Genomic DNA, 57098 nt, shown 5'->3' on the forward strand with positions numbered 1-57098 from the left:
GAAGTAAAAAGCCGGAGCTTGTGGAGCAAGAGCTGTGGGGTGTCTTACTGGCTTATAATCTGGTGAGATATCAGATGATTAAAATGGCGGAACATCTGAAAGGTTACTGGCCGAATCAACTGAGTTTCTCAGAATCATGCGGAATGGTGATGAGAATGCTGATGACATTGCAGGGCGCATCACCGGGACGTATACCGGAGCTGATGCGCGATCTTGCAAGTATGGGACAACTTGTGAAATTACCGACAAGAAGGGAAAGGGCCTTCCCGAGAGTGGTAAAGGAGAGGCCCTGGAAATACCCCACAGCCCCGAAAAAGAGCCAGTCAGTTGCTTAACTGACTGGCATTACAGCACGAGGCTGGCCTTTAGAGGAAAGCTGTCAGCGGATTATTTCAGGCCGGCAGCTTCACGCAGCAGTGCTGCTTTGTCGGTTTTTTCCCATGGGAACGTTTCACGACCAAAGTGACCGTATGCGGCGGTTTGTTTGTAGAACGGGTGCAGCAGATCCAGCATCTGGATCAGACCGTACGGACGCAGGTCAAAGAATTCACGGACCAGCAGCGTTAGCTGTTCGGACGGCACTTTCTCTGTACCGAACGTTTCCACCATGATGGACGTCGGCTCTGCGATACCGATAGCGTAGGAAACCTGAATTTCACAACGATCGGCCAGACCCGCAGCAACGATGTTTTTCGCTACATAACGAGCGGCATAAGCTGCGGAACGGTCTACTTTCGATGGATCTTTACCGGAGAACGCGCCACCACCGTGACGAGCCATGCCGCCGTAGGTGTCAACGATGATTTTACGGCCGGTCAGGCCGCAATCGCCCATTGGGCCGCCAATAACGAAACGGCCAGTCGGGTTGATAAAGAATTTTGTGGACGCGTTCAGCCACTCGGCCGGCAGGATCGGCTTGATAATCTCTTCCATGACCGCTTCTTGCAGCGATTTCTGGTCAATGTCTTCAGCATGCTGCGTAGACAGAACGACAGCATCGATGCCGACGATTTTGCCGTCATTATACTGGAAAGTGACCTGACTTTTTGCATCCGGGCGCAGCCACGGCAGAACGCCGTTTTTACGCACTTCAGCCTGACGCTGTACCAGACGGTGAGCGTAGGTGATCGGGGCTGGCATCAACACGTCAGTTTCATTGGTCGCGTAACCAAACATCAGACCCTGGTCGCCAGCGCCCTGTTCCAGCGGATCGGCACGGTCAACACCCTGGTTGATGTCCGGAGATTGCTTGCCAATGGCGCTCAGTACGGCACAAGAGTTGGCATCAAAGCCCATGTCGGAGTGCACATAGCCGATTTCGCGTACGGTGTTACGGGTGATCTCTTCGATATCGACCCATGCGCTGGTAGTGATTTCACCGCCAACCAGCACCATACCGGTTTTGACATAGGTTTCGCATGCAACGCGCGCTTTCGGATCCTGTTCAAGGATGGCATCCAGCACGGCGTCTGAAATTTGGTCAGCAATTTTGTCAGGATGCCCTTCAGAAACGGACTCGGACGTAAAAAGGTGTTTAGCCATAGTAAGTTTTCACCCTGGAGTAATACGGTTAGCTCGAATTCTGTGCCCGGATGTTTTCACGCCTGGCGGCGCAGATTGCAGATGATGGCACAAGAAGTCTGAGAGTTAATCAATCTGGATGGATTAACATCTGGATGGCTATTTTAGGTCAGTTGTTGAACCCATTTCCAGCCTTTTTTGATCCCTGCCTCAACCTGACACAAATAGTGACGGAAAATTTTCCTGACAATGCGGCAAACACAGCTTTTTTATTTTGCATTTTTACCCCGTTGTCGGTATAAAACGCCGCGCGCGGCTCTTAAAAAAAGCGCACGGTCAACATGCCGTGCCGCCACTTCCAGCCGGGTTAAGCAGTTGATTCAGGGCTTTGGCTTGTCGCGGGTCGCTATGGCTTGCGTTGGAGGTGATAAGAGATAATGAACCGTTGTTTTCCGCAGAATCTGTCGCACCGTTCTGGTGTGCATTTATTCCCCGCAACCTGCATTTCTAATCTGCAAACCTGCCGATGTTATACCCATTTCGGCGCTTCCCAGGATTCCAGGGCTGGTAAGGCGTTGTGATACCTGAACAAGGGCTCTCCTGCTAATACAGGGGTTTTCTCGTGGTTTCGCCGGGCTGTCATACAGACGTTCGGATGCGTGTTTTACAATGATATGAAAAAGAAACCGGTCGCACAGGCGTGGCGTTGGCCTGAAATCAAGCTAAGCCAGGCTGTTTATGGGTTGTTATCGCTATGTGTCACTGCGATAGTAGTCAACTATTTTATACCTGTGTCTCTTCGCGCTTTGGCAATCGGTCAGCGTGATGTGCGCAGGGTATACACTTTTATAGATTGAGGTTCGCTATGTCTGACGACATGTCTTCGTTTTCGCCTTCGTCAGCAGGCGAACAGGGTGTACTACGTTCCATGCAGGAGGTTGCGATGAGCTCCCAGGAAGCCAGCAAGATGCTTCGTACTTATAACATTGCCTGGTGGGGCAATAACTACTACGACGTCAACGAGCTGGGCCATATCAGCGTTTGCCCGGATCCGGATGTCCCGGAAGCCCGTGTCGACCTGGCACAGCTGGTAAAAGCACGTGAAGCACAGGGGCAACGTCTGCCCGCATTGTTCTGCTTCCCACAGATCCTGCAACACCGTCTGCGCTCAATTAATGCCGCGTTCAAACGCGCGCGTGAGTCCTACGGCTACAATGGCGATTACTTCCTGGTTTACCCGATCAAGGTGAACCAGCATCGCCGTGTTATTGAATCCCTGATCCATTCCGGCGAACCGCTGGGGCTGGAAGCCGGTTCCAAAGCGGAATTGATGGCCGTGCTGGCTCATGCCGGTATGACCCGTTCGGTGATTGTCTGTAACGGTTATAAAGATCGCGAATACATTCGTCTTGCGCTGATTGGCGAAAAGATGGGCCACAAGGTCTATCTGGTGATTGAGAAAATGACCGAAATCGCCATCGTGCTGGAAGAAGCTGAACGCCTGAACGTGGTGCCGCGCCTTGGCGTACGCGCGCGTCTGGCATCGCAAGGCTCCGGAAAATGGCAATCCTCCGGCGGCGAAAAATCGAAATTTGGTCTTGCTGCAACGCAGGTGCTGCAACTAGTGGAGATCCTGCGTGAGCGCGGGCGTCTGGACAGTATTCAGTTGCTGCACTTCCACCTTGGCTCGCAGATGGCCAACATCCGTGATATCGCGACGGGTGTGCGTGAATCCGCGCGTTTCTACGTCGAGCTGCATAAGCTGGGCGTCAATATCCAGTGCTTCGATGTCGGCGGCGGCCTGGGCGTGGATTATGAAGGTACACGCTCGCAGTCTGACTGCTCGGTCAACTATGGTCTGAACGAGTATGCCAACAACATTATTTGGGCGATTGGCGATGCTTGTGAAGAACATGGCCTGCCGCATCCGACGGTGATCACCGAATCCGGCCGCGCGGTGACGGCGCATCACACCGTGCTGGTTTCTAATATTATTGGCGTTGAACGTAACGAGTACACGCTATCGACTCCTCCGGCGGAAAATGCACCGCGTGCGCTGCAAAGCATGTGGGAAACCTGGGAGGAGATGCATGAGCCTGGCACTCGCCGTTCTCTGCGTGAATGGCTGCACGACAGTCAGATGGATTTGCATGATATTCATGTCGGCTATTCCTCAGGTACTTTCAGCCTGCAAGAACGCGCCTGGGCCGAGCAGCTCTATCTGAATATGTGCCATGAAGTGCAAAAACAGCTCGATCCAAGCAACCGCGCACATCGCCCGATTATTGACGAATTGCAGGAACGTATGGCGGACAAAATGTACGTCAACTTCTCACTGTTCCAGTCTATGCCGGATGCCTGGGGTATCGATCAACTGTTCCCGGTGCTGCCGTTGGAAGGGCTGAACCATGCGCCGGAACGCCGCGCGGTGCTGCTCGATATTACCTGTGATTCCGACGGTGCAATTGATCATTACGTGGATGGCGACGGCATCGCGACCACTATGCCGATGCCGGAGTACGATCCGGATAACCCACCAATGTTGGGCTTCTTTATGGTGGGCGCGTACCAGGAGATCCTCGGCAACATGCATAACCTGTTTGGTGATACCGAAGCCGTAAACGTGTTTGTCTTCCCGGATGGCAGTGTTGAAGTTGAACTGTCAGATGAAGGGGATACGGTGGCGGATATGTTGCAGTATGTGCAGCTCGATCCGAATACGCTACTAACGCAGTTCCGCGATCAGGTGAAACAGACCGATCTGGACGAGACGCTGCAACAGCAGTTCCTCGAAGAGTTCGAATCGGGCCTCTACGGTTACACCTATCTCGAAGATGAATAACGCAGTAATGACATTGCGATGAAATAAATCCCTTCCCGCCAGTAGGCGCGGAAGGGATTTTTTTTATCAGAATACGTTGAACGGATATTCTGCGTAGAGACGAACTTCGTTGCCGCCAATATTGTATATCGTTGGCATTGCCGGAAACGCGCAGTACGGAGTAGCGTACTTTCAGTTTCAGAGCTTTCGCCGGGCCATTCGTCACTGCTCTGCTGATACGCCAGGTCGCAGGTGTGAAGAAATGTGGTTATTTAATTCCGTCTGCGGCCATGCGATCGCGGATATGCTGCGCGCGCGCCGCCGATGCCGGATGATCGTCAAACATCGAACTCTGCCGACCCTCTTCCATTTTTGCCAGTTTCTCAAAGCTGGTCGCTAGTCCTGCCGGGTTGATGCCGCGTTTGCGCAACAGATCGTAGGAGTAGTCATCTGCTTCGGATTCCTGGCGCTGAGAGAACTGTGAATTTACCAGTTGTTCGCCCAGTGCGCCGAGCTGCGACTGCGACAGGCTACCGACGATACCACCTGTCGATACTGCGGCTGCGCGTATCGCATTGGTGCCCAGTGCTACCTGCATACCTTTTTTCACATGGCCCAGCGCAACGTGGCCCATTTCGTGGCCGATCACCGCTTCAACTTCGTTGTCGGTCATCATATCCATCAGTGCGCTGTAGACGCGGATGCAGCCGTTTGCCATGGCAAAAGCATTCACATCTTTTGCCACATAAACCTTGTAGTTGGCCGGTTGACCGTCGATGTTATCGCCGAGTGCGGCAGCAATTTTAGTCAGGCGCTGGCTGTAGGTGCTGCTGGCGGGCGCGATGGTTGCTTTGCTGTCCATCTGTTTACAGGCGTCATCACTTAATGTTTTTACTTGCGTATCGCTCAGAGTGTAGGCCTGAAAAGCCTCCGCGCCGGAGCTGAGAAAAGCATTTGAGTCCATATTCTGGCAACCGGCAAGGACGGTTGTTATTCCCAGAGCAAAGAGAAGCGGGCGAATTTTCATTTGTTATTTTCCGTAATGGTTGAGTCAATATGCTGCTAGCTGCAAGGGCTCAAGACGAACCCGCCGATTGTTAGTATAAGGAAGAGTCAGACAGCCAGGCGAGGAGTTTGCGCAACATACGAGCGGCTTCCAGAGATTTCTGAATCAGCAAAAGGATGCTCCATGTACATGGCATGCCGCTTGGGTTACATTGTTGGCACTTTTTCCGGCGTAGCCCAAAACGCGCTGTCGTCAAGTCGTTACGGGAACAGCCCTTAACAGTCCGATCTGGAGTCAAAATGTCCTCACGTAAAGAGCTTGCCAATGCTATTCGTGCGCTGAGCATGGACGCGGTACAGAAAGCCAAATCCGGTCACCCGGGAGCCCCTATGGGTATGGCGGACATCGCGGAAGTCCTGTGGCGTGATTTTCTGAACCATAACCCGACGAATCCGGCCTGGGCCGATCGTGACCGCTTTGTGCTGTCCAACGGTCACGGTTCGATGCTGATTTACAGCCTGCTGCACCTCACCGGCTATGACCTGCCGATGTCCGAGCTGCAAAACTTCCGTCAGTTGCACTCTAAAACGCCGGGCCACCCGGAAGTGGGTTACACCGCTGGCGTGGAAACTACCACAGGTCCGCTGGGGCAGGGCATTGCCAACGCCGTGGGCATGGCGATTGCGGAGAAAACCCTTGCGGCGCAGTTCAACCGTCCGGGTCACGACATTGTTGACCACTTCACCTACGCCTTTATGGGTGACGGCTGCATGATGGAAGGCATTTCCCATGAAGTCTGTTCCCTGGCTGGTACGCTGAAACTGGGCAAACTGGTTGCGTTCTACGATGACAACGGCATCTCCATCGACGGCCATGTTGAAGGCTGGTTCACCGATGACACCGCGAAACGCTTTGAAGCTTACGGCTGGCACGTGGTGCGCGGCATTGACGGCCACGATGCGGACGCTATCAAGCGTGCGGTGGAAGAAGCCCGTGCTGTCACCGATAAACCGTCGCTGCTGATGTGCAAAACCATCATCGGTTTCGGTTCGCCGAACAAAGCTGGTACCCACGATTCCCACGGCGCGCCGCTGGGCGATGCTGAAATCGCCCTGACCCGCGAAGTGCTCGGCTGGAAATACGCGCCGTTTGAAATCCCGTCTGAAATCTATGCGCAGTGGGATGCGAAAGAAGCCGGTCAGGCCAAAGAAGCGGCGTGGAACAACAAATTCGCCGCTTACGCCAAAGCCTTCCCGCAGGAGGCTGCTGAGTTCACACGCCGTATGAAGGGTGAGCTGCCGTCTGATTTCGATGCCAAAGCGCAGGCTTTCGTCGAGAAGCTTCAGGCTAACCCGGCGAAAATTGCCAGCCGTAAAGCGTCGCAAAATGCCATCGAAGCCTTCGGTCCATTGTTGCCGGAATTCCTTGGTGGCTCTGCTGACCTGGCACCATCCAACCTGACTCTCTGGTCCGGTTCGAAAGCAATTAACGAAGACACGGCCGGTAACTACATTCACTACGGCGTGCGCGAGTTCGGTATGACGGCGATTGCCAACGGTATCTCGCTGCATGGCGGTTTCCTGCCGTACACCTCGACCTTCCTGATGTTCGTTGAATATGCCCGTAATGCGGTGCGTATGGCGGCACTGATGAAACAGCGTCAGGTGCTGGTTTACACCCACGACTCTATCGGTCTGGGTGAAGACGGCCCGACGCATCAGCCAGTCGAGCAGGTGGCTTCCCTGCGCCTGACCCCGAACGTCAGCACCTGGCGTCCGTGTGACCAGGTGGAATCCGCAGTGGCGTGGAAATATGGCGTTGAACGTGCCGACGGTCCGACAGCGCTGATCCTCTCCCGTCAGAACCTGGCGCAGCAGGAGCGTACGGCGCAGCAACTGGCCGATATCGCCCGTGGCGCCTACGTGCTGAAAGAGAGTGCCGCTCAGCCGGAACTGATCCTGATTGCTACCGGTTCTGAAGTGGAATTGGCGGTTGCTGCTTATGAAAAACTGACCGCCGAAGGCGTGAAGGTGCGCGTGGTGTCCATGCCGTCGACTGACACCTTCGACAAACAGGATGCAGCATACCGTGAATCCGTGCTGCCGAAAGCGGTTTCTGCCCGTGTGGCCATCGAAGCCGGCATTGCGGATTTCTGGTACAAATACGTCGGCCTGAACGGCGCGGTGGTGGGAATGACCACCTTCGGCGAATCTGCTCCGGCAGAGCTGCTGTTCGAAGAGTTTGGTTTCACCATTGACAATGTGGTGGCAAAAGCGAAAGCGTTGCTGTAATCACTCTTGCCCGGCGGCGTTTCACCTGCCGGGCCTGCATGAAAAGTCATTTTGGATGGCGCTTAAGTATTATCAAGTCTACGGGATTGCGGAATATGTAGACCGGATAAGCGAGGCGCCATCCGTCATTCAGTTATCTCCATAATCATCAGACTTCTGAACCCGTTCTCCCTTCTTAGTCATTCGACTAAAACGGCATTGATCTATGCATGAAAAAAATACTGGATATGTATCCAGTGTGTTGTATAATAATTCTGCAAATTATCCAAGGTGATAGTGAGTAAGGAGTGAACCTATGATGATCCCTGGTGAAAATTTCAGCTCGCAGCCTGTGCTGGCGACAATCAGCAGCCGTGAAATTGCAAAATTGACAGGCGTGACTCATGGCGAAGTGAAGCGGATGGTGAAAAGCCTGGAAACCGCTCAGCGGCTCTCCCAGCCGATAAATGAGCATCCTTACGAGCGAGAAGGTGAGATACGACAAGAATTTCTGCTTAATAAACGGGACTCACTGCTGACAGTTTCGCGCCTCTCGCCGACCTTTACGGCAGAAATGCTCGATCGCTGGCAGGAGAAAGAGAAGCTTATCAATCTGCCCGATTTTACGAACCCTGCTGCTGCTGCGCGTGCCTGGGCTGAGCAGTACGAAAAGCGTCAGCGAGCGGAAGAGTTGCTTGCTCTCTCAGCCCCAAAGGCGGAGTTCTTTGACCGTTATGTCAGGGGTGAAGAGTCACTTGGTTTTCGTCAACTTTGCAAGATGCTGCGAGTGAAAGAGTCTCTGTTCCGACGCTTTTTGCTTGAGCGCAATATTATGCAGCGTGTAAACGGTACGTTGATGCCGCAGCAGTACCATATTGATGCGGGCTACTTGACCGTCCATGGCGGCGTCGGGGAAAACAAACGTAGCTGGTCTCAGGCGCGCTTCACCGCGAAAGGCGTGACGTGGGTGGCCGATCTGTGGGCGAAGCAACTCTCTTCGCTGCCGGTTGAGATGCCGCGAGCAGAACGCACCGAGCTGAAGCAGACAGAGCATAGTTGGTTTTAATTAACACCAGCAAGTGTTGCTTTCTTCATCAACCGCTCATGCAGGGACGCTTTGTTGCGTTTATTCTCTTTCTGTCAGTTATTTTCCTCACGAAAGTAATTTTTAGTTACGCCGATTATTCCTACGAAAATGTGATTCAAGTCAGATTACTGGCGAAACTGTCTGGACAATCATTCCTTTTATTCCTTGTTTCGCTTATTCTAGCTGAAGCGTTTCAGTCGATTAAATGTTCGACAATTAACCAAACAGACGCAGTTTAAGGCAGGTGAGGATTCCCCTTCTGTGGTGGCTGGATTACTCTGTCATCCACTTCAGGCCAGCTAGCCTTGCAGGAGAATTATGACCGTACGCATAGCGATTAATGGTTTCGGTCGCATTGGACGCAACGTGGTTCGTGCTTTATATGAATCCGGGCGTCGGGCGGAAATCACCGTGGTGGCAATCAATGAACTGGCCGATGCCGTGGGCATGGCGCATTTATTGAAATATGACACCAGCCACGGGCGTTTTGCCTGGGATGTGCACCAGGAACGCGAGCAATTGTTTGTGGGGGATGATGTAATTCGCATCCTGCATGAGCGCTCAATTGCGGCGCTGCCGTGGCGCGAACTGGGTGTAGATGTGGTGCTCGACTGTACCGGCGTATATGGCAACCGTGAGGATGGCGAGGCGCATCTGGCGGCGGGCGCGAAAAAAGTACTCTTTTCCCATCCTGGTAGCCACGATCTCGACGCAACAATTGTTTTCGGCGTCAACCAGGAAACCCTTCGCGCTGAAGACCTTATGGTCTCTAATGCCTCCTGCACGACAAACTGTATTATTCCGGTCATTAAACTGCTCGACGATGCTTATGGCATTGAGTCGGGAACGGTGACAACCATTCACTCCGCAATGCATGACCAGCAAGTGATTGACGCTTACCACCCCGATCTGCGTCGTACACGTGCGGCCAGCCAGTCGATCATTCCGGTGGATACCAAACTGGCGGCGGGCATCACGCGAATTTTCCCGCAGTTTAATGACAGATTTGAAGCGATAGCGGTGCGCGTACCAACAATTAACGTAACCGCGATCGATCTGAGCGTAACGGTGAAAAAACCTGTAAAAGCTATAGAAGTCAACACATTGTTGCAAAAAGCAGCGCGTGGGACATTTCATGGTATAGTTGATTATACGGAATTACCGTTGGTTTCAACCGATTTTAATCACGATCCGCACAGCGCCATTGTTGATGGCACACAGACGCGGGTAAGTGGTGCGCACCTTATTAAAACCCTTGTGTGGTGCGACAATGAATGGGGCTTTGCTAACCGGATGCTCGACACGACGTTAGCAATGGTGGCTATTGGTTTCAGGTAGGGCGCGACAGCGCTCGCAAAACTTTAAGAATCATTGAGAGGATTCACCATGTCTGTAATTAAGATGACCGATCTGGATCTGGCTGGTAAACGCGTTTTTATCCGTGCTGATTTGAACGTGCCGGTTAAAGATGGCAAAGTCACCAGCGACGCGCGTATCCGTGCTTCCCTGCCAACTATCGAACTGGCGCTGAAGCAGGGTGCGAAAGTGATGGTAACTTCCCACCTGGGTCGTCCGACCGAAGGCGAGTACAACGAAGAATTCTCTCTGCTGCCGGTTGTTAACTATCTGAAAGACAAACTCTCCAACCCAGTACGTCTGGTTAAAGATTACCTGGACGGCGTTGAAGTTGCTGCTGGTGAGCTGGTTGTTCTGGAAAACGTTCGCTTCAACAAAGGCGAGAAGAAAGACGATGAAGTGCTGGCGAAAAAATACGCTGCACTGTGCGACATATTCGTTATGGACGCATTCGGTACTGCTCACCGTGCGCAGGCTTCTACTCACGGTATCGGCAAATTTGCTGACGTAGCTTGCGCAGGCCCGCTGCTGGCTGACGAACTGGATGCCCTGGGTAAAGCGCTGAAAGAACCGGCTCGTCCGATGGTTGCTATTGTTGGCGGTTCTAAAGTTTCCACTAAACTGACCGTTCTGGACTCACTGTCCAAAATTGCTGACCAGTTGATCGTTGGTGGCGGTATCGCTAATACCTTCGTTGCTGCTCAGGGGCACAACGTAGGTAAATCCCTGTACGAAGCAGACCTGGTTGGCGAAGCAAAACGCCTGCTGGACACTTGCGATATTCCGGTTCCGAGTGATGTTCGCGTTGCCACCGAGTTTTCTGAAACCGCAACGGCAACCCTGAAATCCGTAAACGACATCAAAGATGATGAGCAAATTCTGGATCTGGGCGATGCATCTGCTGAAAAACTGGCTGAAATCCTGAAAAATGCCAAAACTATTCTGTGGAATGGTCCGGTTGGCGTGTTTGAATTCCCGAATTTCCGTAAAGGTACTGAAATCGTGGCTAACGCTATCGCAGACAGCGACGCGTTCTCCATTGCAGGCGGCGGTGACACTCTGGCCGCTATCGACCTGTTCGGTATCGCTGACAAGATTTCCTACATCTCTACTGGCGGCGGCGCATTCCTCGAATTCGTGGAAGGCAAAGTTCTGCCTGCAGTAGCCATGCTCGAAGAGCGTGCTAAGAAGTAAAATTGTTCAGGCGGGATAACCCCGCCTGTTTTTCAAAACGATTCAATTGTTGCTCTAAATAATTCGCGTTGCCAGAAGGTGGGGGTGCAGCGAAACTCCAGAAACTTGCCATAGTGGGTAGCTGGAGGGGCGAGAGAAGCCAACGCACTGGCAGCACGAATTATGACGAGCAGAAACGGCCGAAGATACAGGACTACGTACATGTCTAAAATTTTTGATTTCGTAAAACCTGGCGTGATCACTGGTGATGACGTTCAGAAAGTGTTCCAGGTAGCTAAAGAAAACAACTTTGCTCTGCCAGCGGTTAACTGCGTGGGTACTGATTCCATCAACGCCGTTCTGGAAGCTGCAGCCAAAGTTAAAGCGCCGGTTATCGTTCAGTTCTCTAACGGCGGTGCTGCGTTTATTGCCGGTAAAGGCGTGAAAACTGACGTGCCTCAGGGCGCGGCAATCCTGGGCGCAATCTCTGGTGCGCATCATGTTCATCAGATGGCAGAACATTACGGCGTGCCGGTCATTCTGCACACTGACCACTGCGCGAAAAAACTGCTGCCGTGGATTGACGGTCTGCTGGACGCGGGTGAAAAACACTTCGCTGCAACCGGTAAACCGCTGTTCTCTTCTCACATGATCGACCTCTCTGAAGAGTCTCTGGAAGAGAACATTGCCATCAGCTCCAAATATCTGGCGCGTATGTCCAAAATGGGCATGACTCTGGAAATCGAACTGGGTTGCACCGGTGGTGAAGAAGACGGCGTGGACAACAGCCACATGGACGCTTCTGCACTGTACACCCAACCGGAAGATGTTGATTACGCCTACACTGAACTGAACAAAATCAGCCCGCGTTTCACCATTGCGGCTTCCTTCGGTAACGTACATGGCGTCTACAAACCGGGTAACGTGAAACTGACCCCGACTATCCTGCGCGACTCTCAGGAATATGTTTCCAAAAAACATAACCTGCCGCACAACAGCCTGAACTTCGTATTCCACGGCGGTTCCGGTTCTACTGCTCAGGAAATCAAAGACTCCGTAAGCTACGGCGTTATCAAAATGAACATCGATACCGACACCCAATGGGCGACCTGGGAAGGTATCCTGAAGTACTACAAAGAAAACGAAGGCTACCTGCAGGGCCAGTTGGGCAACCCGAAAGGCGCTGACCAGCCGAACAAAAAATACTACGATCCGCGTGTATGGCTGCGTGCAGCGCAGACCAGCATGGTGACTCGTCTGGAGCAGGCTTTCAAAGAACTGAACGCAGTAGACGTTCTGTAATTTTCGCTGCTCTATCAGAAAAGGTCCGCAAAATAGACTGACCCCATAAAGTTGGGCTGTTTATATTAGGCGGCTTTCAGAGCCTGGGTTCGGTACTCTACCGGACTCAGGCTTTTTAGTCTCAGGCTAATACGCTCATGGTTGTAATAGAGGATATATTCATCAATATCATTCTTTAACTCGTTGATACTTTCGTACTTTGCCAGGTAAAAACACTCATCCTTGAGCGTACTAAAAAAACTTTCAGCCATCGCATTATCCAGGCAATTACCTTTCCTCGACGAACTCTGGATCATATTCGGGGTCAGGGTCAATACTGCGGGCTAGTTTATCTACTGACTTAATCGCGGTTTTTCGAGTCAGTAACCTCAGACCTCAAATCAGTAAATGCTTCGAAAACCTGGTCGGTAGAAATGCTATTCACATCACGGTCATTCGCCTCAATGACTCGATTTGGTACTTTCCAGGGCCTCCAACAAAATGCATCACTGTTGCCAAACAATGCGACCACTGGACGTTGAACACCGACAGCAATATGCAACGCTCCACCATCGCTCGTGAGAACTTGGTCGCACAGGGACATAGCAGCCATCAGTTCTCTTATGGTACTGGTCTTAAATGGAGTGATCGGAAGGCCTCGACACCCTTCTAATATTTGCATGGCTTTACCGTCGTCACCTGGGTGCTCTGGATTGTCTTCTGCACCAGGGGCCCAAAACAACAGTAACTGGCAATTTTCTCTTGCAGCCAGCCGTCGGGCCAGTTCAATGAATCGTCCAGCAGGCCATTGTTGCTTAACTTTACGGGCACTGATTTGAAGTCCATAGACAGGTAGGTCAGGGTTTATATCGGCGTATTTAAAGGCTAATTCTCTTTCATGCTCAGATAGGTACAGTTCTAGGGGACCAGGCTCCTCATGGTAGCCAAGAGGTTCAGCAAGGGTGTTAAGTAGCTCAACCAGGTGCTGTTTCCCTCTCATTCTCGGTAGTTTATCAGTGATGCAAGATGGCGCATCTTCACCAATGGCGATGACACGCTTGGCTCCTGAGGCTTTAGCCCATTGCAACGGCCTTTTATCCCATTCCTCTTTTACTATGATTGCTACATCATATTTTTCCCTACGGATGGCCAGCATTGTTTTGAGGCGCTTAAGGATTACGCCAACTTTAGATTGACCATCTTTGCTGTGATGCAACTTAGTGTACAAATGGATTTTGTTTACGTGCGGATTACCATCAAGAACCGACCGATTATAAGAATTGACGAGCATGTCAACCTGGTGGTCTCGAGCTAACATAGCGATGAGCGGTGTAGTCAGAATCAGATCGCCGATATTCTCCCGGCGGATAAGTAGAACTTTCATATTGTCTCCCTGTAGTAATGTGCTGCATTACTACTCGACATGCCTAACCTTATACCGATGAGAATGCACCACACCAAGCGCGACGAAGATTACCACACCATAGTTAAACTGTAAGTATGTTTCCGTATGTGAAAGAAAAAGCGCAACTCAAACGCTGCAAGTTTTCGCGCCGTAAGGCAAACGCGGCATCGTTAACACCCGGTAACGTGAGTCGTTGCTTTCGCGCAGGCGGCGCCAGGAGGCGTATTCCGGGGTGGTGAAAATCTTGCCGATATTCCGCGAATTACCCAGTTCGTTCCACTTGCTCTTTTGCAGCGGCGACGGTGAAGCGGCGGAAATTTTCGTCAACTCCGTCAGCAGCGTCACGCCCATCGGGCTGTGATCGAACTCGCCGATGATGCAGCCGAACGGCTCGCCACCAAACTGGGCATACTCTTGTTCATAAATTTGTTTGAACACAGGGCGTTGATCCCAGGCCGATCCTCGATAGCGCCACAGATTGCGCGTCAATTCATCCTGGCTGATATTCAATACCCGAATCTTCAGCGTTTCGCTGACGTTGGTATTGTCGTGGGGTCACTCCAGGTTGTGGGGACAGTCCAAAATGTGGGCATTTTTTATTGCTAATTCAATAAGCTGCGTAGAGCACAAAATGTGATTAACTTGGCATAAATGCGGCTTTTGTTTACCCTTTAGGGATCTCTCCTTGCTCAAAGGAGTGGTTTTCCCACTTTGAAACAACAGATATAAGGAAGCACGAATGGAAGATCTTAACGTTGTTGACAGCATTAACGACGCAGGCTCGTGGCTGGTGAACAATCAGGCGCTGCTGCTGAGCTATGCCGTTAACGTTGTGGCGGCTATCGCCATCATTATTGTTGGTATGATTGTGGCGCGTATTGTCTCGAATACGGTTAATCGCGTGATGGTTGCACGGCAGATCGACGCCACCGTAGCTGATTTTCTCTCCGCGCTGGTGCGCTATGGCATTATCGCCTTTACCCTGATTGCCGCGCTGGGGCGCGTCGGCGTGCAAACAGCCTCGGTGATTGCCGTACTGGGTGCAGCCGGTTTAGCCATCGGTCTGGCGTTACAGGGTTCGCTTTCGAACTTCGCGGCTGGCGTGCTGCTGGTGACTTTCCGCCCGTTCCGTTCGGGGGAATATGTCGATTTGGGCGGTATTGCCGGAACCGTGTTGCAGGTGCAGATTTTCTCCACCACCATGCGTACGGTAGACGGGCGTATCGTGGTGATCCCGAATGGTAAAATCATTGCCGGAAATATCGTGAACTTCTCTCGAGAGCCAGTGCGTCGCAACGAGTTTATTATCGGTGTGGCTTACGATTCTGATATCGACCAGGTGAAACGCATTCTGACTGAAATTATCCAGGCAGATGAACGCATCATCAAAGATCGTGAAATGACGGTGCGTCTGAATGAGCTGGGGCCGTCCTCCATTAACTTTGTGGTGCGTGTCTGGAGTAAAAGCAGCGATCTGCAAGCTGTTTACTGGGATGTGCTGGAGTTGATCAAACGTCGCTTTGACGAAAACGGCATCAGCTTCCCGTTCCCGCAGATGGACGTAAACCTCAAACGCTCTCATGAGCAGACAGAGCAGTAAGGTGTGGGGGCCGGCCTCGGCGGCCTTCTTTTTGCTCATCAACATTAGCATTGCTACTTAATGATTAGAATTATAAATTTCCGCTAATGATTTTCCTGCGCTATAGTCTGCTTCTGAAATAATTTGACGGAATTACTACGTGTTATCTTATTATTTTCAAGGGCTTATTCTTGGTGCTGCGTTGATCCTGCCACTTGGGCCGCAAAACGCTTTTGTGATGAACCAAGGGATTCGCAGGCAGTATCACATCATGACCGCCTTTTTATGCACGATGAGCGATGTGGTGCTAATCTGCGCAGGCGTGTTTGGCGGCAGCGCGCTGTTGATGCAATCCCCGTGGCTGCTGGCGCTGGTGACCTGGGGCGGCGTGGTGTTTCTGCTATGGTACGGATTTGGCGCATTAAAAACGGCACTGGACAGTAATCCCGAACTGGCAAGCGCCGAAGCATTGCGTCAGGGACGCTGGCGTATCATTGCGACTATGCTGGCGGTAACCTGGCTCAACCCGCATGTCTATCTCGACACCTTTGTGGTGCTTGGTAGCCTTGGCGGCCAACTCGGTACGGAGCCAAAGCGATGGTTCGCGTTGGGAACGGTGAGCGCTTCATTCCTGTGGTTCTTCAGCCTTGCGCTGCTCGCCGCCTGGCTCGCTCCTCGTTTGCGCACGGCGAAAGCACAGCGGGTAATCAACACTATGGTTGGATTGGTGATGTGGTTTATTGCCTTTCAACTGGCGCGTGAAGGTATTCATCATGTACAGGGATTATTCAGTTAGGGTAAGTCCGATGGACAATTCACGCTGAGCCGCTAAGCTTGCTGCCAGGGCGTCTGCGTATTCGGACGTATTAACGCAACATGGAGGAGCAACTGTGAAATTTAAAGTGATGGTCCTGGCGGCGGCAGTCGGTTTTAGTGCAATGGCGGTACAGGCAAACGAATTGCCTGACGGCCCGCATATTGTCACCTCAGGCACGGCAAGTGTGGATGCGACTCCGGACATCGCCACGCTGGCGATTGAAGTGAACATCTCCGCAAAAGACGCTGCATCAGCGAAAAAGCAGGCCGATGACCGCGTTGCGCAATACCTGAGTTTTCTTGAGCAAAATGGCATCGCCAGAAAAGACATTAATTCCGCAAACTTACGCACTCAGCCAGATTATGACTACCAGAACGGCAAAAGCATCCTGAAAGGCTACCGTGCTGTGCGTACGGTTGAAGTAACATTGCGCGAGCTGGATAAGCTTAACTCACTACTGGATGGCGCGCTGAAGGCGGGTCTGAACGAGATTCGCTCCGTGTCGCTGGGTGTTGCGCAAGCAGAGTCTTTCAAAGATAAAGCGCGCAAAGCGGCGATTGACGATGCGACTCGTCAGGCGCAGCAGTTGGCCGCCGGTTTCAATGCCAAACTCGGCCCGGTTTACAGCATTCGCTACCATGTTTCTAATTATCAGCCCAGCCCAATGGTACGGATGATGAAAGCGGATGCCGCGCCGGTTTCTGCGCAGGAAACTTACGCGCAGCCGACGATTCAGTTTGACGATCAGGTTGATGTAGTGTTCCAGCTTGAGCCTGCTCAGGCTGAACAGCCGGCTGCAACCGCAGCGAAGTAAAAGTTGAAAGTTGTTCATCCTCTCCCTGCTCGGGGAGAGGTTCGCGGCTCAATCCTGCCTTAATACCCGGTGTCCATATTCCAGCAATGCATCCGTAACGTTGCGCATCATCCGGCTTTCCGGCGCAAAACGGTGCCAGTAGAGCATACGGCGCTGTAACAAACCGGGCGTCAGATCGATCAAATCGCCGCTCTTTAATTCTTTCTCGATTTGCAGGTGCGGGATCATACAGCAGGTCGTACCCTGGCGCGCCAGTTGCACAAACGCTTCCGATGAATTCACAATATGGCAGGGCACGCTGCCCGGCGGTAAATCGAAATACTGCTGCAAAAATGCCTGATGCATATCATCCAGATGATCGAACGCCACTGCCGGAGCTTTTAACAGTGCTGAACGAGTCACACCATTGGGAAAGTAGCGTTCGGCGAACTCTCTGGAGCCGACAAACAGATAATCCAGCGCGCCAAGTTGATCGACAAGGCAGCTTGGCAGCGCCTGCGGCTGAATACTGACCGCGCCAACTACCTCACCGCGACGTAGCCGCTCCTGGGTGCGGGTTTCATCCTCGACCTGCAAGTTCAGCCGGATGGGCGAATCCACCAGCACCGGCGCCAGCGCAGGCAGCAGCCAGGTTGCCAGACTGTCGGCGTTGACCGCCAGCGACAGCAGCAGCGGCGTCGAGCCCGTTTGCTCATCGCCCAGCCACTCTTCTTCCAGCAGTTCGACCTGACGCAACAATGCCAGCAGTTTTTGTCCTTGTTCGGTGGGACGCGGCGGAACAGTACGTACCAGCAATGGCTGGCCGAACATGTTTTCGAGCTGTTTTATACGTTGTGACACGGCAGACTGAGTAATACACAGTTTTTGCGCGGCACGCTCAAAGCCACGCTCACGAATGACCGCATCAAGCGCCTGTAAGGTTCTGTAGTCCGGACGTTTCATTGCTCGGCCAATCTCCTGAAAAATGATTACTCAGCACTATGACATAAATTTTTATTAGAATCAGACGAAATTGGACATCACGTAATGTGACACTGGTCGCAGGGACATTTAGGGGAAGGGTGGTCTATAATGCGCCTGAAATTTCACACCACAGGCGAACGACCATGACGCAGGATGAACTCAAAAAAGCAGTGGGCTGGGCAGCACTCAAGTATGTTGAGCCCGGAACCATTGTCGGTGTAGGCACAGGCTCCACTGCGGCGCACTTTATTGATGCGCTTGGCACGATGAAAGGACAGATCGAAGGCGCGGTTTCCAGTTCGGATGCCTCCACAGCGAAACTGAAAAGTCTTGGTATTACCGTGTTCGATCTCAACGAAGTGGATAAATTGGGTATCTACGTTGATGGCGCGGACGAAATCAACGGCCAGATGCAGATGATCAAAGGCGGCGGCGCAGCGCTGACGCGTGAGAAAATTATCGCCTCGGTGGCGGATAAATTTATCTGTATCGCTGATGCATCTAAGCAGGTTGATATCCTGGGGGAATTCCCACTGCCAGTGGAAGTTATCCCGATGGCTCGCAGCGCCGTTGCCCGTCAACTGGTAAAACTGGGCGGCCGCCCGGAATATCGTCAGAACGTTGTCACCGATAACGGCAATGTGATCCTCGATGTCTATGGTCTTGAGATCATCGATCCGATTGCGCTGGAAAACAGCATTAATAGCATCCCGGGAGTAGTAACTGTAGGGTTATTCGCCAACCGTGGCGCGGATGTGGCGCTGATCGGCACCGCCGACGGCGTGAAAACCATCATAAAATGATCTGACGGGGAGGCGCTTGCCTCCTTGTAAAAAAACGCGAACGGCAAATTTGGTGATATCTGTCACATTTATCCGCTGGCTATGCACTACCTGCCATCATTCCACGCTTTAACAGCATTTTTATCTGCCATTTCTCGCTGGATGACATTTCTTCAGAGTGCGTACGCAAACGTTCATATTGCTGCAATAGTTTTTTTTGATATGTTGACTGAAGCAAATTGCATTTCGCACAACATCACAGTCAAGACAAAATACAGGGTCGGGTAAATGGCAAAGGTATCACTGGAGAAAGACAAGATTAAATTTCTGCTCGTCGAAGGGGTGCACCAGAAAGCACTGGATAACCTTCGTGCGGCGGGTTATACAAATATCGAATTCCACAAAGGCGCGCTGGACACCGAACAACTTAAAGAGTCCATCCGTGATGCCCACTTTATCGGCCTGCGATCCCGTACTCAACTGACTGAAGATGTTATCGCTGCGGCGGAAAAATTAGTCGCCGTGGGCTGCTTCTGTATTGGTACTAACCAGGTGAACCTGGACGCTGCCGCAAAGCGCGGTATTCCGGTGTTCAATGCGCCGTTTTCCAACACCCGTTCCGTAGCGGAACTGGTTATTGGCGAACTGCTGCTGCTGATGCGCGGTATTCCTGAAGCGAACGCAAAAGCGCACCGTGGTGTCTGGAACAAACTGGCGGTCGGTTCCTACGAAGCGCGTGGTAAAAAGCTCGGCATTATCGGTTATGGCCATATCGGTACGCAGTTGGGCATTCTGGCGGAATCGCTGGGGATGCACGTCTTCTTTTACGATATCGAAAGCAAACTACCGCTGGGCAACGCCACACAGGTTCAGCATCTTTCCGATCTGCTGAACATGAGCGATGTGGTGAGCCTGCATGTGCCGGAAACGCCGTCAACCAAAGATATGATTGGCGTAGAAGAACTGAAATTGATGAAGCCGGGTGCGCTATTGATCAACGCCTCTCGCGGTACGGTGGTCGATATTCCTGCGCTGTGCGATGCGCTGAAAAGCAAACATCTGGCCGGGGCGGCAATTGATGTCTTCCCGACGGAACCTGCCACTAACAGCGACCCGTTTGATTCCCCGCTGTGTGAATTTGACAACGTACTGCTGACGCCGCACATCGGCGGTTCGACACAAGAAGCGCAGGAAAATATCGGTCTTGAAGTGGCGGGTAAACTGATTAAATATTCTGACAACGGCTCTACCCTGTCAGCAGTTAACTTCCCGGAAGTTTCTTTGCCGATACACGGCGGCCGTCGCCTGCTGCACATCCACGAAAACCGTCCAGGCGTGCTGACTGCACTCAACCAAATCTTCGCCAGCCAGAATATCAACATCGCGGCGCAGTATCTGCAAACGACGCCGTATATGGGTTATGTTGTGGTTGATATCGAAGCGGATGAAGAGGTCGCGCAAAAAGCGTTGCAGAGCATGAAAGCGATTCCCGGTACGATTCGCTCCCGTCTGCTGTTCTGATAAGTATGGTGTTTTCCTCTCTCATAAGGGAGAGGAAAACCTTTTACCACTTCCACACTCTTGATGGTGTGACTACCGCAGGTAGCGGAATATCCCACTCTTCCACCGGCAGGGCCTGAACGCCCTGGCAGTCATGCGCGTAGCCCACGGGCTGTAAGTTGTAAGCGCGCCAGTTCTGTAGAGTGCGATCGTAAAAACCGCCGCCCATACCTAAACGCTGGCCCTGTTCATCGAACGCCACCAGCGGTGTAACCAACACATCCAGTTGATTCAGCGGCAGGACATCACGAACGTCCAGTTTTGGCTCCTGAATCTTCAGGCAATTAATAACCAGTTCGCTGTGCGGATGGTAATGCAGAAAGAGCAGATTGCCCGGGCTAAACGGGTGTAGTACCGGTAAGTAAACCCGTTTTCCGCTGCGCCAGAGTTGTTCAATCAATGGCTGGGTATCCAGTTCACCGTCGAAAGAGAGAAACAAAGCCACGGTATGCGCCATCACAACGGGCGGATACGCCATCATGCGTGCGGCGGCCTGCTGCGCAAAATGCGCCTGCTGCTCGCTGCTTAGCTCACGCCGACGCTGGCGGATAACTTTGCGGATTTCTTGTCGTGATGAGGGAAAATCAGGAAATTGCGTCATGGTTTTTGGTAGAAAAAGAAGGGAATCTCCGAGATGCCGCAGCAGGCTGTAACCCTTGAACCCTTGGTTCAAGGTGAATGCGTCGTCATGATTTTAAGGCTTCTCGGACGAACCGAGCATGCTCACCAACCATGGATCGCCACATTCTTGTGGTATGAAATATCGGCTCAGGGGACTGGCCCGCTTGCAAACATCTCAGAGAAATTTTTTCTTCACGATCACTCTACCACAGTTGATCCCGAAGTGTTATTCAAACTTAGGCCCCGGTCTGTCTGTTATGCGACCCTGATCAAGCAATGCCTGTTCGATGGTCTGCTGTAACATTCGAATACGCTGTTCCATGTTGGCTGCGTACTCGCGGGTTTTTGCCTTTTCCTGAGCCAGTTCGTAGCTGATATTCAGCGCGGCGATAAACACCAACTGCTCAGTATTTGTGACTCTAGTGCGAACTTTCAGATCTTGCAACCGCTGATTCAGATCCTCCGCAGCCTGGTTAAGCGCGTCCCTCTGTTCAGGCGGGCAGTTCACTCGCAGTGAACGACCAAAAATTTGGATATCGACGGGTTGTGCAGACATGCCACCTTCCTGCTGTTTGACTGCGCTCTGCCTTCGCATCCGGATCCTGGGCTGCGAAGGGGCGACACTATAAGCTAGCCTGGTGAGCACTTTCAAGTTTTTTGCGCCTATACCCGTCATACTTCAAGTTGCATGTGCGTTGGCTTTCCTCGCTCACCCCAGTCACTTACTTATGTAAGCTCCCGGGGATTACTGAGAGACATCCTGTCTCTCACCGGAGGCCAACCTTCGGTTGGGCAAATTCGTTCCCGACGAATTTGTCGCTGCGCCGCCGCCTTCCTGCAACCCGAATTATTTAGGGTATATACCTTAGAACCTATCCCATTAGGCTATTTTATTTGCCATTTTGGTCCTGGGCAGTGCTCACAATCCTCACGTACTACGTGTACGCTCCGGTTGTTGCGCGCTGTCCGTGCCCAAACTGGCTGCAACAATATACGCCTACTGGGATAGGCTCTTAATTACTCATACCACATGCAATGGCATGTAACGTGAAGTATCACAGGTATATCACCAGGGTCCAAAGTGGTAGCATATCATGAATATTTCCCCCAACGACGACGAATGTGTATGTCTATACAGAACGAAATACCTGGTTACAACGATGTAGGCCAGTTGCTCAACCAACAGGGCGTGGGGCTGCTTCCTGCAGAAATGCATGGGCTTATCGCGGGGATGATCTGCGGTGGCAACAATGACAGTTCCTGGCAGCCGCTGCTGCATGATTTAACTAACGACGGGCTGGCCTTTGGTCATGAGCTGGCACAGGCATTGCGGGCAATGCACGCGGCCACCAGCGATTCACTGGAAGACGATGGCTTTCTGTTCCAGCTCTATTTGCCGGAGGGTGATGACGTCAGCGTTTTCGACAGGGCCGATGCGCTGGCCGGCTGGGTAAACCATTTCCTGCTCGGGTTAGGCGTCACACAGTCGAAACTCGACAAAGTGACTGGCGAAACCGGTGAAGCGATTGACGATTTGCGTAACATTGCGCAGTTGGGTTATGACGAAGAAGAAGATCAGGAAGAGCTGGAAATGTCGCTTGAAGAGATCATCGAATACGTCCGCGTCGCTGCACTGCTGTGCCACGATACGTTCACGCACCCGCAGTCGACCGCGCCGGAAGTGCGTAAGCCGACGTTACATTAATTCGTCTTGTAGGAAGGAGGTGTCATGACACAGCTTGAGTTTCTCCGTCGTCGTCAGACATTGCTGGCGCAGATGGTTCCAGGTAGCGCGGCGTTGATCTTTGCCGCGCCGGAAGCAACCCGCAGCGCAGACAGTGAATACCCGTATCGCCAGAACAGCGATTTCTGGTACTTCACCGGTTTTAACGAACCAGAAGCGGTGCTGGTGCTGATAAAGAGCGATGACACCCACAACCATAGCGTGCTGTTCAACCGCGTGCGTGATAAAACCGCCGAGATCTGGTTTGGCCGCCGTCTTGGTCAGGAGGCCGCGCCAGCAAAGCTGGGCGTTGACCGTGCGCTAGCGTTCCCGGAGATCAACACCCACCTTTACCAACTGCTCAATGGCCTCGACGCGGTTTATCACGCGCAGGGTGAGTATGAGTATGCGGATACCATCCTGTTCACTGCGCTGGAGAAACTGCGCAAAGGTGCGCGGCAGAATCTGACTGCGCCCGCCACGCTGACTGACTGGCGTCCGATCGTCCACGAGATGCGTCTGTTTAAATCGGCCGAAGAGATCGAGGTGATGCGTCGCGCAGGGGAGATCTCCGCGCTGGCTCATACCCGCGCCATGCAGGTCTGCCGTCCAGGGCTGTTTGAATATCAGCTCGAAGGTGAAATTCAGCATGAATTTAACCGCCACGGCGCGCGCTTCCCGTCCTATAACACCATCGTCGGCTCGGGGAAGAACGGCTGCATCCTGCATTACACTGAAAATGAAAGCCAGATGCGTGACGGCGATTTAGTGCTGATTGATGCTGGCTGTGAATACATGGGATACGCCGGGGATATTACCCGCACCTTCCCGGTAAACGGAAAGTTCAGCCCGGCGCAGCGTGAAATTTACGACATTGTGCTGGCATCGCTGGAACGTGCGCTGGAGCTGTTCCGTCCGGGAACCTCCATTCAGGCTGTCACCAGTGAAGTGGTGTGCATTATGATCACCGGTCTGGCGAAGCTTGGCATTTTGCAGGGCGAAGTCGATGAATTGATCGCGAAAAATGCCCACCGCACATTCTTTATGCACGGATTAAGCCACTGGCTGGGGCTGGATGTTCATGACGTTGGTGTTTATGGTCAGGATCGTTCCCGCGAGCTGGCACCAGGCATGGTGTTGACCGTTGAGCCGGGCCTTTATATTTCTCCTGATGCGGATGTTCCCGAGCAGTATCGCGGCATTGGCATCCGCGTGGAAGATGACATCGTTATTACCGAAGAGGGTAACGAGAATCTCACCGCCAGCGTAGTTAAAAAGGCGGATGATATCGAAGCTTTGATGGCGGCGAGCCGTTCATGAGTGTGATTATTGTTGGCGGCGGCATGGCCGGTGCGACGCTCGCGTTGGCTATTTCACATCTGACTCGGGGAAAACTATCGGTTCACCTGGTAGAGGCCACAGTACCGGGTTCTCACCATCATCCCGGTTTTGATGCCCGTGCCATTGCGCTGGCGGCAGGCACGTGCCAGCAGCTTGCGCGCATCGGGATCTGGCAGGCGATAGCCCGTTGTGCAACGCCCATTTCGACCATTCATGTCAGCGATCGTGGTCACGCCGGTTTTGTCACGCTGGATGCGCAGGATTATCACCTTGATGCGCTGGGTCAGGTGGTTGAACTGCATGAAATCGGCCAGCGCCTCTTTACTCTGCTGCAAAATGCGCCGGGCGTGACGCTGCATTGTCCCGATCGGGTCAGCAGTTTTACCCGTGATGAGCAGCAGGTATCGGTAACTCTGGAAAGCGGCGAGCTGATTATTGGCCAATTGCTGGTTGCGGCGGACGGTTCCCGTTCGGGCATGGGCGAGCAACTGGGGATCCTCTGGCAGAAAACCCCCTATCACCAGGCCGCCGTCATCGCCAATGTTACCACCTCTGTTCCGCATCAGGGACGTGCATTCGAACGTTTCACCGAACACGGGCCGCTGGCGATGTTGCCGATGTCGCAGGGGCGCAGTTCACTGGTGTGGTGTCATCCGCTGGAAAAACAGCAGCAGGTGATTAGCTGGTCTGACGAACGTTTTTGCCATGAGCTACAAAAAGCTTTTGGCTGGCGCCTGGGACGTATTGAGCATGCCGGAAAACGCAGCGTTTATCCCTTGACGCTGACTAACGCGTCTTCGCCGGTATCTCATCGCGCGGTACTGGTCGGCAATGCGGCTCAGACGCTGCATCCTATCGCCGGACAAGGGTTTAACCTCGGCATGCGCGATGTTATGACGTTGGCGGAGACGCTGGCGGAGGCGTGGGGGCAGCAGGAAGATGTCGGCTGTTATCCGGTGCTGACGCGCTACCGTCATCGGCGTCAGACGGACAAAAGCACCACCATAGGGGTTACCGACGGGCTGGTGCATCTGTTTGCCAACCGCTGGGCGCCGCTAGTCGTCGGGCGCAATATCGGGCTAATGGCGATGGAACTATTTACCCCGGCGCGCGATGTGCTGGCGCAGCGTACCCTCGGTTGGGTAGCCCGTTAATCAGAGGAGCAAAGAGTGCAGAGTGTTGATGTTGCGATTGTCGGCGGCGGCATGGTAGGTCTGGCGCTGGCTTGCGGGTTGCAGGGGAGCGGTTTACGGGTTGCAGTGCTGGAGAAGAATGTTCCGCAACCGCTGGCGGAAGATGCGCCACCGGCGTTGCGCGTATCGGCAATTAATGCCGCCAGTGAAAAACTTCTGACGCATCTTGGTGTGTGGTCAAACATCATCGCCCGCCGTGCGGGGCGCTATCACGGTATGGAAGTGTGGGATAAAGACAGCTTTGGCCGTATTACCTTTGACGACCAAAGCATGGGCTATCCTCATCTTGGCTATATTATTGAAAATGCTGTGATTCATCAGGCTCTGTGGGATAAAGCTCAGCAGTGTCAGGATGTCACCATGATTGCCCCCGCCGAATTACAGCAGGTGGTCTGGGGCGAGAACGATGCGTTTCTTACCTTAAAAGATGGCACGATGCTCACTGCCCGGCTGGTGGTTGGGGCGGATGGTGCGAACTCCTGGTTGCGTAACAAAGCGGATATTCCGCTAACTTTTTGGGATTATCACCACCACGCGCTGGTGGCGACCATTCGTACAGAGGAACCGCATCAAGCTGTCGCGCGGCAGGTGTTCGATAACGACGGTATTCTTGCATTCCTGCCGCTGAACGATCCATATCTCTGCTCGATAGTCTGGTCGTTGCCGCCGGATCAAGCGAAAACGCTACAACAGGCCAGCGATGAGACGTTCAATCAGGCGCTGTGCGTAGCCTTTGATAATCGTCTTGGTTTGTGCCGCGTGGAAAGCGAGCGCCAGGTTTATTCGCTCACCGGCCGTTATGCGCGCCACTTTGCTGGCCATCGTCTGGCGCTGGTGGGCGATGCTGCGCATACCATCCATCCGCTGGCCGGGCAGGGCGTGAATCTGGGCTTTATGGATGTTGCGGAATTGATTACTGAACTGCGCCGTCTTCGCCGCGAAGGAAAAGATATCGGTCAGCATCTTTATCTGCGTCGCTACGAGCGCAGTCGTAAACACAGTGCGGCGTTAATGCTGGCGGGAATGCAGGGCTTCCGCGAGCTGTTCACCGGGTCGAATCCGGCGAAGAAGCTGTTGCGTGATATTGGTCTGAAACTTGCAGACACCCTTCCCGGGGTAAAAACACAACTGCTGCGCCAGGCACTCGGCCTGAATGACCTTCCTGAGTGGCTGCGTTAACCACGTCACATTTCCCTTCCCAAAAATGGGAAGGGAACTCCCTGCCTCATTTGAAATATTCTAATTTCACCTCGTTTTTCGGATTAGATTTACTCATGTGTGATTTTTTTCGCTGCGGAAAAAATGATGTTTTTGCGGAGTGAAATATTGAAATAAGGCGCAATTTTGTCGATTTCCTGATGTGTTGTCGCGATATTTTCGTTTTAAACCAGCATAAAACTCTAATGTCATTTTTAGCTAAATCGGTCATAAGCTAATGTGATGGCCCATTTTGTCTTATGGTTAAGCGCCGCTTTCGGTGTTAAGTTCAGGCAAAAGATAACGTTTGCGTCGGCGTCTGAAATGGCCGTTGACGCTGGTCGTTTTGGCGAAATGAATGCCGCCGAAAAACGTGATAGCGCAGCTTATTCGACGAGGACAAGATGGCTCAGCAGACCCCTTTGTATGAACAACACATGCTATGCGGCGCCCGCATGGTGGATTTCCATGGCTGGATGATGCCGTTGCATTACGGCTCGCAGATTGATGAGCACCATGCGGTACGCAGCGATGCCGGGATGTTCGATGTTTCACACATGACCATCGTCGATCTGAAAGGCAGTCGCACCCGGGAGTTTCTGCAATATTTGCTGGCGAACGATGTGGCCAAACTCACGAAGCCCGGCAAAGCCCTCTACACTGGTATGCTGAGTGCCTCGGGTGGCGTGATTGACGATTTGATCGTCTACTACTTCACCGAAGACTTCTTCCGCCTCGTTGTAAACTCCGCTACTCGCGAAAAAGACCTTTCCTGGATTACCCAACACGCTGAACCTTTTGCCATTGATATCACCGTCCGTGACGATCTATCGCTGATCGCGGTGCAGGGGCCAAACGCGCAGGCGAAAGCTGCCAGCCTGTTTACCGATGCGCAGCGTAGCGCGGTTGAGGGAATGAAACCGTTCTTCGGTGTAGAAGTGGGCGACCTGTTTATCGCGACCACGGGCTATACCGGTGAAGCGGGTTACGAGATTGCTTTGCCGAACGAAAAAGCCGCCAGCTTTTGGCAGGATCTGCTGAAAGCGGGCGTAAAGCCTTGCGGACTCGGTGCGCGCGATACGCTGCGCCTGGAAGCTGGCATGAATCTGTATGGTCAGGAGATGGATGAAAGCATCTCTCCACTGGCTGCGAACATGGGCTGGACCATTGCCTGGGAACCGCAGGCGCGCCAGTTCATCGGCCGCGAAGCGCTGGAGCAACAGCGCGAAAAAGGCACCGAACAGCTGGTTGGCCTGGTAATGACGGAAAAAGGTGTGCTGCGCAATGAGTTACCGGTGCACTTTACTGATGCGCACGGCAACGTGCAAAAAGGTGTGATCACCAGCGGGACCTTCTCGCCGACGCTTGGTTACAGTATTGCGCTGGCGCGCGTTCCTGCTGGTGTTGGCGAAACGGCCATTGTGCAGATCCGTAACCGCGAAATGCCGGTCAAAGTGACCAAACCTGTTTTTGTGCGCAACGGCAAAGCTGTCGCGTAACGTAATTTTTATCTGGAGAGAATGAGATGAGCAACGTACCGGGCGAACTGAAATACAGCGAAGAACACGAATGGCTGCGCAAAGAAGCAGACGGTAGCTATACCGTTGGCATCACTGAACATGCTCAGGAATTGCTGGGTGATATGGTGTTTGTCGATCTGCCGGAAGTGGGTACGACAGTTAGCGCTGGCGATGACTGTGCCGTTGCCGAATCGGTAAAAGCCGCTTCTGATATCTACGCACCGATCGGCGGTGAAATCATAGCTGTTAACGATGCGCTGAATGATTCTCCGGAGCTGGTTAACAGCGAGCCGTACGGAGAAGGCTGGATCTTCAAAATCAAAGCCAGTGACGAATCGGAAGTTGATGCGCTGCTGGATGCAACGGCATACGCCGCACTGTTAGAAGACGAATAAATACGCGTCATCCTTCACGTTGCAGGCGCGTTGGCTTCCTGCAACGCGAATGCTTTGGCGTATTCAGATAATTTCCGAATACGATTTACCGCACGTTTCAGGAACCATTGCTCATGACTCAGACGTTAAGTCAGCTTGAAAATCGCACCGCATTTATCGGCAGGCATATTGGCCCGGACGCATCGCAACAGCAGGAGATGCTGAACACCGTAGGGGCAGATTCGCTTAATGCCCTGATAGCGCAGATCGTACCGAAAGATATTCAGCTCGCCACGCCGCCTCAAGTGGGTGAAGCTACCACCGAATTCGCCGCGCTTGCCGAACTGAAAGCCATCGCGGGCCGCAACAAGCGCTTTAAGTCTTACATTGGCATGGGTTACACCGCAGTGCAGTTACCGCCGGTGATCCTGCGTAATATGCTGGAAAATCCAGGCTGGTATACCGCGTATACGCCATATCAGCCGGAAGTGTCGCAAGGGCGCCTGGAAGCCCTGCTTAACTTTCAGCAGGTGACGCTGGATTTGACTGGCCTGGATATCGCCTCCGCTTCCCTGCTGGATGAAGCGACCGCCGCCGCTGAAGCGATGGCGATGGCGAAGCGTGTGAGCAAACTGAAAGGCGCTAACCGCTTCTTCGTTGCGGATGATGTGCACCCGCAAACGCTGGACGTTGTGCGTACGCGTGCTAAAACCTTCGGTTTTGACGTGATTGTTGATGCGGCGGATAAAGTGCTGGATCATCAGGATGTCTTCGGTGCTCTGCTGCAACAGGTTGGCACCACTGGCGAAGTACACAATTACAGCACGCTGATTGCTGAGCTGAAAGCCCGCAAAATCGTGGTCAGCGTCGCCGCCGATTTTATGGCGCTGGTGCAATTGACGGCGCCAGGCAAGCAGGGTGCCGACATCGTGTTTGGTTCCGCTCAGCGTTTCGGTGTGCCAATGGGATACGGCGGTCCGCACGCGGCATTCTTTGCTGCCAAAGATGAATTTAAACGCTCTATGCCTGGGCGCATTATCGGGGTTTCTAAAGACGCTGCCGGTAACACCGCGCTGCGCATGGCGATGCAGACCCGTGAACAGCATATCCGTCGTGAGAAAGCCAACTCCAACATCTGTACTTCGCAGGTGCTGCTGGCAAATATCGCCAGCCTGTACGCAGTGTTCCACGGCCCGGAAGGACTGAAACGCATTGCGGGCCGCATTCACCGACTGGCCGACATTCTCGCTACCGGTTTGCAGCATAAGGGGCTGAAACTGCGTCACGCGCACTACTTCGATACGCTATGTGTTGAGGTCGCGGATAAAGCTGCCGTGCTGGCGCGCGCGCAGGCACAAGAGATCAACCTGCGCAGCGACATTCTGAACGCGGTTGGTATTACGCTGGACGAAACGACCACTCGCGAAGATGTGCTGGCGCTGTTTGGTATTCTGCTGGGCGACAATCATGGTCTGGATATTGATGCGCTGGACAAAGATGTTGCGCTCGATAGCCGCTCCATTCCGCAGGGGATGCTGCGCGATGATACGTTCCTGACGCACCCGGTATTCAACCGCTATCACAGCGAAACCGAGATGATGCGCTATATGCACTCTCTGGAACGCAAAGACCTGGCGCTTAATCAGGCGATGATCCCGCTGGGCTCCTGTACCATGAAACTGAACGCGGCAGCCGAAATGATCCCAATCACCTGGCCGGAGTTCGCGGAACTGCATCCGTTCTGCCCGCCGGAACAGGCTGAAGGTTATCATCAGATGATTACTCAGCTTTCCGAGTGGCTGGTCAAGCTCACTGGTTACGATGCACTCTGCATGCAGCCGAACTCCGGCGCACAGGGGGAATACGCAGGTCTGCTGTCCATTCGTCACTACCACGAAAGCCGCAACGAAGGCCATCGTGATATCTGCCTGATCCCAAGTTCCGCGCACGGCACTAACCCGGCGTCGGCGCAGATGGCGGGGATGCAGGTGGTAGTTGTTGCCTGTGATAAAAACGGCAACATCGATCTTGCCGATCTGCGTGCCAAAGCCGAGCAGGCGGGCGACAACCTTTCCTGCATTATGGTGACTTATCCGTCCACTCACGGTGTATATGAAGAGACTATCCGTGAAGTGTGCGAAGTGGTGCATCAGTTTGGCGGCCAGGTTTACCTTGATGGCGCGAACATGAACGCCCAGGTAGGCATAACTTCGCCGGGCTTTATCGGCGCGGATGTTTCCCATCTTAACCTGCATAAAACGTTCTGTATTCCGCACGGCGGTGGCGGCCCGGGTATGGGGCCGATAGGCGTGAAAGCGCATCTGGCACCGTTTGTTCCGGGGCACAGCGTGGTGCAAATCGAAGGCATGTTGACGCGCCAGGGGGCGGTTTCTGCCGCACCGTTTGGTAGCGCGTCGATTCTGCCGATTAGCTGGATGTATATCCGGATGATGGGCGCGGAAGGGCTGAAGCAGGCCAGCCAGGTGGCGATCCTCAATGCTAACTACATCGCCAGTCGTCTGAAAGAGGCGTTCCCGGTGCTGTATACCGGTCGTGATGGCCGAGTTGCGCATGAATGCATTCTCGATGTTCGTCCGTTGAAAGAAGAGACCGGGATTAGTGAACTGGATATTGCTAAACGCTTGATCGACTACGGTTTCCATGCTCCGACCATGTCTTTTCCGGTTGCCGGTACATTGATGGTGGAACCGACAGAATCGGAAAGCAAAGTCGAACTGGATCGTTTTATCAATGCGATGCTGGCGATCCGTGGCGAAATCGACCGCGTGAAGCAGGGTGAATGGACGCTGGAAGATAACCCGCTGGTGAACGCGCCGCACACTCAGAATGAACTGGTGGCGGAGTGGAACCACGCTTATACCCGTGAGCTGGCCGTGTTCCCGGCAGGCTTCGCAAACAAATACTGGCCAACCGTCAAACGTCTGGATGATGTCTACGGCGACCGTAACCTGTTCTGCGCCTGTGTCCCGATGAGTGAATATCAGTAATCCATCCGCTGAAGTAAGGTATTTTGTAGGCCGGGTAAGGCGAAGCCGCCACCCGGCTTTTTTCTTTCTGGAGGTGTGTATGGCAATAGCACTGGTTACTGGTGCCAGCCGTGGCATTGGGAAAGCCACGGCGCTGCATCTGGCACGCGAAGGCTACACCGTGGCGGTGAACTATCATCGCAACATTGAAGCTGCGACTGACGTTATCAAACAAATTGTCGATGCGGGGGGGAAAGCTTTTGCCGTACGCGCAGATATCAGCGATGAAGCCCAGGTGCTTGCGATGTTTGACAGACTCGATCATGAAGGTGAGCCGCTTACCGCGCTGGTCAACAATGCGGGTATTCTGTTTGAGCAATCTACCATTGAGAATCTGTCCGCAGAACGCATTAACCGTGTACTGACTACCAATGTTACAGGCTACTTTCTCTGTTGCCGAGAAGCCGTAAAACGGATGTCCTTCAAACATGGCGGTAAGGGTGGGGCGATAGTAAATGTTTCTTCAGCGGCGTCACGTCTGGGCGCACCGGGTGAATATGTTGATTATGCCGCGTCCAAGGGCGCGGTGGATTCTCTGACAACCGGGTTATCGCTGGAGGTAGCGGCGCAGGGCATCCGTGTTAACTGCGTGCGCCCTGGGTTGATTTATACTGATATTCATGCGTCTGGCGGGGAACCGGGGCGAGTGGATCGCGTGAAGTCGTTGCTGCCGATGCAGCGCGGTGGTCAGCCTGAAGAGGTGGCTCAGGCGATTGTCTGGCTGCTGAGCGAGAAGGCGTCGTACGTAACGGGAAGCTTTATTGAACTGGCGGGCGGTAAATAAATTACCCTCTCCCCACAGGGGCGAGGGTCAGGAGAGCGTTAAAGTGTCTTGCCATTGCTGGCGATCACCTCTTTGTACCAGTTAAAACTCTTCTTGCGGGAGCGGGACATATCACCCGTACCGTCATCGTGTTTGTTCACATAGATAAAGCCATAACGCTTGCTGTACTGGCCGGTGGTGAAGGAGACGCAGTCGATGCAGCCCCACGGCGTATAGCCCATCAGATCCACGCCATCATAAGTAACTGCTTTCATCATCTCTTCAACGTGCGCGCGCAGATAAGCGATGCGGTAGTCATCGTTGATGCTGCCATCGGCTTCTACTTTGTCGTAAGCGCCAAAGCCGTTTTCAACGATGAATAACGGTTTCTGGTAGCGTTCATACAGTTCGCACAGAGAGTAGCGTAGCCCAACGGGATCGATCTGCCAGCCCCAGTCGGAGGCTTTGACGTGTGGGTTCGGCACGCTACCTTCGAAGCCGGAGATAGCATCGCCGCTGCCGCCTTCCGCTTTCACTGCGTTGGTCATGTAATAGCTGAAACCCAGGTAATCGCAGGTGCCTTCACGCAGAATCTGTTCATCACCGTGTTCCATTTTGATGGAGAAGCCACGGCGCTCCCATTCGTTCAGCACATAGGACGGGTAGTAACCACGCAGTTGTACATCGGTAAAGACATAGCGCTCGCGCATTGACTCCTGTGCAAACATGACATCTTCCGGTTTACAGGAGAAGGGATAGAGCGCAACCATCGCCAGCATGCAGCCGACTTTCATTTCCGGGTTGATGCGGCGGGCTGCTTTCACTGCCAGTGCGCTGGCGACGAACTGGTGGTGCAGCACCTGGTACATGGTCTCTTCCGGTTTTTCATGATCGGTATAGACCACGCCAGAGCAGCAGTAGCCGAACAGCGGCGCTCGCCAGTTACGCTGATTGTTGATTTCATTGAAGGTCATCCAGTATTTGACCTTGCTCTTGTAGCGTTCGAAAACCACTTCCGCGAAACGTACGAAGAAATCGACCACTTTACGGTTGGTCCAGCCACCATATTCCTGCACCAGATGCAGCGGCATCTCGAAGTGGGAGAGAGTGATCACCGGTTCGATGTTATATTTCAGCAGTTCATCGAACATATCGTCGTAGAATTTTAGCCCTTCTTCGTTAGGCTGCTGCTCATTCCCTTTGGGAAAGATGCGGGTCCAGGCGATCGAAGTGCGAAAGCATTTAAAGCCCATCTCGGCGAACAGCTTGATGTCTTCTTTATAGTGCCCGTGGAAATCGATCGCTTCATGGTTCGGATAATATTTACCGGGCACCACGTCGGTAGTGATCTCGCGCGGTACACCGTGCGCGCCGCCGGTCAGCACGTCACAAATGCTTGGGCCTTTCCCGCCTTTATTCCAGCCACCTTCAACCTGGTGTGCGGCAACGGCACCGCCCCATAAAAAATCTTTTGGTAAGGTAAGTTTTTTCATATTTGCTCTTCTCGTCATATTGGCTATTAACGAGTTTAACAAAGGTGAATTAAATGTCACGATATAACAAATTGTCGGCGGGGTAATATGTTACACCAAAAAAACACCCTGTTTTTTTATGCTATTTTCTTCGCCAGCTTGCGCCCTAACGATTCAAGTATATAAATGACCGGAATTTGCGTCGTAATATCGTAGCCGCCGGGAATACGCATGGGAGGAATATGCCATGATAGATTAAAATCCGCCAGTTTCGCCAGACTCGATTGCTCATGGCTGGTAATAGACAGCACTTTGCAGTGGTGCAGGCTGAACTGCCCGGCAAAACGCAGTATCTCCTCGGTTTCACCAGAGACGGAAAGGACAATCGCCAGTGCATTTTTTGCCATATCATTGGTGACAGGGAAATAAGGATCGTCGATATGGTTGCTGAATTTCCCGATATTAGAGAAAAAACGAGCACCATATTTTGCCAGCGCGCCGGATGTGCCAGCACCGACAAAAATAATTCGCTCTGAGGATAATATTATATCGGCGGCTTTATTTAGCAGTGAATCAAACTCATCGTTGTTTACGCTTTTAAAAAAGCTAATAACTTCACTCGCGCCAAAATTGGCCTGCGGTAACGCATCTTGCTCTAAATATAATTTGAAACGGACGCGAAACTCCGAATAGCCTTCGCAGTTGAGCTTGCGGCAAAAACGTAACACCGTGGTGGTGGAGACTCCCGCCGCATCGGCCAGCTCGCGGATCGTCATATACATCACTTTGTCGCGGTTTTTGACCACATAGTGATAGACCGTCATCTCAAGATTATTGAGGCTGGCGATAGCGGAGTGAGTAAACATCGTCACTGTAGTGTCCTTTGCTCTCTGTTAACGTTGCCTGCTGGCGGCAATTGCGTGACTACATGCTGCCATAACTCCGACTGGCTTGCCCTGAGTTTTATCCCTGGCATAAGGATCTGATTTAGCGGCCTGCATATTGTCATTTCCGCTTCATACTTTCATCCTACATTCACGTTTCATGGACGTATTCTCCTTGCGAGAAGGATGAACAGTTGTAACACCAGTCGTCGGCTTAAATGCTGCCAATACCTTGATACGAATTTTTTTTAGCGTACATGTGTGCACTGGAATCATTCTCAGTTACTCTATTGATGCAATGTTTTTTGAGTTTTCCTGGAGTTAGCTATGGTCAAGAAACCCTTAATCGCACAGGGGTACACACTGGCAGAAGAAGTCGCCAACAGCATTAGCCACGGAATTGGGCTGGTGTTCGGTATCGTCGGGCTGGTGCTGCTGCTGGTGCAGGCAGTCGATGCAAAGGCCAGTACAATTGCTATCACCAGTTACTCGCTTTATGGAGGTAGCATGATTTTGCTGTTCCTTGCCTCTACGCTTTACCATGCTATTCCGTACCAGCGGGCCAAGGTATGGCTGAAGAAATTTGACCACTGTGCTATTTATCTGCTGATTGCCGGAACGTATACACCGTTTCTGCTGGTTGGGCTGGACTCGCCACTGGCGCGCGGGCTGATGATTGTTATCTGGAGCCTCGCCTTGCTGGGGATCTTATTTAAACTCACTATTGCCCATCGTTTTAAAGTACTGTCGCTGGTGACCTACCTGACCATGGGCTGGCTGTCGCTAATTGTGATTTATCAGCTTGCTACGCGCCTGTCGGTTGGCGGCGTAACGCTACTGGCGGTGGGCGGACTGGTCTATTCGCTCGGCGTGATTTTTTACGTCTGCAAACGTATCCCTTATAACCACGCAATCTGGCACGGCTTCGTGTTGGGCGGCAGTGTCTGCCACTTCCTGGCGATTTATTTGTACGTCGGACAGGTTTGAGTTAGAGCCGGTGGCGATTTCCACCCCGGCCAAGCGCATTTACTCTTCCAGTGAATAAGGCAGCGGCTCGATGCTCAACGTATTCGCATCGTCGCGCACGCGGAAAACGCTGCCGGATTCCATATCGTTGTTCATCACCACCTGAACCAAAAGGCGTCCGTCATCAAGCTGCACAGATGCCAGTACGGTACCAGTACGGCGCCAGTTGTCTCCCATCTTCAATTCAAGATCTTCTCCCGCTTCAGGCACCCGGCTGGCTGTCCCCGCCAGATACCACAATGCGCGCTTGTTGGCGCCGCGGAATTTTGCTCTTGCCACCATCTCCTGACCGGTGTAACAGCCTTTTTTAAAACTGATACCGCCCAACGCCTGTAGGTTAGTGGCCTGTGGGATAAACTGCCCGCTGTTTGGCGCATCAATAACCGGCAAACCCGCTTCGATATTCAGCGCCAGCCATTGCTGACTGTTATTAAGCTGCGCTTCGCCGTGCAGTTTTTCGCTCACCTGTTGCGCCGTAGCGGCGCTGGTTACCAGCAGGAAACGCTCGGCAGGATGCGCAAACCACAGCAGAGTGGTATCGCCCGCCTGCACAACCTGTTTTTCACTGTCCGGAAGGGTGGTAAAAAGATTCGCCAGCGCCGCGCGCGCCTGAAAACCAGCTACGCCCAGTAGCACATGTTCATCGTCTTCCGTAATGGCGACTTTAGAGAATACGGCGTACTTCTTCAGTTCACGAAGCTGCACTTCCCGCACGCTGCGGCGCAGGATCCAGGCAAAACCTTCCTGGAAGTGGAACAACCGCATATTGCTCCACATTTTCCCTTTAGAATCACAGTGTGCCGCCAGCAGGTGCTGTTCAGGCGTCATAGTGGTGACATCGGCGGTCACCTGGCCTTGCAGGTATTTTTCGCTATCTGCGCCGGTAATCGTTGCCAGCGCCCAGTCATCGAGCGTCATAAGCGTCAGCGGCAGACGTGATGATGCAGTCGGCTGGCGCGGAGGAAACGGAGTAAAAGGCATAATAATGTCCTGATTAGCTTAACGCTGTGTTGGTTCTTAATGGTAAAAGAGCCGTTGTTCAATGCAAGTAATAAAGCATGCGTTTTGTGCCATTGTGCATGTGTTGCGAAGTATTACGCAGAGTAAGGATATTTTTGCAGTGGGTGCGATTAATTATGGAAGCTGCCCCATGAAGCGAAATATTCCGCAAAAGGAATATTAAAAACACGTTACAATGGAGCCATTACGATGATGCAGGGAGAAGATCATGGATATTAACAATAAAGCCCGTATCCACTGGGCGTGCCGCCGTGGAATGCGTGAACTCGATATCTCAATCATGCCTTTTTTCGAACATGAGTACGACACGCTGAGCGATGATGATAAACAACTGTTTGTTCGTCTGCTGGAAAGTGACGATCCTGACTTATTCAACTGGTTGATGAATCATGGTAAGCCTCAGGACGTGGAGTTACAACGAATGGTGCAGTTAATCCAGACACGGAATCGGGATCGTGGTCCTGTGGCAATCTGAGTTACGCGTCTCATGGCGCGCACAATGGATCTCGCTTTTGCTCCACGGTCTGGGCGCAGCACTCATATTGCTGATGCCCTGGCCTTTGAGTTACACACCGCTGTGGCTGCTGTTACTGTCGCTGGTGGTTTTTGATTGCGTGCGCAGCCAGCGGCGGATCAATGCCTGCCATGGCGAACTCAAACTGCTGATGGATTCTCGCCTGCGCTGGCAGGGTGTGGAATGGGATATCATCGGAACGCCGTGGATGTTACGCGGTGGAATGATGCTGCGCTTGCGCCGTGAACAGGATGGGCGCCGTCAACATTTATGGCTGGCGGCAGACAGCATGGATGCGCAGGAGTGGCGCGATCTGCGCCGGGTAATATCACAGAAACCGGCGCAGGGGCTGCATTAACAGGGAATGTGGCTACGCTTTAAACCAGCCGTTCCGCCATCTCTGTCAGGATTTGCTCGCACCAGGACTGAATGCGCGAATCGCTCAGGTCGTACTGATTGGTTTCGTCCAGCGCCAGGCCGACAAACAGTTGACCATTGGCAATCACTGGTTTGCTGCTGGTAAATTCGTAGCCTTCCGTTGGCCAGTAGCCAATGAATGTCACGCCTTTGGGCGCCAGTTTGTCATGCAGCATGCCCAGTGCGTCAAGGAACCATTCGCCATAGCCGAGCTGATCGCCCATGCCGTATAGCGCGATGATTTTGCCGTCAAGATTGAGGTCATCAAGCTGATCCCAGATGGTTTCCCAGTCTTCCTGCAATTCGCCAAAATCCCAGGTCGGAATGCCAAGGATAAGTGCATCGTATTGCTCCATCAATGCGGGATCGTCGTCTTTCAGATTGTGCAGCGTCACCAATTCCGGCCCAATAATTTCGCGGATTTTCTCCGCCGCCATTTCGGTATAGCAAGTACTGGAACCGTAAAACAGGCCAATATTCATAACGTAAACTTCTCAATTCCGGATATGTCTTTGTGAGCAGTGTACCAGAATCGTACGACTATCAGGCATAATGCAGCGATTGAGAAACGGAGGCGTTTCAATGGAACAGGATTTCGCACGTATCGAACAATTTCTTGACGCGCTTTGGCTGGAAAACAATCTTGCAGATAATACGCTCAGTGCCTACCGCCGCGATTTGCAAGGCATGGCCGAGTGGCTGCATCATCGTGGAAGTAATCTGGCGCAGGCGAGAAGCGATGATTTACAGGCGCTGCTGGCCGAGCGCGTGGATGGCGGCTACAAAGCTACCAGTTCAGCGCGTCTACTCAGCGCCGTGCGAAGACTCTTCCAGTACCTGTATCGGGAGAAAATCCGTAGCGACGATCCCAGCGCGCAATTGGCCTCGCCGAAGCTGCCGCAGCGTCTGCCAAAAGACTTAACGGAAGCGCAGGTTGAGAGACTTTTACAGGCTCCGGTAGTTGACCAACCGCTGGAGTTACGCGATAAAGCCATGCTTGAGGTTTTATATGCCACCGGGCTTCGCGTTTCTGAACTGGTCGGGTTGACCATGAGCGATATCAGTCTGCGCCAGGGCGTGTTGCGGGTTATTGGTAAAGGCAATAAAGAACGGCTGGTGCCGTTGGGTGAAAATGCGGTGTATTGGGTGGAAAACTACCTCGAACACGGGCGTCCGTGGCTGCTGAACGGCGTATCGATAGATGTTTTGTTCCCTAGCCAGCGAGCTCAGCAGATGACGCGCCAGACTTTCTGGCACCGTATCAAGCACTATGCCATGCTGGCGGGGATTGACAGCGAAAAGCTTTCCCCTCACGTTTTACGTCATGCTTTTGCCACGCATTTGCTTAATCACGGCGCGGATCTGCGCGTGGTGCAAATGCTACTGGGGCATCAGGATCTTTCAACAACGCAAATTTATACGCATGTGGCCACCGAGCGGCTGCGTAAGCTTCATGAACAGCATCACCCGCGGGCATGATTGCTGATAATTAAAGGATGTTTTATGAAAAATGGTTTGATTATGTTCACCCTGCTGGCAGCGGCTTTTTCTGGTGTTGCACATGCTGACGACGCTGCGATCAAGCAGTCGTTGACAAAACTGGGTGTACAGAGCTCTGAGATAGTGCCCGCTCCCGTCGCCGGAATGAAAACGGTATTGACCAACAGCGGCGTGCTGTATGTGACCGAAGACGGCAAACATATTATTCAGGGGCCGATGTACGATGTCAGTGGTGCGCAGCCGGTGAATGTCACGACACAAATGTTGTTGCCGCATCTTAACGCGCTGGAAAAAGAGATGATTGTTTACAAAGCGCCGAAAGAAAAACACGTGATCACTGTGTTCACCGACATCACCTGCGGCTACTGCCAGAAACTGCACAGTGAGATGGCGGATTACAACGCGCTGGGCATCACCGTCCGCTATCTGGCGTTCCCGCGTCAGGGCGTGCCGAGTGAAGTTGAAAACCAGATGAAAGCGATTTGGTGCGCCAAAGATCGTAATAAAGCCTTTGATGACGCGATGGATGGCAAAGGCATCAAACCGGCCAACTGTGATATTGATATTGCTAACCACTACGCGCTGGGAGTGCAGTTTGGCGTCAACGGAACTCCGGCCATTGTGCTGAATGATGGCTACCTTGTTCCGGGCTACCAGGCACCGGCTGAGATGAAAGCCTTTCTCGACAAACATCAGCAAGCCACTGGCGGTAAATAAGACGCGTGAAAGCTCAGATACAACTTCGCCGCCGTAAGGTGGATGATTCTGCGGAACTGGCGGAAGACTTACCGCCGTTACTGCGTCGGCTCTACGCCAGCCGCGGCGTGCGTAAGGCCAGCGAACTGGAGCGCAGTGTAAAAGGCATGCTGCCCTGGCAGCAACTTACCGGCATTGATGAGGCGGTTTCGCACCTTCATCACGCGCTGCGCGAAGGTGTACGCATTATCGTGGTCGGTGATTTTGACGCTGATGGCGCAACCAGCACGGCGCTCAGCGTCCTGGCGCTGCGTGCGCTGGGTTGTGAAAATGTGAGTTACCTGGTGCCGAACCGTTTTGACGACGGTTACGGTCTCAGTCCTGAAGTGGTCGATCAGGCGCATGCGCGTGGCGCGCAGTTGATCCTGACAGTGGACAACGGTATTTCCTCTCATGCCGGGGTGGCGCGGGCGCACGAATTGGGTATTCCTGTGGTCGTGACCGATCACCATCTGCCAGGTGATACCCTGCCGGATGCGGAAGCTATTGTGAATCCTAACCTGCGTGACTGTGATTTCCCGTCGAAATCGCTGGCAGGCGTTGGTGTTGCTTTTTATCTGATGCTGGCACTACGTGCTTTTCTGCGCGACAACGGCTGGTTTGAATCGCGCGGGCTGGCAATGCCGAATCTTGCTGAACTGCTCGATCTCGTCGCGCTGGGAACCGTAGCAGACGTGGTGCCGCTTGATGCCAACAACCGTATTCTCACCTGGCAAGGCCTGAGCCGGATCCGCGCCGGGCGCTGTCGCCCCGGCATTAAAGCGCTGCTTGAAATCGCCAACCGCGACGCGCAGAAACTGGCGGCGAGCGACCTGGGTTTTGCACTGGGTCCACGCCTGAACGCGGCAGGCAGGCTGGATGATATGTCGGTGGGCGTCGCGCTATTGTTATGCGATAACCTCGGCGAAGCGCGTCAGTTGGCCAACGATCTGGATGCGCTGAATCAGACGCGTAAAGAGATCGAACAAGGGATGCAGGCTGAAGCGCTAACCTTGTGCGAGCAGTTTGAACGAAGCCGCGATCCGTTGCCCGGCGGGCTGGCGATGTATCATCCCGAATGGCATCAGGGCGTGGTGGGAATTCTTGCCTCACGTATCAAAGAGCGTTTTCATCGGCCAGTGATTGCCTTCGCGCCTGCAGGCGATGGCGTTCTGAAAGGTTCCGGGCGCTCGATTCAGGGGCTGCACATGCGTGATGCCCTGGAGCGGCTGGATACGCTCTACCCTGGCATGATGCTTAAGTTTGGCGGTCATGCGATGGCTGCCGGTTTGACGCTCGAAGAACAACGTTTCGAAGAGTTCCAACAGCGCTTCGGCGAGTTGGTGACGGAATGGCTGGATCCGGCGCTGTTGCAGGGCGAAATTATTTCTGACGGCCCGCTTACTCCGCAAGAGATGACGCTGGATATTGCTGAAATGCTGCGTGAAGCCGGGCCGTGGGGGCAAATGTTTCCGGAGCCGCTGTTCGATGGCGAGTTTCGACTGTTGCAGCAGCGGCTGGTGGGTGAGCGTCACCTGAAGGTGATGCTCGAGCCGGTCGGTGGCGGCCCGCTGCTTGATGGCATTGCCTTTAACGTCGATACCACTTGTTGGCCGGACAACGGCGTGCGGCAGGTGAATATTGCTTATAAACTTGATGTCAACGAGTTCCGCGGAAATCGTAGCGTACAGCTTATCATCGAAAATCTCTGGCCACTTTAGCGCCAGTATTCGCTACAAAAAAGGGCGTGGATCCGGTAAACTCCCGCCCTTATCACCGCATTTTGACAAGTCCATTAAAAGAAATCAGACCATGTTTGAAATTAACCCGGTAAAAAATCGTATTCAGGACCTCACGGAGCGCTCAGACGTTCTTAGGGGGTATCTTTGACTATGACGCCAAGAAAGAGCGTCTGGAAGAAGTAAACGCCGAGCTGGAGCAGCCGGACGTCTGGAATGAGCCAGAGCGCGCCCAAGCGCTGGGCAAAGAGCGTTCCTCACTTGAAGCTATCGTCGATACCCTCGATCAGATGTCGCAGGGGCTGGAAGATGTTTCTGGCCTGCTGGAGCTGGCGGTAGAAGCTGACGACGAAGAAACCTTTAACGAAGCGGTTGTCGAGCTGGACGGGCTGGAAGAGAAGCTGGCGCAGCTTGAGTTCCGTCGCATGTTCTCCGGCGAGTATGACAGCGCCGATTGCTATCTGGATATCCAGGCTGGCTCCGGTGGTACTGAAGCGCAGGACTGGGCGAGCATGCTGATGCGCATGTATTTGCGCTGGGCGGAGGCGCGCGGCTTCAAAACTGAAATTATCGAAGAGTCTGAAGGTGAAGTCGCGGGTATTAAATCTGTGACCATCAAGATCATCGGCGATTACGCCTACGGCTGGCTGCGTACCGAAACCGGCGTTCACCGCCTGGTGCGTAAGAGCCCATTTGACTCCGGCGGTCGTCGTCATACCTCCTTTAGCTCCGCGTTTGTCTACCCGGAAGTGGAAGACGATATTGATATCGAGATTAACCCGGCGGATCTGCGTATTGACGTCTATCGCGCATCCGGCGCGGGCGGCCAGCACGTTAACCGTACGGAATCTGCAGTGCGTATTACCCATATTCCGACCGGGCTGGTAACGCAGTGCCAGAACGACCGTTCTCAGCATAAAAACAAAGACCAGGCTATGAAGCAGATGAAAGCGAAGCTTTATGAACTGGAAATGCAAAAGAAAAATGCGGAGAAACAGGCGATGGAAGACACCAAGTCAGATATCGGCTGGGGAAGCCAGATCCGTTCTTATGTCCTGGATGATTCCCGCATCAAAGATCTGCGTACCGGGGTAGAAACCCGTAACACGCAGGCGGTGCTGGACGGCAGCCTGGATCAATTCATCGAAGCAAGTTTGAAAGCAGGGTTATGAGGAACCAACATGTCTGAACAACAAGCACAGGGCGCTGACGCGGCAGTCGATCTTAACAATGAACTGAAAACCCGCCGCGAGAAGCTGGCGCAACTGCGCGAGCAGGGTGTGCCGTTCCCGAACGATTTCCGTCGTGACCAGACCGCTGACAAGCTGCACGCTGAATTTGATGGCAAAGAGAACGAAGAACTGGAAGCCCTGGGCATTGAAGTGGCCGTAGCAGGCCGCATGATGACCCGTCGCATTATGGGTAAAGCCTCATTCGTAACCTTACAGGATATGGGGGGTCGTATTCAGCTGTACGTTGCGCGCGATGATCTTGCCGAAGGCGTGTATAACGAGCAGTTCAAAAAATGGGACCTCGGCGATATCCTCGGCGCGCGCGGCAAGCTGTTCAAAACCAAGACCGGCGAACTTTCCATTCACTGCACCGAACTGCGTCTGCTGACCAAAGCTCTGCGTCCGCTGCCGGACAAATTCCACGGCTTGCAGGATCAGGAAGCGCGCTATCGCCAGCGTTACCTGGATCTCATCTCTAACGATGAATCCCGCAATACCTTTAAAGTGCGTTCGCAGATCCTGGCCGGTATTCGCCAGTTCATGGTGGGCCGCGACTTTATGGAAGTTGAAACGCCGATGATGCAAGTGATCCCGGGCGGTGCGTCCGCGCGTCCGTTCATCACCCATCACAACGCGTTGGATCTGGACATGTATCTGCGTATCGCGCCGGAACTGTACCTTAAACGTCTGGTGGTTGGCGGCTTCGAGCGTGTATTCGAAATCAACCGTAACTTCCGTAACGAAGGTATTTCCGTTCGCCATAACCCAGAGTTCACCATGATGGAACTCTATATGGCGTATGCGGATTATAAAGATCTGATCGAACTGACCGAGTCGTTGTTCCGCACGCTGGCGCAAAACATCCTCGGTAAAACTGAAGTGCCTTACGGCGATGAAGTTTTCGACTTCGGCAAACCGTTCGAAAAACTGACCATGCGCGAAGCGATCAGGAAATATCGTCCGGAAACCAACATGTCGGATCTGGATAGCTTTGACAGCGCGAAGGCGATTGCTGAAAGTATCGGTATCAAAGTTGAGAAGAGCTGGGGTCTGGGCCGTATCGTGACCGAAATCTTCGAGGAAGTGGCCGAAGCGCATCTGATTCAACCGACCTTCATTACTGAATACCCGGCGGAAGTTTCCCCGCTGGCGCGTCGTAACGACCTCAATCCGGAAATCACCGATCGCTTCGAGTTCTTCATCGGCGGTCGTGAAATTGGTAACGGCTTTAGCGAGCTGAACGATGCGGAAGATCAGGCGCAGCGTTTTGCTGACCAGGTTGCAGCGAAGGATGCGGGCGATGACGAAGCGATGTTCTTCGACGAAGACTACGTGACCGCGCTGGAACACGGTTTGCCGCCGACGGCGGGTCTGGGCATTGGTATCGACCGTATGGTAATGCTGTTTACCAACAGCCACACTATTCGCGATGTGATCCTGTTCCCGGCAATGCGCCCGGTGAAGTAATCACCAGGTGATAAAAAAAGTCCCGGCGTGAACAACGGCGGGACTTTTTTATACCTGCAATGTGGCAGCAAAATCTCTGAGCGCGGCCTGCGCAGTGGCTGCTTCCGCCACCATCCACGGGCTAAAAGCCCAGGGCGTAGCATTGAGCGCCTGTAATAACGCCTCCAGATCCACCCACTGATATTCCATCACTTCATCGTAGTTAATCGTCAACGGCGTCGTGATTTGTGCGGCGAAGACCGGGCAGATTTCGTTTTCTACGATGCCGGAAGGATCGGTTTTACGGTAACGGAATGCTGGTGCAATGGCGCTAATGCGCTTGAGCCCGGCACCGACTTCATAACGGCAGCGGCGAATAAGAGCCTGTTCGGTGGTTTCTCCTTTTTGCGGATGCCCGCAAACGGAGTTCGTCCAGACGCCTGGCCAGGCTTTTTTGCTTAATGCACGGCGTGTCACCAGAGACTGCCCGGTGGCATTAAAAATCCAGCATGAAAAAGCCAGATGTAACGGCGTTTGTGAGGTGTGCGCGGCGTACTTTTCCTGCGTACCGGTTATCACTCCCTGCTCATTCACTAAAATGACGTGCTCTTGTGTACCCATAACAGCTCCCGAACGTAAAACGCCGGGTGGTGCCGGGCTTAGTCCGTTTACAGGGAGCACAATCCCTACAAACCAGCCAGCCACAGTGCCACCGGCAAACGCGATTATAATCAGCTATCAGACGAAAAGTTTTGCCCAGAGAGCGGAAAAGGCATTACCTGTACCCGTCCGGGCAACAATTTGCTACCGGGAATGGCGTGATATTACAAATCCGCAGCCCCGTTGCGATTATGATTAACCCCTTGGCGGGAAAAGTTCCCCATCTTCGCAGGTGATCATGCGTGTCATTGAGCCTGGTGTGATTCTGCAATTGCTGGCGTCTGGCCTCGCTGCCGCCGTCATCAGAAATGGATGCAGCCAAATTAACGCACTGCAACATGGTGGATGTTTTTCCCTCGCCACAGGTATTCGAACTGGCGCAGGTGAAGTGCCGTATCTGCCGGAAATCATTGCTCAGAGCTACCCGGTGCCGCGCCATTCATCGTGAAAGTATTGGCATCCGGATTGTGGCTGTTATTATAGGTCGCCATTTATTTTAATCGAGGATCTGTTTTGCACGCAGGACGCCTGACGAGTAACCCGTTCCGCATTGCCTTTTGCCTGGCGATCGCTTTGCTGCTGGCTGGTTGCGCCGGGAAATCCTCTTCTGGAGGCAGTTATTCCGGCTCCACCTATACGGTGAAGCGGGGCGATACCCTGTCCCGTATTTCACGCATTACCGGAACCAGCGTAAAAGATCTCGCCAGCATGAACGGGATCTCCCCACCATATACTATCGAAGTGGGGCAGCGGCTGAAGGTTAATGGCTCTGAAGCCAGAACATCCTCGGGTAAAACCAGCACGAAAACCGCGAAAGTCACGCCGTCCTCCGCTGTGCCACAATCCTCATGGCCGCCGGTAGGGCAACGCTGCTGGCGATGGCCAACCAGCGGGAAAGTGATTATGGGTTACTCCACGTCCGACGGCGGCAACAAGGGGATTGATATCGCCGGTTCACGCGGACAGGCCATCTATGCTGCTGGCGCAGGGAAGGTGGTATACGTTGGCAACCAGCTTCGTGGCTACGGTAATCTGATCATGATTAAGCACAGCGAAGATTATATTACGGCCTACGCGCATAACGATACGATGCTGGTGAATAACGGACAGAACGTGAAAGCGGGGCAGAAGATCGCCACCATGGGCAGCAGCGATGCGGATTCTGTTCGCTTGCACTTCCAGTTGCGCTACCGGGCAACGGCGATTGATCCGCTGCGTTATTTGCCGCCGCAGGGTAGCGTACCAAAATGTTAAAAAAGCGCCGAACAGACGATAAATTAACCGGTTAGCGCAGGCGTATCTTGCCAGACGGTGCGTAAAGACTATAATGCGTTACGCACTTCGATGCGGGCGTAGTTCAATGGTAGAACGAGAGCTTCCCAAGCTCTATACGAGGGTTCGATTCCCTTCGCCCGCTCCAGAAACTTCCTAACGTATTCATTCCTCAACCTTTTTCTGATTCATACGTGACGCCCCTCGTGATCCTCCTGCATTGGCGAAGCTCAAAGCGCGTCTGGTGAAACCAGATCACCTACGGTTGCACCCGTAGTCCATCCACGCTTTCCGGCGGCAGGTTCATCACTGTTTTTATGCTGACTTCGATGCTGTCAATGATGTCTTCACGTGGGCCGCTGAGCCAGTCATTGCTTGAATAAAAGGCATCGAGAACCGTAGTCATATTCTCAGGACTATCAAAGGCACGAATCAGATAGTAGCAATCGGAATCATGCAGCGAGTTTCCGAAGGACACAATGTCGATTCCGTGGCGTTGATGAAGGGGAGCACTGATTTGCTGCATGATGGCGTGAAAAGCAGTCCCGGTACCTTTGCGTAAGGTGTATTGCAGTATCTCGACGGTTCTCAAAAGTTATCTCCGTTGGTGGCGTTATGGGGCTTCCTTGATGGTGTTGATAAAGTAAACTGAACTGGCCCGTGAGGCCACAACTCATCAAACAGCCATATATAGGAAAAGCTGCAATATGGACTGCGGCTTAAATGCGCTCTGGCACATTTTTATTTATCAATGTTTCCTGCGGACGTTCTTTGGGCAAGATCGGTCAGGCAAACTGAACAGCCTTCGAGCATATTAAGCAGCACGGAGGAAGCCATGTGTGATAACAAAACCGATAGTTACGCCAGACGTTTTAAACAGGTCTTTGATTATATTGACTGTCATCTCGATGACACATTATTACTGGAAAAACTCAGTGAAGTAGCTCATTTCTCGCCATTTCACTTCCATCGTCAGTTTTGTAGTTATTGTGGGATGCCACCTGGTCGTTACATCCAGATGATGCGCTTAAAACGGGCATCTTATCGGCTGGCTTTTAATCCGTTAGAGAAAATCACTGATATCGCGTTCGACGCCGGTTTCCAGCATTCTGAATCATTTAGCCGTGCTTTCAGACAAATGTTTGGTCTCTCACCGACGCAATTTCGCCAGCAACCCCCTTGGGTAGATTGGCATAAGCGCATATCCGAACCTTATAAAGCCAGGAGACAAACGATGCAAGGCCAGATCAAGATCATCAATTTTCCCGCGACATTAGTCGCAATGCTGACTCATTATGGACAACCGGAGCTAATAAACGAAACTGCGGCCCGCTTTATTGAATGGCGAAAAACCACGGGTTATTCGCCTGTTGCCAGCAGCCAGACATACGGTATTGCACCACACGATCCAACCTTAACACCGCCGGATGAATTTGAGTTCCAGATTTGCGGGACAGTAACGTCACCAATTGCGGAAGATAATCGCTTCGGGGTGATAAATAGTGACATCCCTGCAGGCCGATGTGCGGTGCTGCGCCATCAGGGATCGCATGATGCGTTAACCGGATTGGCTAAAACCCTGTATCGTGACTGGTTGCCTGAGAGTGGAGAGGAACTCCGCGACTTCCCGCTTTTCTTTCATTACCACAACTTTGTGCATGAGGTAGCGGAACATGAATTACTCACGGATATCTATTTGCCGTTGAAATAAACTGATTCAGGGCCATGTTCATAATTGCGTCAGGTGTGAGACGTGCCGGGAAGCGTCCTGGTACGTCTTGCAGGGATACTTACACCCGTGTCTGTGGATATAGACTGCCCTCACGATGTGGCCTGCTCGCAGGCCTTTAACGCATTATCGAAACAAGGGGCGGCTGAGAACATTTGGCGTACACTTGTAAAAAAGTTGTATTAGATTAAAGCGTATTCATAATCACCAGACAATGCCGGTTTGAGCGTGATAAGCAGAGCGTCTGTCACGCTATTGATTGCCGGTGGTATTGTTTTTCATCCTTTTATACAGACGCAAGGGCAGTGAAAGATCACCTGGAGGAAGTTCATGATTTCTGAAAATCCTAAAGTGGCCCTCATTGGGCCGGGGGCCATCGGAACGACTGTGGTTGCGGCTCTGCACGAAGTAGGTCGAACTCCTGTAATTTGTGGACGTACAGCGCATCCACAGCTCGAATTACGTTTTGACGAAGGGAGCATTATTGTTCCTGGCCCAGTGTTGACCGAGCCTGCTGACATCAAACAGCCGTTTGATCTGGTGTTTGTAGCAGTGAAAACAACACAACTGGACGCCACTGCGGCCTGGCTGAATGTTTTGTGCGACGAAAATACAGTGGTTTGCGTGTTACAAAATGGCGTTGAGCAGAAAATACAATTTGCCGACTATGTTGCAGGTGCGACGGTTCTGCCATCCGTGGTGTGGTTTCCTGCGCAGCGTGAACCCGATGCCTCTGTCTGGCTGCGTGCAAAGCCGCGCCTGACATTGCCTGATACGCTGGCTGCCCAACGCGTCGTCGAGGTGTTGCAGGGCACGCGCTGTGAAGTCGATCTCGCTGCTGATTTTATCTCCATTGCATGGCGCAAATTGTTGCAGAATGCAGTTGCAGGTTTGATGGTTCTTTCAGGACGTCGCGCCGGAATGTTTTCACGCCCCGATATTACAGACGTGGCATTAGCTTATTTGCGCGAATGCCTTGCGGTGGCTCGTGCGGAAGGTGCGGTATTAAATGATGATGTGCCGCAGGAGATCGTTGACGTTTTTCATCGTGCACCGGCGGATCTGGGTACCTCTATCCTCGCTGATCGCCAGGCCGGACGCGTGCTTGAGTGGGATATCCGTAACGGCGTTATACAGCGCTACGGGCACAAGCATGGTATTCCAACGCCGTTAAGCGATCTGATTGTGCCGCTGCTTGCTGCAGCCAGCGACGGGCCCGGCTGATAAAAGTCGCGTATATCGCTTTTATATAAAGGACAAACGATGGCTCATTCTGTTCCGACCCTGCATATCCTCTGCGGCAAAATTGCGTCCGGTAAATCGACGCTTGCCGCTGAGCTGGCAAAAACACCGGGCACAGTGCTGTTAAGTGAAGATCGCTGGCTGGCATTGCTGTTTAAGGATGTGATGAGCAGCGTGGCGGACTATGTGCACTACTCAGAAAAACTCAGGAGCGCTATCGGTCCGCATACCGTTGCGCTACTTAAAGCGGGCGTCAGCGTCGTGCTGGATTTTCCCGCTAACACGCTTGCCAGTCGCCAGTGGATGATGTCTTTGATTCACGCTTCGGGCGCGGCGCATTGCCTGCACTATTTGCCGGTGGCTGACGAAGAGTGCAAAGCGCGGCTGCGGCGGCGGAATGCGGCGGGTAGCCATGATTTTGCTGCTTCTGATGCACAATTTGATGCGATCACCCGCTACTTTGTTGAGCCAGGCGCTGAAGAAGGATTTCATATCTTTCATCACGATATTCACAATCACGTAACAAGGTTATGATGTCTTCAATACTCGATAAAAACAGCGGAGGCAATGTCGTGGATAAAGATCTACTGGATGCGGGGTATCGCGTCTATACCGGTGAAAAAATTGAGGTTTACTTCAATACGACTATTTGCAAGCACTCAGGCAATTGTGTACGCGGTAATGCGAAGCTATTCAACCTGAAACGTAAACCGTGGATCATTCCGGACGAAGTCGATGTTGAGACGGTGGTCAACGTGATTGATACTTGCCCAAGCGGTGCGCTCAAATACCGCCATAACTGAGTGAGAAAAATGGAAATACTGGAAGGTCACAACAAATTTTACGTCAACGACGCCGAGGGTGTTCAGGTTGCCGAGATTGTATTTGTGCCGACGGGCGAACATCTCAGTATTATTGAGCACACTGATGTTGATCCCAGCCTGAAAGGGCAAGGCGTGGGTAAACAGCTTGTAGCGCGCGTGGTGGAAAAAATGCGGGCCGAGAACCGTAAAATTATTCCGCTGTGCCCGTTTGCCAAACACGAATTTGATAAAACCCGTGAATATGACGATATACGTGCATAAAAATATGCAGCGGTGTGCACATTCTTCATCGTTACCATAGGCGCGACGATCTCTGCCAAAGTAATCGCTGCAACTGCGTCTTGTCCGGTCAGAAGAAAAGCCGGAGGAACCACTGGCTCGAATAAAATTAGTTTTGTTTTTCGAGCGCTTCCCAGAGCCCGTGTAAATAGGTTACGCCGAGCGCCCGATCGTAGAGACCGTAGCCTGGACGGCCAGTTTCACCCCAGATGAAACGCCCATGATCCGGACGGATGTAACCGTCGAACCCATTGTTATGCAAGGCTTTCATGACTTCGTACATATCCAGCGAACCGTAGCGGGATAAGTGCGCGGATTCATAGAAATCTTTATCTTTAATTAGTTTGATATTGCGCACGTGCGCAAAGTGAATACGTTTTCGGCGTGTAAATTCGGCAAGGATTTGGTACACATTATTATCGGGATCCTCGGCGATCGAGCCGGTACATAAGGTAATACCGTTGGCTTCAGAATCGACTGCATTACAAATCCAGTCGAGATCGTCACGATTTTTAACAATGCGCGGCAGACCAAAAATAGAATACGGTGGATCGTCCGGATGAATCGCCATTTTAATACCAACTTCTTCACAGACAGGAATAACGCGCTCCAGGAAGTAAACCAGATTTTCGCGTAATTTCTTATTGTCGACATCTTTATATTTGGCAAACAGCTCCTGCACTTTTGCCAGTCGTTCGGATTCCCATCCAGGAAGCGCAAAGCCGTTGGCATTCTCCAGCACTTCTTTCACCACTTCATCCAGCGTTTTATCGATGCCTTTCTTTTCGAACGCCATCGTCAGCGAGCCGTCCGGTAACACGTAATTCATCTCGGTCTTCATCCAGTCAAAAACCGGCATAAAGTTGTAGCAGATGACTTTTACTCCTACCTCTGCAAGGTTGCAGATGGTTTGCTGGTAATTAGCAATCAGCCGATCGCGGCTGGGAAGACCGATCTTAATATCGTCATGGATATTTACGCTTTCAATGACTTCCATCTTAAGCCCGGCATCACGGACTTGTCCGGCAAGTGCGTTGATTTTCTCTTTTGGCCATACCTCACCTACCGGCACATCGTACAACGCGCCTACCACCCCTTCGACGCCCGGTACCTGGCGGATGTATTCCAGTGGGATTATGTCTTCAACTGCTCCAAACCAGCGCATTGTCATTTGCATGCTCATTGCCACCTCTAAAAGAGAATATTATCTACCATACTAGTATTTATGATAATGTTTGCCTGTACCGGTTTTTGCGACCGCCTTCACACATAGGCCGTTTGGTTTGCGGTTGTTGGCAGGAGTGTGCCCGATGTGTTTGGTTATGCTGGTGAAAAAGAACGCTGATAAATTTTTTAAAATTAACGCTTGCGAAAAAGGGGCAACCATGAGTTAATGCGTCGTCGGTTTGATAAATCATTATCTCCAGCAGTTCACTAAAGTCTTTCTCATCTCTAAGTACCTCCTTGCTACTTCTTTTTGGGTCTTCGCTTTACACTCTGATAAAAATAATGCCTCAGACCATTACTGCCGTATTCGGCGAACAAAATAGAAGGTAACAAGCATGTCTACTAAAATGAACGGTATCGTTAAATGGTTCAACGCTGAGAAGGGCTTCGGTTTCATTACTCCGAAAGATGGCAGCAAAGATGTATTCGTACATTTCTCTGCTATCCAGAGCAATGCGTACCGTACTCTTGAAGAAAATCAAGAGGTTGAGTTTACTATCGAAAACGGTCCGAAAGGCCCGGCTGCGGCCAACGTGGTTCCGCGCTAAGGATTTACCATTACGAATCGTATCCATTTTCGCTGCCCGTGCTGCCACGGATCGCAATACCGAATTTCCAGTTTTGATATCACTGAGAAAAACCCGGTCGGTGCTAAATGTATTTTTTGCAAATCTGCAATGAACACATTTGATAATATCGCTGCGTTTATCCAGTCCGGTTCGAATACTGTCGAATTCCGTAAATAAAAATAAGCAGGTCAGATTTCTGATCTGCTTTTTTATTGTCTATTATTCCGCCATTAACATAATCATTTTGATCGCGCGATTACTGGTTAATTGCCAGGTCATCTGCCGGAAATGCAACTCCCCCTGCTGTGGATGATGAAAAACGCGTTCGCCACCTTCGCGCATCACCACCTGCTGGCGCGACCAGAAGAGGCGAAACAGTTCGCTGTCATTACTTAGACTCTGCACAAAATGATTCAACTCCTGATCGTGCGGATAGTGCATCGCATCGGCACGCAATTCCGCGACTATCCGGCTGGCACGCTTCTCCCAGTCAACCACCAGTGTTTGCGCAAGGGGATGACGAAACATAAAACTCATCATATTCGGCTGGGCATCCTTATCCAGCCAACCGCTAAATAGCGCTTCAGCGGGCGAATTCCACGCCACCATATTCCAGGTTACATCCAACAAATAACAGGGGCATTGCACCTGATGCACCGTCGCCAGCACCGATTCTTCCACGGTAATGAGATGCTCTTCCTGCGGATCGTTTTGCAGCGCCAGGTGGAACAGATACTTCCGCTCCGCCTGTGTCATTTTTAATACGCCCGCAATATTCGACAAGGTTTGCGGCGACACGACGATGTCACGCCCTGTTCAATCCATGTATACCAGGTAGTGCTGATACCGCTGAGTTGCGCCACTTCTTCCCGGCGTAATCCGCAGGTGCGCCGTCGACCTTGCGCCGGCAGGCCAATGTCGGCCGGAGCGGTTTTTTCCCGCTGTGCACGTAAAAAAGCGCCGAGCGTTTTTGGCCCGGCAAAGAGCGTATTTTCCATGGGTGGTACTCGTTAATACCAGTATAAGTAGCCATATTGTACCCCTATAAAGAGGGTCGTATAGTCGGCAAAGAGCAGATTTTTGTCGTGCTAAAAAAGGAAAAAGAGAATGGCGATCAATCATCATGAATTAACGAAGCAACAGTTTGGCGACCAGGCGCAGGCCTACCTCACAAGTCAGGTTCACGCGCAAGGTACAGATTTGGTGCGACTGGCAGAGTGGCTCAGTGAAAATCCTGCTGCAGCGGTACTGGATCTGGGCTGCGGCGCCGGGCACGCCAGTTTTGTCGCGGCTGGTGTCGTCCGTGAAGTGACAGCTTACGATCTGTCGGAAAAAATGCTCGACGTGGTGTGCCAGGCGGCCCGCGATCGTCAACTGAGCAATATCAACACCGTACATGGCGCGGCCGAACAATTGCCCTTTGCCGATGGAGCGTTTGATACGGTGATCAGCCGTTACTCTGCCCATCACTGGCATGATGTTGCGTTGGCGCTGCGTGAGGTGAAACGTGTGCTGAAGCCTGGTGGTAAATTTATCTTAATGGATATCGCCTCGCCGGGCCGTCCGGTGCTGGATATCTGGCTGCAAACCATCGAAGTGCTGCGCGATCCGTCTCATGTGCGTAATTACTCGGCGGCAGAGTGGCTGCAAATGACGCAACAGAACGGGATGACGGTCGATAAGCTGTTAACCGATCGCCTGGCGCTGGAATACAGTTCGTGGGTTGAACGCATGAAAACGCCGGATGTACTGCGTGCGGCAATCCGCTTTCTGCAACAACAAACATCGGAAGAGGTGAAGCAGCACTTCCTGATTGGCGAAGATGGCTCGTTTACTTCGGATACCATCATGTTTCAGACTCAGGCATAACAATCTGCGCCCACGGTAAGTGGGCGCACACTTTCCTTAGCCCAGCGCCTCGCCGATAACTTCGCAAATGCGTTGTGAGATATAACCAGCGTGAAGTGGCCTGTTTCCGCGCCAAAGGTTGAGAGTTAGCCAGTAAATATTTCATCAACAATTGTGATGCGCGATGGCGCCGATATTGAGCCAACTGGATATTGCACCGTCATAAGTTCTGCATGCGCTTGACCAATGACAAGGCGGGCACCTGTCGTGCTCTTTATAATCTGCCGGTGTCCATTCTTACTGGTGTGAATCCATGGCTTACCAACTCAACCTGAACTGGCCGGAATTTCTTGAAAAATACTGGCAAAAGAAACCTGTCGTTCTGAAACGTGCCTTCCCGGACTTTGTTGACCCGATCACGCCTGATGAACTGGCTGGTCTGGCGATGGAACCGGAAATCGACAGCCGCATTGTCAGCCACAAAAATGGGCAATGGCAGGCGTGGCATGGCCCCTTCGAGGCGTTTGATCATCTGGGCGAAACCGATTGGTCGCTGCTGGCGCAGGCGGTAAACCACTGGCACGCGCCTTCCGCCGAATTGGTAAAGCCGTTTCGCGTATTGCCGGAGTGGCGCTTTGACGATCTGATGATCTCTTATTCCGTACCGGGCGGCGGTGTTGGGCCACACATTGACCAGTACGATGTATTTATTATTCAGGGGATGGGTAGCCGCCGTTGGCGCGTGGGTGACAAGTTGCCGATGCGTCAGTTCTGCCCACATCCGGCGTTGCTGCACATCGATCCTTTCGAACCGATCATTGATGAAGATCTGGAGCCGGGTGATATCCTCTACATTCCGCCTGGATTCCCGCACGATGGTTTCACTCACGAAACGGCATTCAATTACTCGATCGGTTTTCGTGGGCCTAACGGCCGCGATCTGATCAGCAGTTTTGCCGACTACGCGCTGGAAAACGATCTGGGCAACGAGCATTACAGTGATCCGGATTTAACCTGTCGCGAAAATCCGGGTCGGGTGGAAGAGTATGAACTCGATCGCCTGCGCGGCATGATGATCGACATGATTAACAATCCGGTACATTTCAAACAGTGGTTTGGCAGCTTTATTACCACCCCGCGCCACGAGCTGGATGTATCGCCGGAACCGGACGACTACAGTGCCGAAGAGATTGTTGCAGCGTTGCAGGAAGGGCAGGTGCTGACTCGCCTGAGCGGGCTACGCGTGCTGTACATCGGGGACAGGGTCTTTGTGAACAGAGAATGCCTGGAAACAACCGAGCCGCAAGCCGCCGACGCGCTGTGCCGTTATACGGTGATCGGACAGAAAGAGTTGGGTAATGCGCTGGACGACCCGGACTTTGCTGAAGAGCTGGCCTGGCTGGTAAATCAGGGTTACTGGTTCTTCGACGAGTAAGCTCCACCCTCCGCACCGCGCAACGGCTGCGGAGGGTTTTCTGTCAGGCGCTTTCGCCGGAGCAGACCAGATGGTCGCTCTTGATGTGGTACATCTCCAGATCTTCACGCCAGAAAAAGGCCATCTTCTTTGCACTAAAAACAAAAAAGCTGCCGGCAGGCAGCTTCACCGCGAATTATCTGGCGACGATAAAACGCCGGTCGTCATCAATCCAGGTCTTTTCATCGGCGGGCGTAATTATGCTACCGAAGTTCATCTCCGCGCGCAGTTTCCAGCTCGGTGGAATATTCCATGTTTCGCGCACATCCTGATCGATCAGTGGGTTGTAGTGTTGCAGGTTCGCGCCAATGCTTTTCTCTGCCAGCGCCAGCCAGACGGCATACTGGGCAATACCGCTGCTCTGTTCTGACCAGACAGGGAAGTTATCCGCATAGGCGATGTACTGGCGTTGCAGCGCGGTCACCACTTCCTGATCTTCAAAAAATAATACCGAACCGGCAGCGGCAGTAAAGCCGTCGAGTTTGTCGGAAGTGGCGTGGAAACTTTCTGCCGGGATCACTTTACGCAACTGCTCACGCACCAGCCCCCAGAAGCGATCGTGCTCCTTGCCCAGCAGGATCAGCGCGCGCGAACTTTGCGAATTGAAGGCTGACGGCGCCTGGCGAATAGCCCCTTTAATGGTATCGATCACTGTCTCTTCGGCGACCGGCAGATCTTTGCCCAGCGTATAAATGGTGCGCCGCGCTTTCGCCAGCGCCAGAAAATCTTCCGCCGTGACGGTGGCAGCCCATGGAACGCGCTCTGCTTCCGGTGGCGTTGGCGGTGTGCTGGTCTGCGGAACGCTCTCTGTACGGGCGAGCGTAGACTTCAATATTTGCTGAAACGGATCCATGAGTCACTGTTCCTGTTGTGAGCGGCAAGGGTAAAAATAGAAGATCATCAGAGCACAGGATCTCGCCCGTTGATGCAGCAAATAGATGGAATAAAGCGCGGTATTTGTTGGCAAAAAACGCCCCGAGCGCAGGGCGTTAATGCATCAGCATGGTGTAGCGACATTGCAGGCCAGGCTACCGGGGTGTGATGATAAATCGCGGCAAATGTTTGCCAGCGGCCTGATCCCGCGCTTTATGCGGCGAACAAGCAGGGAGGCAGCCAGGTTTTTTCCACGCAGGATACCTCTTCCAGCCTGATAGCTCCCTTTTAACGTCTCAGGCCAGCGCCTGTTTCCAGTCGGCAATCAGATCCTTTTCATCTTCAATACCCACCGACAGGCGAATCAACTGTGGCGTAATGCCGTTCGCCAGTCGCTGTTCCAGTGGGATTGAGGCGTGCGTCATGCTGAATGGCTGGCTGACCAGGCTTTCGACGCCGCCCAGGCTCTCGGCCAGCGTAAACAGTGTTAATTTATTGATGATCTCTGTTGCCCGCGCATCGTCACCTTTCACCACCACGGAAATCATGCCGCCAGGCAGCGCCATCTGTGTGCGGGCCAGTTGATACTGCGGGTGGGATTCCAGCCACGGGAACCACACTTTTTTCACCTGTGGTTGCTGCTCCAGCCAGCGGGCAAGGGCCAGTGCGTTGCTGCTATGGCGTTCTACGCGCAGGGAAAGAGTGCGGATACCGCGTAACGTCAGGAAACTGCTGAAGGGATCGAGCACGCCGCCGACTGCGTTTTGCAGATAACCAAGTTTTTCCGCCAGCAGCGGGTTATCACCGACCACCGCCAGACCGGCAACCACATCCGAATGGCCGTTCAGGTATTTGGTGGCGGAGTGCACCACAATATCGAAACCCAGCTCCAGCGGGCGATG

At 52.7% G+C, this 57098-nt stretch carries 55 protein-coding genes, 1 tRNA gene, 1 other RNA gene and 6 pseudogenes (1 of these 63 running past the window's edge); 43 read left to right on the forward strand and 20 right to left on the reverse strand.

The features are described 5' to 3' along the window. A pseudogene (locus GA0061070_RS02830) lies at positions 1-335 on the forward strand (IS4 family transposase); the annotation flags it as partial. Between the two features lie 52 nt (positions 336-387). Here the strand turns inward: GA0061070_RS02830 and metK are convergent. Beyond that, a complete protein-coding gene (metK, locus tag GA0061070_RS02835) occupies positions 388-1542 on the reverse strand; it encodes a methionine adenosyltransferase (protein WP_090133477.1) in 1155 nt (384 codons plus the stop codon). A gap of 50 nt (positions 1543-1592) precedes the next feature. Between metK and GA0061070_RS02840 the strand changes: the two genes are divergently transcribed. The 4 genes from GA0061070_RS02840 to speA all read left to right on the forward strand — a co-directional run bounded on the left by GA0061070_RS02840 (position 1593) and on the right by speA (position 4363). Next, positions 1593-1823, forward strand: coding sequence for a hypothetical protein (locus GA0061070_RS02840; RefSeq protein WP_090133480.1), 231 nt, complete (start codon positions 1593-1595; stop codon positions 1821-1823). Positions 1824-1958: 135 nt separating this feature from the next. Next, complete coding sequence (locus GA0061070_RS25780) at positions 1959-2102, forward strand: hypothetical protein (RefSeq protein WP_279616051.1); 144 nt, start codon at positions 1959-1961, stop codon at positions 2100-2102. Positions 2103-2195: 93 nt separating this feature from the next. After that, positions 2196-2378 carry an acid stress response protein YqgB gene (gene yqgB / locus GA0061070_RS24590; RefSeq protein ID WP_139109721.1) on the forward strand — a complete coding sequence of 61 codons (183 nt, stop codon included), beginning with the start codon at positions 2196-2198 and terminating at the stop codon, positions 2376-2378. 8 nt (positions 2379-2386) lie between these two features. Further along, the gene (gene speA / locus GA0061070_RS02850; RefSeq protein ID WP_090133482.1) at positions 2387-4363 is read left to right on the forward strand and encodes a biosynthetic arginine decarboxylase; all 1977 of its coding nucleotides are present in this window, start codon (positions 2387-2389) and stop codon (positions 4361-4363) included. Positions 4364-4429: 66 nt separating this feature from the next. Here the strand turns inward: speA and GA0061070_RS24595 are convergent. After that, positions 4430-4568 (reverse strand): annotated as a pseudogene (locus GA0061070_RS24595) (outer membrane porin, OprD family); the annotation flags it as partial. A 42-nt stretch (positions 4569-4610) separates the two neighbouring features. Continuing rightward, positions 4611-5369, reverse strand: a complete 759-nt coding sequence (gene loiP, locus GA0061070_RS02855; RefSeq protein WP_090133484.1) for a metalloprotease LoiP — start codon at positions 5367-5369, stop codon at positions 4611-4613. A 278-nt stretch (positions 5370-5647) separates the two neighbouring features. On the opposite strand from loiP, the gene tkt reads away from it, so the two are divergent. From tkt to fbaA, 5 genes are all read left to right on the forward strand, one after another. Beyond that, a complete protein-coding gene (gene tkt, locus GA0061070_RS02865) occupies positions 5648-7639 on the forward strand; it encodes a transketolase (protein WP_090133488.1) in 1992 nt (663 codons plus the stop codon). Between the two features lie 295 nt (positions 7640-7934). Further along, positions 7935-8684 carry a phage antirepressor KilAC domain-containing protein gene (locus tag GA0061070_RS02870; RefSeq protein WP_090133489.1) on the forward strand — a complete coding sequence of 250 codons (750 nt, stop codon included), beginning with the start codon at positions 7935-7937 and terminating at the stop codon, positions 8682-8684. Between the two features lie 339 nt (positions 8685-9023). Next, a complete protein-coding gene (gene epd / locus GA0061070_RS02880) occupies positions 9024-10043 on the forward strand; it encodes an erythrose-4-phosphate dehydrogenase (protein WP_090133494.1) in 1020 nt (339 codons plus the stop codon). A gap of 48 nt (positions 10044-10091) precedes the next feature. Further along, positions 10092-11255 (forward strand): phosphoglycerate kinase, encoded by a 1164-nt coding sequence (pgk, locus tag GA0061070_RS02885; protein WP_090133496.1) that lies wholly within the window; start codon positions 10092-10094, stop codon positions 11253-11255. Between the two features lie 201 nt (positions 11256-11456). Further along, the gene (gene fbaA / locus GA0061070_RS02890) at positions 11457-12536 is read left to right on the forward strand and encodes a class II fructose-bisphosphate aldolase (RefSeq protein ID WP_074772841.1); all 1080 of its coding nucleotides are present in this window, start codon (positions 11457-11459) and stop codon (positions 12534-12536) included. Positions 12537-12601: 65 nt separating this feature from the next. On the opposite strand, the pseudogene GA0061070_RS02895 reads toward fbaA, so the two are convergent. From GA0061070_RS02895 to GA0061070_RS02905, 3 genes and pseudogenes are all read right to left on the reverse strand, one after another. Continuing rightward, positions 12602-12826, reverse strand: a pseudogene (locus GA0061070_RS02895) (transposase); the annotation flags it as partial. A 50-nt stretch (positions 12827-12876) separates the two neighbouring features. After that, positions 12877-13899: a glycosyltransferase family 9 protein gene (locus tag GA0061070_RS02900; protein WP_090133499.1), complete on the reverse strand. Its 1023-nt coding sequence runs from the start codon at positions 13897-13899 to the stop codon at positions 12877-12879. A 162-nt stretch (positions 13900-14061) separates the two neighbouring features. Beyond that, positions 14062-14469 (reverse strand): annotated as a pseudogene (locus tag GA0061070_RS02905) (type VI secretion system contractile sheath domain-containing protein); the annotation flags it as partial. Between the two features lie 190 nt (positions 14470-14659). Here GA0061070_RS02905 and mscS point away from each other — a divergent pair. From mscS to GA0061070_RS02920, 3 genes are all read left to right on the forward strand, one after another. Then, complete coding sequence (gene mscS / locus GA0061070_RS02910) at positions 14660-15520, forward strand: small-conductance mechanosensitive channel MscS (protein WP_090133500.1); 861 nt, start codon at positions 14660-14662, stop codon at positions 15518-15520. 139 nt (positions 15521-15659) lie between these two features. Beyond that, positions 15660-16295 carry an arginine exporter ArgO gene (gene argO, locus GA0061070_RS02915; protein ID WP_090133502.1) on the forward strand — a complete coding sequence of 212 codons (636 nt, stop codon included), beginning with the start codon at positions 15660-15662 and terminating at the stop codon, positions 16293-16295. Between the two features lie 94 nt (positions 16296-16389). Continuing rightward, positions 16390-17130 (forward strand): oxidative stress defense protein, encoded by a 741-nt coding sequence (locus GA0061070_RS02920; RefSeq protein WP_090133504.1) that lies wholly within the window; start codon positions 16390-16392, stop codon positions 17128-17130. A gap of 48 nt (positions 17131-17178) precedes the next feature. Here the strand turns inward: GA0061070_RS02920 and argP are convergent, their stop codons facing one another. Further along, the gene (argP, locus tag GA0061070_RS02925; protein ID WP_007370232.1) at positions 17179-18072 is read right to left on the reverse strand and encodes a DNA-binding transcriptional regulator ArgP; all 894 of its coding nucleotides are present in this window, start codon (positions 18070-18072) and stop codon (positions 17179-17181) included. Positions 18073-18236: 164 nt separating this feature from the next. Here argP and rpiA point away from each other — a divergent pair, with 164 nt between their 5' ends. Then, positions 18237-18896 (forward strand): ribose-5-phosphate isomerase RpiA, encoded by a 660-nt coding sequence (gene rpiA, locus GA0061070_RS02930; protein WP_090133506.1) that lies wholly within the window; start codon positions 18237-18239, stop codon positions 18894-18896. A gap of 267 nt (positions 18897-19163) precedes the next feature. Beyond that, on the forward strand, positions 19164-20396 hold the full coding sequence (gene serA, locus GA0061070_RS02940) for a phosphoglycerate dehydrogenase (RefSeq protein ID WP_090133508.1): 1233 nt from the start codon (positions 19164-19166) through the stop codon (positions 20394-20396). Positions 20397-20439: 43 nt separating this feature from the next. Here the strand turns inward: serA and GA0061070_RS02945 are convergent, their stop codons facing one another. The 3 genes from GA0061070_RS02945 to zapA form a co-directional block, all read right to left on the reverse strand. After that, positions 20440-21036 carry a 5-formyltetrahydrofolate cyclo-ligase gene (locus tag GA0061070_RS02945; RefSeq protein WP_090133510.1) on the reverse strand — a complete coding sequence of 199 codons (597 nt, stop codon included), beginning with the start codon at positions 21034-21036 and terminating at the stop codon, positions 20440-20442. Between the two features lie 21 nt (positions 21037-21057). Next, positions 21058-21241: non-coding RNA, 6S RNA (gene ssrS, locus GA0061070_RS02950), on the reverse strand. A gap of 41 nt (positions 21242-21282) precedes the next feature. Beyond that, positions 21283-21612 carry a cell division protein ZapA gene (gene zapA / locus GA0061070_RS02955; protein WP_064563800.1) on the reverse strand — a complete coding sequence of 110 codons (330 nt, stop codon included), beginning with the start codon at positions 21610-21612 and terminating at the stop codon, positions 21283-21285. 570 nt (positions 21613-22182) lie between these two features. On the opposite strand from zapA, the gene GA0061070_RS02965 reads away from it, so the two are divergent. The 8 genes from GA0061070_RS02965 (at position 22183) to GA0061070_RS03000 (ending at position 32235) form a co-directional block, all read left to right on the forward strand. Continuing rightward, the gene (locus GA0061070_RS02965; protein ID WP_139109722.1) at positions 22183-22761 is read left to right on the forward strand and encodes a YecA/YgfB family protein; all 579 of its coding nucleotides are present in this window, start codon (positions 22183-22185) and stop codon (positions 22759-22761) included. Between the two features lie 24 nt (positions 22762-22785). Beyond that, positions 22786-24099, forward strand: a complete 1314-nt coding sequence (pepP, locus tag GA0061070_RS02970) for a Xaa-Pro aminopeptidase (protein ID WP_090133515.1) — start codon at positions 22786-22788, stop codon at positions 24097-24099. Further along, positions 24096-25274, forward strand: coding sequence for a 2-octaprenyl-6-methoxyphenyl hydroxylase (ubiH, locus tag GA0061070_RS02975; RefSeq protein WP_090133516.1), 1179 nt, complete (start codon positions 24096-24098; stop codon positions 25272-25274). The genes pepP and ubiH overlap by 4 nt, the downstream gene beginning before the upstream one ends. A gap of 15 nt (positions 25275-25289) precedes the next feature. Beyond that, positions 25290-26492: an FAD-dependent 2-octaprenylphenol hydroxylase gene (ubiI, locus tag GA0061070_RS02980; protein ID WP_090133518.1), complete on the forward strand. Its 1203-nt coding sequence runs from the start codon at positions 25290-25292 to the stop codon at positions 26490-26492. Between the two features lie 422 nt (positions 26493-26914). Beyond that, positions 26915-28009: a glycine cleavage system aminomethyltransferase GcvT gene (gcvT, locus tag GA0061070_RS02985; RefSeq protein WP_090133520.1), complete on the forward strand. Its 1095-nt coding sequence runs from the start codon at positions 26915-26917 to the stop codon at positions 28007-28009. Between the two features lie 26 nt (positions 28010-28035). Further along, positions 28036-28425 (forward strand): glycine cleavage system protein GcvH, encoded by a 390-nt coding sequence (gene gcvH / locus GA0061070_RS02990; RefSeq protein ID WP_090133522.1) that lies wholly within the window; start codon positions 28036-28038, stop codon positions 28423-28425. A 113-nt stretch (positions 28426-28538) separates the two neighbouring features. Then, positions 28539-31412: an aminomethyl-transferring glycine dehydrogenase gene (gcvP, locus tag GA0061070_RS02995; protein ID WP_090133524.1), complete on the forward strand. Its 2874-nt coding sequence runs from the start codon at positions 28539-28541 to the stop codon at positions 31410-31412. Between the two features lie 79 nt (positions 31413-31491). Beyond that, on the forward strand, positions 31492-32235 hold the full coding sequence (locus GA0061070_RS03000) for an SDR family oxidoreductase (protein ID WP_090133526.1): 744 nt from the start codon (positions 31492-31494) through the stop codon (positions 32233-32235). Positions 32236-32273: 38 nt separating this feature from the next. On the opposite strand, the gene GA0061070_RS03005 is transcribed toward GA0061070_RS03000, so the two are convergent. Next, on the reverse strand, positions 32274-33707 hold the full coding sequence (locus GA0061070_RS03005) for a 6-phospho-beta-glucosidase (RefSeq protein WP_090133529.1): 1434 nt from the start codon (positions 33705-33707) through the stop codon (positions 32274-32276). A 116-nt stretch (positions 33708-33823) separates the two neighbouring features. Then, entirely contained in the window at positions 33824-34552 is a 729-nt protein-coding gene (locus GA0061070_RS03010) for a MurR/RpiR family transcriptional regulator (protein ID WP_090133531.1), read from the reverse strand. A gap of 345 nt (positions 34553-34897) precedes the next feature. On the opposite strand from GA0061070_RS03010, the gene trhA reads away from it, so the two are divergent. Next, the gene (gene trhA, locus GA0061070_RS03015) at positions 34898-35557 is read left to right on the forward strand and encodes a PAQR family membrane homeostasis protein TrhA (protein ID WP_090133532.1); all 660 of its coding nucleotides are present in this window, start codon (positions 34898-34900) and stop codon (positions 35555-35557) included. 39 nt (positions 35558-35596) lie between these two features. Here the strand turns inward: trhA and ygfZ are convergent, their stop codons facing one another. Then, positions 35597-36577, reverse strand: a complete 981-nt coding sequence (gene ygfZ, locus GA0061070_RS03020; RefSeq protein ID WP_090133534.1) for a tRNA-modifying protein YgfZ — start codon at positions 36575-36577, stop codon at positions 35597-35599. A gap of 247 nt (positions 36578-36824) precedes the next feature. Here ygfZ and sdhE point away from each other — a divergent pair, with 247 nt between their 5' ends. Further along, positions 36825-37091, forward strand: a complete 267-nt coding sequence (sdhE, locus tag GA0061070_RS03025; protein ID WP_090133535.1) for an FAD assembly factor SdhE — start codon at positions 36825-36827, stop codon at positions 37089-37091. Next, on the forward strand, positions 37072-37488 hold the full coding sequence (locus GA0061070_RS03030; protein WP_090133537.1) for a protein YgfX: 417 nt from the start codon (positions 37072-37074) through the stop codon (positions 37486-37488). The genes sdhE and GA0061070_RS03030 overlap by 20 nt, the downstream gene beginning before the upstream one ends. Before the next feature lie 19 nt (positions 37489-37507). Here GA0061070_RS03030 and fldB read toward each other — a convergent pair whose 3' ends face one another. Next, positions 37508-38029, reverse strand: a complete 522-nt coding sequence (gene fldB / locus GA0061070_RS03035) for a flavodoxin FldB (protein ID WP_090133539.1) — start codon at positions 38027-38029, stop codon at positions 37508-37510. A gap of 100 nt (positions 38030-38129) precedes the next feature. Between fldB and xerD the strand changes: the two genes are divergently transcribed. The 5 genes from xerD to lysS all read left to right on the forward strand — a co-directional run bounded on the left by xerD (position 38130) and on the right by lysS (position 44220). Then, positions 38130-39026 (forward strand): site-specific tyrosine recombinase XerD, encoded by an 897-nt coding sequence (gene xerD / locus GA0061070_RS03040; protein ID WP_090133541.1) that lies wholly within the window; start codon positions 38130-38132, stop codon positions 39024-39026. A gap of 24 nt (positions 39027-39050) precedes the next feature. Next, positions 39051-39764 carry a bifunctional protein-disulfide isomerase/oxidoreductase DsbC gene (gene dsbC, locus GA0061070_RS03045; RefSeq protein ID WP_090133543.1) on the forward strand — a complete coding sequence of 238 codons (714 nt, stop codon included), beginning with the start codon at positions 39051-39053 and terminating at the stop codon, positions 39762-39764. A gap of 5 nt (positions 39765-39769) precedes the next feature. Then, positions 39770-41503, forward strand: a complete 1734-nt coding sequence (recJ, locus tag GA0061070_RS03050) for a single-stranded-DNA-specific exonuclease RecJ (RefSeq protein WP_090133544.1) — start codon at positions 39770-39772, stop codon at positions 41501-41503. 91 nt (positions 41504-41594) lie between these two features. After that, a protein-coding gene (prfB, locus tag GA0061070_RS03055; protein WP_139109723.1) for a peptide chain release factor 2 occupies positions 41595-42693 on the forward strand; the annotation gives its coding sequence in 2 pieces (ribosomal slippage) (positions 41595-41669 and positions 41671-42693; 1098 coding nt in all). A gap of 9 nt (positions 42694-42702) precedes the next feature. Next, positions 42703-44220 carry a lysine--tRNA ligase gene (gene lysS, locus GA0061070_RS03060; RefSeq protein ID WP_090133546.1) on the forward strand — a complete coding sequence of 506 codons (1518 nt, stop codon included), beginning with the start codon at positions 42703-42705 and terminating at the stop codon, positions 44218-44220. A gap of 48 nt (positions 44221-44268) precedes the next feature. Here the strand turns inward: lysS and idi are convergent, their stop codons facing one another. Beyond that, positions 44269-44820 carry an isopentenyl-diphosphate Delta-isomerase gene (gene idi / locus GA0061070_RS03065; protein ID WP_090133547.1) on the reverse strand — a complete coding sequence of 184 codons (552 nt, stop codon included), beginning with the start codon at positions 44818-44820 and terminating at the stop codon, positions 44269-44271. Between the two features lie 268 nt (positions 44821-45088). Here idi and GA0061070_RS25080 point away from each other — a divergent pair. The 3 genes and pseudogenes from GA0061070_RS25080 to GA0061070_RS03080 all read left to right on the forward strand — a co-directional run. Then, a pseudogene (locus tag GA0061070_RS25080) lies at positions 45089-45307 on the forward strand (LysR family transcriptional regulator); the annotation flags it as partial. Positions 45308-45372: 65 nt separating this feature from the next. Then, positions 45373-46113, forward strand: coding sequence for an amidase activator ActS (gene actS / locus GA0061070_RS03075; RefSeq protein ID WP_090133550.1), 741 nt, complete (start codon positions 45373-45375; stop codon positions 46111-46113). A 92-nt stretch (positions 46114-46205) separates the two neighbouring features. Continuing rightward, a tRNA-Gly gene (locus tag GA0061070_RS03080) sits at positions 46206-46279 on the forward strand. A gap of 111 nt (positions 46280-46390) precedes the next feature. On the opposite strand, the gene GA0061070_RS03085 is transcribed toward GA0061070_RS03080, so the two are convergent. After that, positions 46391-46723, reverse strand: a complete 333-nt coding sequence (locus tag GA0061070_RS03085; RefSeq protein WP_090133552.1) for an NIPSNAP family protein — start codon at positions 46721-46723, stop codon at positions 46391-46393. 243 nt (positions 46724-46966) lie between these two features. Here GA0061070_RS03085 and GA0061070_RS03090 point away from each other — a divergent pair, with 243 nt between their 5' ends. From GA0061070_RS03090 to GA0061070_RS03110, 5 genes are all read left to right on the forward strand, one after another. Then, positions 46967-47842 carry an AraC family transcriptional regulator gene (locus tag GA0061070_RS03090; RefSeq protein ID WP_090133554.1) on the forward strand — a complete coding sequence of 292 codons (876 nt, stop codon included), beginning with the start codon at positions 46967-46969 and terminating at the stop codon, positions 47840-47842. Between the two features lie 348 nt (positions 47843-48190). Continuing rightward, positions 48191-49084: an oxidoreductase gene (locus tag GA0061070_RS03095; protein ID WP_425256035.1), complete on the forward strand. Its 894-nt coding sequence runs from the start codon at positions 48191-48193 to the stop codon at positions 49082-49084. Between the two features lie 39 nt (positions 49085-49123). Beyond that, positions 49124-49636: a P-loop nucleotide/nucleoside kinase family protein gene (locus GA0061070_RS03100; RefSeq protein WP_090133556.1), complete on the forward strand. Its 513-nt coding sequence runs from the start codon at positions 49124-49126 to the stop codon at positions 49634-49636. A gap of 38 nt (positions 49637-49674) precedes the next feature. Then, positions 49675-49905 (forward strand): 4Fe-4S mono-cluster protein YjdI, encoded by a 231-nt coding sequence (yjdI, locus tag GA0061070_RS03105; RefSeq protein WP_090133684.1) that lies wholly within the window; start codon positions 49675-49677, stop codon positions 49903-49905. A 9-nt stretch (positions 49906-49914) separates the two neighbouring features. After that, the gene (locus tag GA0061070_RS03110; RefSeq protein WP_090133558.1) at positions 49915-50187 is read left to right on the forward strand and encodes a GNAT family N-acetyltransferase; all 273 of its coding nucleotides are present in this window, start codon (positions 49915-49917) and stop codon (positions 50185-50187) included. Between the two features lie 127 nt (positions 50188-50314). On the opposite strand, the gene uxuA is transcribed toward GA0061070_RS03110, so the two are convergent. After that, positions 50315-51382, reverse strand: a complete 1068-nt coding sequence (uxuA, locus tag GA0061070_RS03115) for a mannonate dehydratase (RefSeq protein ID WP_090133559.1) — start codon at positions 51380-51382, stop codon at positions 50315-50317. A 385-nt stretch (positions 51383-51767) separates the two neighbouring features. Between uxuA and cspE the strand changes: the two genes are divergently transcribed. Together cspE and ymcF are read left to right on the forward strand one after the other, a co-directional pair. After that, the gene (gene cspE, locus GA0061070_RS03120; RefSeq protein WP_035887590.1) at positions 51768-51980 is read left to right on the forward strand and encodes a transcription antiterminator/RNA stability regulator CspE; all 213 of its coding nucleotides are present in this window, start codon (positions 51768-51770) and stop codon (positions 51978-51980) included. 9 nt (positions 51981-51989) lie between these two features. Beyond that, complete coding sequence (ymcF, locus tag GA0061070_RS25425) at positions 51990-52178, forward strand: cold shock small protein YmcF (RefSeq protein WP_090133686.1); 189 nt, start codon at positions 51990-51992, stop codon at positions 52176-52178. Between the two features lie 42 nt (positions 52179-52220). On the opposite strand, the pseudogene GA0061070_RS03130 reads toward ymcF, so the two are convergent. Further along, positions 52221-52999, reverse strand: a pseudogene (locus GA0061070_RS03130) (helix-turn-helix transcriptional regulator). A 109-nt stretch (positions 53000-53108) separates the two neighbouring features. Here GA0061070_RS03130 and GA0061070_RS03135 point away from each other — a divergent pair. Together GA0061070_RS03135 and GA0061070_RS03140 are read left to right on the forward strand one after the other, a co-directional pair. Further along, entirely contained in the window at positions 53109-53870 is a 762-nt protein-coding gene (locus tag GA0061070_RS03135; protein WP_090133561.1) for a class I SAM-dependent methyltransferase, read from the forward strand. 292 nt (positions 53871-54162) lie between these two features. Further along, a complete protein-coding gene (locus tag GA0061070_RS03140; RefSeq protein WP_090133563.1) occupies positions 54163-55284 on the forward strand; it encodes a ribosomal protein uL16 3-hydroxylase in 1122 nt (373 codons plus the stop codon). Between the two features lie 175 nt (positions 55285-55459). Here the strand turns inward: GA0061070_RS03140 and GA0061070_RS03145 are convergent, their stop codons facing one another. After that, positions 55460-56176, reverse strand: a complete 717-nt coding sequence (locus tag GA0061070_RS03145; RefSeq protein WP_090133565.1) for a nitroreductase family protein — start codon at positions 56174-56176, stop codon at positions 55460-55462. A gap of 316 nt (positions 56177-56492) precedes the next feature. Next, positions 56493-57098, reverse strand: the 3' portion of a protein-coding gene (locus GA0061070_RS03150) for a trans-sulfuration enzyme family protein (RefSeq protein WP_090133567.1). The gene runs 537 nt beyond the window's last position; only the last 606 of its 1143 coding nucleotides appear in the window; its start codon lies beyond the right edge, outside the window — the gene reads right to left on this strand; its stop codon occupies positions 56493-56495.

It is taken from the genome of Kosakonia oryziphila (genome assembly GCF_900094795.1).
Taxonomy (GTDB): Bacteria; Pseudomonadota; Gammaproteobacteria; order Enterobacterales; family Enterobacteriaceae; genus Kosakonia; species Kosakonia oryziphila.

Coding starts and splice junctions, on each gene's coding strand:
- dsbC (WP_090133543.1), top strand. CDS start 39,051: ATGAAAAATGGTTTGATTATGTTCACCCTGCTGGCAGCGGCTTTTTCT.
- GA0061070_RS03010 (WP_090133531.1), bottom strand. CDS start 34,552: ATGTTTACTCACTCCGCTATCGCCAGCCTCAATAATCTTGAGATGACG.
- idi (WP_090133547.1), bottom strand. CDS start 44,820: ATGGGTACACAAGAGCACGTCATTTTAGTGAATGAGCAGGGAGTGATA.
- pepP (WP_090133515.1), top strand. CDS start 22,786: ATGACACAGCTTGAGTTTCTCCGTCGTCGTCAGACATTGCTGGCGCAG.
- GA0061070_RS03140 (WP_090133563.1), top strand. CDS start 54,163: ATGGCTTACCAACTCAACCTGAACTGGCCGGAATTTCTTGAAAAATAC.
- zapA (WP_064563800.1), bottom strand. CDS start 21,612: ATGTCTGCACAACCCGTCGATATCCAAATTTTTGGTCGTTCACTGCGA.
- GA0061070_RS02945 (WP_090133510.1), bottom strand. CDS start 21,036: ATGACGCAATTTCCTGATTTTCCCTCATCACGACAAGAAATCCGCAAA.
- gcvH (WP_090133522.1), top strand. CDS start 28,036: ATGAGCAACGTACCGGGCGAACTGAAATACAGCGAAGAACACGAATGG.
- GA0061070_RS03135 (WP_090133561.1), top strand. CDS start 53,109: ATGGCGATCAATCATCATGAATTAACGAAGCAACAGTTTGGCGACCAG.
- GA0061070_RS03110 (WP_090133558.1), top strand. CDS start 49,915: ATGGAAATACTGGAAGGTCACAACAAATTTTACGTCAACGACGCCGAG.
- gcvT (WP_090133520.1), top strand. CDS start 26,915: ATGGCTCAGCAGACCCCTTTGTATGAACAACACATGCTATGCGGCGCC.
- GA0061070_RS25780 (WP_279616051.1), top strand. CDS start 1,959: ATGAACCGTTGTTTTCCGCAGAATCTGTCGCACCGTTCTGGTGTGCAT.
- pgk (WP_090133496.1), top strand. CDS start 10,092: ATGTCTGTAATTAAGATGACCGATCTGGATCTGGCTGGTAAACGCGTT.
- GA0061070_RS02900 (WP_090133499.1), bottom strand. CDS start 13,899: ATGAAAGTTCTACTTATCCGCCGGGAGAATATCGGCGATCTGATTCTG.
- metK (WP_090133477.1), bottom strand. CDS start 1,542: ATGGCTAAACACCTTTTTACGTCCGAGTCCGTTTCTGAAGGGCATCCT.
- lysS (WP_090133546.1), top strand. CDS start 42,703: ATGTCTGAACAACAAGCACAGGGCGCTGACGCGGCAGTCGATCTTAAC.
- rpiA (WP_090133506.1), top strand. CDS start 18,237: ATGACGCAGGATGAACTCAAAAAAGCAGTGGGCTGGGCAGCACTCAAG.
- fbaA (WP_074772841.1), top strand. CDS start 11,457: ATGTCTAAAATTTTTGATTTCGTAAAACCTGGCGTGATCACTGGTGAT.
- xerD (WP_090133541.1), top strand. CDS start 38,130: ATGGAACAGGATTTCGCACGTATCGAACAATTTCTTGACGCGCTTTGG.
- GA0061070_RS03100 (WP_090133556.1), top strand. CDS start 49,124: ATGGCTCATTCTGTTCCGACCCTGCATATCCTCTGCGGCAAAATTGCG.
- gcvP (WP_090133524.1), top strand. CDS start 28,539: ATGACTCAGACGTTAAGTCAGCTTGAAAATCGCACCGCATTTATCGGC.
- GA0061070_RS03005 (WP_090133529.1), bottom strand. CDS start 33,707: ATGAAAAAACTTACCTTACCAAAAGATTTTTTATGGGGCGGTGCCGTT.
- GA0061070_RS02965 (WP_139109722.1), top strand. CDS start 22,183: ATGTCTATACAGAACGAAATACCTGGTTACAACGATGTAGGCCAGTTG.
- epd (WP_090133494.1), top strand. CDS start 9,024: ATGACCGTACGCATAGCGATTAATGGTTTCGGTCGCATTGGACGCAAC.
- GA0061070_RS03000 (WP_090133526.1), top strand. CDS start 31,492: ATGGCAATAGCACTGGTTACTGGTGCCAGCCGTGGCATTGGGAAAGCC.
- GA0061070_RS02870 (WP_090133489.1), top strand. CDS start 7,935: ATGATGATCCCTGGTGAAAATTTCAGCTCGCAGCCTGTGCTGGCGACA.
- loiP (WP_090133484.1), bottom strand. CDS start 5,369: ATGAAAATTCGCCCGCTTCTCTTTGCTCTGGGAATAACAACCGTCCTT.
- argP (WP_007370232.1), bottom strand. CDS start 18,072: ATGAAACGTCCGGACTACAGAACCTTACAGGCGCTTGATGCGGTCATT.
- speA (WP_090133482.1), top strand. CDS start 2,387: ATGTCTGACGACATGTCTTCGTTTTCGCCTTCGTCAGCAGGCGAACAG.
- serA (WP_090133508.1), top strand. CDS start 19,164: ATGGCAAAGGTATCACTGGAGAAAGACAAGATTAAATTTCTGCTCGTC.
- GA0061070_RS03090 (WP_090133554.1), top strand. CDS start 46,967: ATGTGTGATAACAAAACCGATAGTTACGCCAGACGTTTTAAACAGGTC.
- cspE (WP_035887590.1), top strand. CDS start 51,768: ATGTCTACTAAAATGAACGGTATCGTTAAATGGTTCAACGCTGAGAAG.
- ygfZ (WP_090133534.1), bottom strand. CDS start 36,577: ATGCCTTTTACTCCGTTTCCTCCGCGCCAGCCGACTGCATCATCACGT.
- ubiH (WP_090133516.1), top strand. CDS start 24,096: ATGAGTGTGATTATTGTTGGCGGCGGCATGGCCGGTGCGACGCTCGCG.
- trhA (WP_090133532.1), top strand. CDS start 34,898: ATGGTCAAGAAACCCTTAATCGCACAGGGGTACACACTGGCAGAAGAA.
- yqgB (WP_139109721.1), top strand. CDS start 2,196: ATGAAAAAGAAACCGGTCGCACAGGCGTGGCGTTGGCCTGAAATCAAG.
- GA0061070_RS02840 (WP_090133480.1), top strand. CDS start 1,593: ATGTTTTCACGCCTGGCGGCGCAGATTGCAGATGATGGCACAAGAAGT.
- fldB (WP_090133539.1), bottom strand. CDS start 38,029: ATGAATATTGGCCTGTTTTACGGTTCCAGTACTTGCTATACCGAAATG.
- sdhE (WP_090133535.1), top strand. CDS start 36,825: ATGGATATTAACAATAAAGCCCGTATCCACTGGGCGTGCCGCCGTGGA.
- GA0061070_RS03095 (WP_425256035.1), top strand. CDS start 48,191: ATGATTTCTGAAAATCCTAAAGTGGCCCTCATTGGGCCGGGGGCCATC.
- GA0061070_RS03145 (WP_090133565.1), bottom strand. CDS start 56,176: ATGGATCCGTTTCAGCAAATATTGAAGTCTACGCTCGCCCGTACAGAG.
- uxuA (WP_090133559.1), bottom strand. CDS start 51,382: ATGCAAATGACAATGCGCTGGTTTGGAGCAGTTGAAGACATAATCCCA.
- tkt (WP_090133488.1), top strand. CDS start 5,648: ATGTCCTCACGTAAAGAGCTTGCCAATGCTATTCGTGCGCTGAGCATG.
- mscS (WP_090133500.1), top strand. CDS start 14,660: ATGGAAGATCTTAACGTTGTTGACAGCATTAACGACGCAGGCTCGTGG.